The sequence below is a fragment of the Klebsiella sp. C360 genome, from assembly GCF_048822415.1.
Taxonomy (GTDB): domain Bacteria; phylum Pseudomonadota; class Gammaproteobacteria; order Enterobacterales; family Enterobacteriaceae; genus Klebsiella; species Klebsiella quasipneumoniae.
This window is the reverse complement of the sequence record NZ_JBMEZZ010000013.1, coordinates 57672-113588: the sequence shown is the minus strand read 5'-3', so window position 1 is coordinate 113588 and position 55917 is coordinate 57672. Positions and strand designations below refer to the sequence as shown.

Below are 55917 nucleotides of genomic sequence, written 5' to 3'. Positions count from 1 at the left end.
GACCATCAGAATAACAAATGGCGTTTTGCCTTCAACATTCAGCGGCTCATCCACTTTGGCGAGGATATCGCCCATCTCTTCTTTCAGCAGACCGTACAGCGCTTCCGCATCGCGCAGCTGCTTACGGCTGGCGCCCTCGGTGAGATGAGTAATGATCTTGCGGGTGGTTTCCACCCCGACGTCGGCGATCAGCAGTTGCTCTTCCAGCTCTTCAAACAGATCGTCGTCGATCTTCTTACCGCGGAACAGGCTGATAAATCCGGAACCGAGATTTTGTTTGGTTTTCAGCAGGCTACGCTTAAGGCGGGCGAAAAAGCCTTCTTTCGTCGGTTTTTCCTGCTCCTGGACCAGCGCTTCCACCGGCGCCTCTTCCTCTGGCGCCGGCACCACCACCGCCGCCTCTTCCGCCGCCTCGGCCGCCAGCGCCTGCGCTTCCAGCTCTTCATCGCTTAACGGCGCGTCCTCTTCCGGCGCTTCCGTCTCCTGAGGTTGGGCGACGACATCCTCTACAGGCTGCTCAGCCACGGCCTCCGCCGCCACCGGTTCGGCGATAACGTCCTCCACCAGCGACTCAACCGCTGCCGGCTGTTCCTCCGCCTTCAGCGGTTCGCTGACCGCAGGCTCCGGCGCGACGACCGGCGCCTCTTCAACCAAAGCAGGCGCTGGCGCCGCCTCTTCTTCCTGCGCGCTGGCAGGCTCCGCGAGGTGGGCCTTTTCGCTTTCGACCACCGTCTCGGTGACTTCGACGACCTCTTCGGCAAACGCCTCCGGGTCCGCTTTCGGCGCGCTCGGCTCAGCAGGGGTTTCCGCCGCCGGCGTCTCCTGGGCAACCGCTTGTTGTTCTTCTACTTTTTGTTCAGTCTCGGTTTCCTGTGCCTGCTCTTTCTGTCCAAAGCCCAGCCAGGAAAAGAAGCCACGTTTTTTCTCTTTTGCCATTTGCGACCACACTCCTCGCTGTTTATTCATGGCGCAGCTTCATCAGAAGCTGAAAAAATGATGAAATTAGTTGGATAGTCTATCACTTAACTTAACTCGCAGCACCGCCCCCGGATTAAGGTTTCGTCAACCGCCGTCGATCGCTAGAATAGCAGGCCGGAAGTTGAGACTTGAGCAGAGAGATGAAAAAACCAAACCACGCGGGCAGCGGCCAGATCCGCATCATCGGCGGGCAATGGCGCGGCCGTAAATTACCGGTGCCGGAAAGCCCGGGCCTGCGGCCGACCACCGACCGGGTTCGCGAAACCCTTTTTAACTGGCTGGCGCCGTCCATCGTTGACGCGCACTGCCTCGACTGCTTTGCCGGCAGCGGCGCGCTGGGGCTTGAGGCGCTGTCCCGCTATGCGGCCAGCACCACGCTACTGGAGATGGAGCGCGGCGTCGCTCAGCAGTTGCAAAAAAACCTGGCCACCCTGAAAGCGGATCGCGGCAAGGTGATCGCGACTAACACCCTCAGCTTCCTGAGCCAACCGGGCACGCCGCATCAGATTGTGTTTGTCGACCCACCGTTCCGTCAGGGGCTGCTGGAGGAGACGCTGCGCCTGCTGGAAACGCAGGGCTGGCTGGCCGACGAGGCCCTGGTGTACGTCGAAAGCGAAGTCGAAAACGGTTTACCGCCGGTACCGGCGAACTGGCATCTGTATCGTGAAAAAGTGGCCGGACAGGTCGCGTACCGTCTTTACCAACGTGAGGCCCAAGGAGAGAACCATGCTGATTAATTTAGGCCGCCTGCTGATGCTGTGCGTCTGGGCCTTTCTGTTATTGAATCTGTTTCAGCCCTTCCCGAAGCCGCTGAATATCTTCGTCAACGTCGCGCTGATTTTTATGATCCTGATGCACGGTCTGCAGCTGACGCTGCTCAAGGCGACGCAGCCGAAGGATGCCCCGCCGCTGGGCCGCTTTGAGCAAATCCGCATTTTTATCTTCGGCGTGTTTGAGCTCGTCGCCTGGCAGAAAAAACTGAAGGCGACGCTGAAGAAATAGTCCTGACAAGGGCTCAGGGATCGGGCGTGAACGCCACGAACGCTGTGCCCTTATAACTCAACATCCCGCGATCGCCGACGCTCAGCGCATGATACTGCGGCGCGTCAAGGCGAAACACCACCTCCAGCCCGCCGTTCTCAGGGCGAAAGCTCGCTTCATAGCGCATCTCGCTGCCCGCAGGCGTCACCGTCTGCTGCCGCGAACGCCGATCGTTAATCACTTTTTCCCGCTTATTGCTGACGATCACCCGCTTTTGCAACACCGGCGCGGCGTCGTTCGCCAGTTTTTCGCGGCGCTGCTGCACATAGCGAAACGAAGCCGCCACCACAATCACCGCGACGACCAGAACAAAAAAGAGCGGCATTTTACTCATTAAGGTTACCCATAAAAAATATCAGGAATCAGCATACTGCGACTGGAATAACATTGTCATCTGCTGCGCCAAACCACTACACTGAGTGGTAGCTTCACGCATCCGTAACTTTCCTTATGATAACAGATACAGGGACTTACTATGCTTTGGTCATTTATTGCTGTCTGTTTCTCCGCATGGCTTTATGTCGATGCATCCTATCGCGGGCCGGCCTGGCGACGCTGGGTATTTAAACCTGTCACCCTGATTCTGTTGCTGTTGCTGGCCTGGCAGGCGCCGATGTTCAATGCCATCAGCTACCTGGTGCTGGCCGGCCTGTGCGCCTCCCTGCTCGGCGACGCCCTGACCCTGCTGCCGCGCCAGCGGGTGATGTACGCAGTGGGCGCCTTCTTCCTGTCGCATCTGCTGTATACCATCTGGTTCGCCAGCCAGCTGACGCTGTCGTTCTTCTGGCCGCTGCCGCTGGTGCTGCTGGTATTCGGCGCCCTGCTGATGGCGGTGATCTGGAGCCGGCTGGAAGAGATGAAAATGCCGGTGCTGACCTTTATCGGCATGACGCTGGTGATGGTCTGGCTGGCCGGTGAGCTGTGGTTTGCCCGCCCTACCAACACCGCGCTGTCCGGATTCGCCGGCGCCGCTCTGCTGCTGCTGAGCAATGCCGTGTGGCTGGTGAGCCACTATCGCCGCCGTTTCCGCGCCGATAACGCCATTGCCGCCGCGTTTTACTTTGCCGGCCACTTCCTCATCGTGCGCGCGCTGTACCTGTAATTTAGTCCTTGACTCTGGAGTCGACTCCAGAGTGTATCCTACGGCTAATGAGAAAATTATCATTTACCGGAGGGTGCCATGTCGACTCCAGACGCGCAGGATAAAAAAGTCCCACAATTCTCGTCATTCACCATGCGGCCAGCGCCCGCCCCGGCGGAAAGCTGCTGCACAGACCACGCCTGCGCCGCAGAGAGCGCGCCTGCCGCCGAAGCGCTCAGCGACGCCCGCTACAGCTGGCAGGTTGCAGGCATGGACTGCGCCGCCTGCGCCCGCAAGGTGGAAACGGCGGTTCGTCAGGTGCCCGGCGTCAGTCAGGTTCAGGTGCTGTTCGCCACTGAAAAATTATTGGTTAACGCCGAGGGCGACGTTCGGGCTCAGGTTGAGCAGGCGGTACGTCAGGCAGGCTATACGCTGCGCGATGCCGATGCCCCCGCGTCAGAGAAAACTCAGGGCTCGCGGCTGCGCGACAATTTACCGTTGCTGACGCTGATCATGATGATGGCCCTGAGCTGGGGGTTGGAGCAGGCCAACCACCCTGCCGGTCAGTTAGCCTTTATTGCCACCACCCTGGTCGGCCTGTGGCCGGTTGCCCGCCAGGCGCTGCGCCTGATCAAGAGCGGGAGCTGGTTCGCCATTGAAACGCTGATGAGCGTCGCCGCCATCGGGGCGCTGTTTATCGGCGCCACCGCAGAGGCGGCGATGGTCCTGCTGCTGTTCCTGATCGGCGAGCGTCTCGAAGGCTGGGCCGCCAGCCGCGCGCGGCAGGGGGTGAGCGCGCTGATGGCGCTGAAGCCCGACACCGCCATTCGCCTGCGCAACGGCGTGCGGGAAACCGTCGCCCAGCGCGATCTGCGCCCGGGGGATGTGATCGAAGTGGCCGCCGGCGGGCGTCTGCCGGCGGATGGTCAGCTGCTGTCGCCATTTGCCAGCTTTGATGAAAGCGCTCTGACCGGCGAGTCGGTGCCGGTGGAGCGCCAGGCCGGAGAACGCGTAGCGGCGGGCACCACCAGCGTCGACCGCCTGGTGCAGCTGACCGTAATCTCCGAACCGGGCGACAGCGCCATCGACCGCATCCTGAAGCTGATTGAAGAGGCGGAGGAGCGTCGGGCGCCGATCGAGCGTTTTATCGATCGCTTCAGCCGGATCTACACTCCGGCCATTATGGTGGTGGCCCTGTTGGTCGCCATTGTCCCGCCCCTGCTCTTCGCCAGCGCCTGGCTGCCGTGGATTTATAAAGGGCTGACGCTGCTGCTGATCGGCTGCCCGTGCGCGCTGGTCATCTCCACCCCGGCAGCCATCACTTCCGGCCTGGCGGTCGCCGCCCGACGCGGAGCATTAATTAAAGGCGGCGCGGCGCTGGAACAGCTGGGCCAGGTGCGCCAGGTGGCGTTCGACAAAACCGGCACCCTGACCGTCGGCCAGCCGCAGGTGACCTCGGTCATCGCCACGGCTGAGAATGACGATAACACGCTGCTGGCGCTGGCGGCGGCGGTTGAGCAAGGCTCCAGCCATCCGCTGGCGCAGGCTATCGTCCGCGAAGCGCAGCGGCGTCAGCTGAGTATTCCGCAGGCCAGCGGCCAGCGGGCGCTGGCCGGCTCCGGTATCGAAGCCGAGGTCAACGGCAGCCGTATCGTGATCTGCGCGGCCAGCAAAGCCGCCCCGTCAGAGCATGAGGCGCAGATCCAGCAGCTGGAGAGCGCCGGTCAAACGGTGGTGCTGGTCATGCGCGGCGAGACGCTTCTCGGCATCCTGGCGCTGCGCGACACCCTGCGCGACGACGCGCGTCAGGCAGTGGATGCCTTACACCAGCTGGGGGTGCAGGGGGTGATCCTTACCGGGGATAACCCGCGCGCCGCGGCGGCCATCGCCAGCGAACTGGGGCTGGAGTTCCGCGCCGGCCTGCTGCCGGCGGACAAAGTCGAAGCGGTGATGGCGCTGAATGCCGATGCGCCGCTGGCGATGGTCGGGGACGGCATCAACGACGCCCCGGCGATGAAGGCGGCGACCATCGGCATCGCCATGGGCAGCGGCACCGACGTGGCGCTGGAGACCGCCGACGCCGCGCTGACCCACAACCGTCTGACCGGCCTGGCGCAGATGATCTCCCTGGCGCGGGCGACCCACGCGAATATTCGCCAGAACATCGCGATTGCCTTAGGGCTGAAGGGGATTTTCCTTGTCACCACCCTGCTCGGCCTGACCGGCCTGTGGCTGGCGGTGCTGGCGGATACCGGCGCCACCGTACTGGTAACGGCTAACGCGCTGCGGTTATTGCGTAAGAAGTTGTAGCATAGATACCGGCTTCCCTGCTCGCGCTACGCTTAGCAGGGCTACGGTTCCAGACCGTCGGGTAGCCCGGATAAGGCGCTACGCGCCGCCATCCGGGGTATTCCCTGCTCGCGCTGCGCTTAGCAGGGCTACGGTTCCAGACCGTCGGGTAGCCCGGATAAGGCGCTACGCGCCGCCATCCGGGATATTCCCTGCTCGCGCTACGCTTAGCAGGGCTACGGTTCCAGACCGTCGGGTAGCCCGGATAAGGCGCTACGCGCCGCCATCCGGGATATTCCCTGCTCGCGCTGCGCTTAGCAGGGCTACGATTCCGGACCGTCGGGTAGCCCGGATAAGGCGCTACGCGCCGCCATCCGGGATATTCCCTGCTCGCGCTGCGCTTAGCAGGGCTACGATTCCGGACCGTCGGGTAGCCCGGATAAGGCGCTACGCGCCGCTATCCGGGGTATTCCCTGCTCGCGCTGCGCTTAGCAGGGCTACGGTTCCAGACCGTCGGGTAGCCCGGATAAGGCGCTACGCGCCGCCATCCAGGATATTCCCTGCTCGCGCTACGCTTAGCAGGGCTACGGTTCCAGACCGTCGGGTAGCCCGGATAAGGCGCTACGCGCCGCCATCCGGGGTATTCCCTGCTCGCGCTACGCTTAGCAGGGCTACGGTTCCGGACCGTCGGGTAGCCCGGATAAGGCGCTACGCGCCGCCATCCGGGAGAGACTCAGTGGCTTTTGCGGATCAGGTAGCGGTACGGCAGAGCTTCGGTTTGCTGGGCCACCAGCTCATGCTCCATAAAGCGGCAGAATCCCGGGATATCGCGGGTGGTGGCCGGATCGTCAGCAATAATCAGCAGCGTCTCGCCGACGGGCATTGTCCGCACGGTTTTACGCACCATCATGACCGGCTCCGGGCAGCGCAGTCCCAGGGCATCCAGAGTGTGGTCTGGAGTGGAGAAAAGTTCGCTCATTTTAGTCTCACATCAACAAAACGGCCCTAGTTTACCCCCAGTTCGCCAGTACGCAAGCCAGGTTAACGTTTGCGCGAAAAACAACCATTGCATTACGCCGGCAACGCAGTATCATGCAGCCGTTTTTCATTGGGTTCCCTCACCCCAACGTTCCGCTGCCGATTGCTCATTTACCTGAAGCATGACGGGCATAAAAAGGTCACAATATGAATCCGTTTACTACCGTACAGCGCAAAAAAGCGCTCGTCTGGCTTTCGCTATTTCATCTGCTGGTGATCACCTCCAGCAACTATCTGGTTCAGCTACCGATCTCCATCTTTGGTTTCCATACCACCTGGGGGGCGTTCAGTTTTCCGTTTATCTTCCTCGCCACCGATCTGACGGTGCGAATTTTTGGCGCACCGCTGGCGCGACGCATTATTTTTGCGGTGATGGTCCCGGCGCTGGTCATCTCCTACGCCATCTCCGCCCTGTTTTACATGGGCGAGTGGCAGGGTTTCGCGGCGCTGGGCACCTTTAATCTCTTCGTCGCGCGTATCGCCATCGCCAGCTTTATGGCCTATGCGCTGGGGCAGATCCTCGACGTCCACGTTTTCAACCGCCTGCGGCAGAGCCGCCGCTGGTGGCTGGCCCCCACCGCCTCGACGCTGTTCGGCAACATCAGCGATACCGTGGCGTTCTTCTTCATCGCCTTCTGGCGCAGCCCGGATCCATTTATGGCCGCCCACTGGGGGGAAATCGCCCTCGTCGACTACAGCTTTAAAGTGCTTATCAGCATCATTTTCTTCCTGCCGATGTACGGCGTACTGTTAAATATGCTGTTGAAAAGGCTGGCGGATAAATCTGATTTGTCGGCATTGCAGCCGAGTTAAAGGTACTCGCGGGCTGATGTGTTAAGATAGCCGGATGAGCCATTAGTGGCCGTTTATCGAAAGGAAGATGTCAATGCGCAATTTGGTTAAATATGTCGGTATTGGCCTGCTGGTGATGGGGCTTGCCGCCTGCGATAACAGCGATTCAAAAGCGCCAACCGTTGGGGCAGCAGCGGAGAGCAACACCAGCGGCCAGGCGATCAGCCTGCTGGATGGCAAACTGAGCTTCACCCTGCCTGCGGGCATGGCCGACCAGAGCGGCAAACTGGGTACTCAGGCGAACAACATGCACGTCTATTCTGACGCCACCGGCCAGAAAGCAGTCATCGTCATCGTCGGCGACAGCACCAATGAAGACCTGGCGGTGCTGGCGAAGCGCCTGGAAGATCAGCAGCGTAGCCGCGACCCGCAGCTGCAGGTGGTGAGCAATAAATCGCTGGAGATCAAAGGTCACACCCTGCAGCAGCTGGACAGCATCATCTCCGCCAAGGGGCAGACCGCCTGGTCTTCCGTGCTCCTCGGCAAAGTGGATGACAAACTGCTGACCCTGCAGGTCACCCTGCCGGCGGACAACCAGCAGCAGGCGCAGACCGAAGCGGAAAGCATCATCAGCACCCTCACCATCCAGTAATTACTGGCCTGGTGCGACGGCCTCCGGTTCGCTGACCGGGGGCCGTTTTTTTAACCGCCAGCCCAGCAGCAGCGCCGCCATCACCAGACCTGCCGCCGCCAGATATATCACCGGGATCCCGATCCACGCCATCAGCAAGCCGGCCAGCGGCCCGGTGACGCCTAACGACAAATCCATAAACACGGTATAGGTGGCCAGCGCCGACCCCTGGTTATGCTGCGGCACCGCTTTCACCGCCACCACGCCCAGCGCCGGAAAGACCAGTGAGAACCCGGCCCCGGTAAGAAAGGTGCCGATTTTCGCCAGCAGCGGCGTATCGGCAAAGCCGACCAGCAGCAGGCCAATGATCTCCACGCTAAAGCAGAGCATCGCCACGTTCAGCCCGCCGAGGCGGTTAATGGCGTTGGGAAACAGCAGCCGCGCGCCAACGAACGCGCAGCTGAACAGCGTCAGGGCGAAGGCCGCCCCGTCCCAGCCTTTGGCGTCATAAAACAGCGTGATAAAGGTGGCGATCACCCCGAAACCGGCGGAGGCCAGGGCCAGCGCCATGCCGTAGGGCCACACCCGCCCGAGCACCGCGCGAAACGACATTGCTTTGCCTTTCGCCGCCTTCACCGCTGCGCGGGGCAGCGCGCAGAGGATAGCCACCAGCGCAACCGCCATAATGACCCCGGCCAGGCCGCTGAGGCCAATTTGCGAATAGCACAGCACGCCGAGCGGGGCGCCCATCGCCATCGCCCCGTAGGTCACAATGCCGTTCCATGAGATCACCCGCCCGATATGCAGCGACCCAACAACGCCGACGCCCCACAGCGTCGAGCCGGTGCCGGCAAAGCTCTGGCCGATGCCGAGAATGACTCGTCCGAGGCATAGCAGCAGCAGGCTAACCAGCGGCCAGCAGCTGCTCCAGGCGGCCAGCAGATAGCTCAGACCGCTTAAAAAGCAGCCGAAGAGGCCGAAGACGACTATCTTTTTGGGCCCCAGCAGGTCAGCGTAGCGCCCGGCGTGCGGGCGGCTGAGCAGCGTGGCGAAATATTGCAGACTAATCACCAGGCCGGCCCAGAAAGCGCTAAAGCCCATTACATCATGCACATAGCCAGGAAGTACCGCCAGCGGCAAGCCGATGGTGAGGTAGCTGGCAAAGTTAAAAATAACCACGGAGACAATCCGCAGATTGAGGCGCAGTCCATTGAGCGCCGGTTCGGCGACGGGTTCGGGCATCAGGTTCCACCAGATTTGTACTATACAGAGCCACTATTACCACGACTTCTGTTGAAAAGCAGCCTTCCGATGGCAATAACCTCAGCGGCGCCATCGCCGCGCTCATCAGCATAAATTGCCGCGACGATTATTCGACTTTCCTTAATGGAAGGATAAATACATATTAATAATTATCGCTATTGCCTGAGCAGGGTTAAATTACTTATACTTCCTCACGGCTCTGATAGCGCCTCATTGTTTATCATGATGTTAATATTTCTATAACATCATATTTCCCTCTCCGGCCTGTTTTAATACAGATGAACATATTGCCTGACAGAACAACCACAGCATATCAGCCTATATAAAAGTTTCTTACGTGGCATAAGTTAATGCCAGTAGCCAATATATTGACATGGAGTATTCATGAAAAAAATTATTCACTGGATGATTGCCGCTACGGTTGTCGGTGCGCTCGCCGGTTGCGCACGGACAGCCCCTATTGAACAGGTCAATGCGATAGTGAGCGCCGGCCATACGGAAGCGCAGGTCAAGGATGCCATTATCAAAGCAGGTGCTCAGCGCCAATGGATTATGTCTGACGCGGGCCCTGGCGTCATAAAAGGTAAATTGCAAAATCGCGACCATGTCGCGGATATTAAAATTAACTACTCCGCAACAAGTTATTCTATTGTCTATGTGAGTAGCATTAATCTCATGGCCGCCAACGGAAAAATTCATAGAAACTATAACCGCTGGGTACACAACCTCGATAAAGATATTCAGGTTACGCTGGCAGCAAACACCGCTCTGCAACAATAAATATACATACGGGTCACTACTGACCCGTTTCGCCGATTATTTGTAATAAGGTTGTACCGAACGTGTACCAAAAGGATTCTCTCAGCGCACTTGATGCCATTACTGAAGCGCAGCGTATTGCTTTTGCCCCCATGCTCTTTCAAACCGCATTATGTCTACGCAACTCAGGTATTCTGGGTTATCTGGACCAACAAGGTAAACGCGGTGCAACGTTTGCAGACATCAGTGAAATTCTCGATGGAAAAGAATATGCCGTTAGCGTTTTGCTCGATATGGGATTAAGCGGTCGTATCCTGACCTATAAAGAGGAACGCTACCACCTCTCTAAAATAGGACATTTCTTACTTCATGATCCGATGACGCGAGTAAATATGGATTTTACTCAAGACGTTTGTTATCAAGGATTATTCTTTCTGGAAAATGCGCTCCAGGAGGGAAAGCCTTCAGGATTAAAAGTTTTTGGTGAGTGGCCAACGATTTACCCTGCCTTGTCACAGCTACCACCCGCGGCGCGCAAAAGCTGGTTTGCCTTCGACCATTACTATTCCGATGGCGCCTTCACTGCAGCGCTGCCCTATGTATTCGCCAGCCAGCCCGCAAGGCTGTACGATGTAGGCGGTAATACCGGGAAATGGGCGCTACGCTGTTGCCAGTACGATGAAAATATCGCGGTCACGTTATTAGATTTACCGCAACAAATTGCACTGGCACGGGAAAATATAGAAAATGCTGGCCTTGCCCATCGCATCGATTTTCATGCTGTGGATATGCTGAGTGACGCCCCCCTACCCGGAGAAGCGGATATCTGGTGGATGAGTCAGTTCCTGGACTGTTTCTCACCAGAACAAATCATCACCATACTCAGTAACGTGGCACAGGTCATGAAACCTGGCGCCCGCCTGTACATTCTGGAATTGTTCTGGGATGCGCAGAAATTTGAAGCAGCATCATTTAGTCTGAATGCGTCTTCACTCTATTTTACCTGTATGGCCAACGGCAACAGCCGTTTCTACAGCGTAGAGAAATTTTACCGCTATCTTGAAATGGCGGGGTTCGAAGTAGAACAGCGTCACGATAATTTAGGCGTTGGGCATACCTTGTTGATATGCCACAAGAATAATTGATTGATCGCGGATGCGAGTGGATGACATTTTCATTTAACATTGTTGATTGGCAGGCCTTCGCGCCTGGCGTCAGTGGCCCCGAGCAATGGCAACGGTGGTCACAGCATTTGCACGCCATCGATCCCGCCGCGGCGCCACCCAAACTCAGCGAATTGCCGATGATGACCGCACGCCGACTCAGCTCGGGAAGTAAGCTGGCTGTTGAATGCGGTCTGGCTATGCTCCGTCGCCATGAAATCGATGCCGTTCTTTATACCAGCCGTCACGGCGAACTGGAGCGCAACTATCGGATCCTCCATGCGCTGGCTATGGAGCAAGCGATCTCGCCGACCGATTTCGCCTTATCGGTGCATAATTCCGCCGTGGGTAATCTGACGATTGCTGCAAAAAAAGCGATTATGTCGTCATCCCTTTCTGCCGGACGCGATACGTTTCAGCAGGGATTATACGAAGTGATGGGCCTGCTACAGGCGGGTTATCAGCGCGTGTTGATGGTTGATTTCGACGGTTTTCTCCCTGAGTTTTACCACGCTCAGTTGCCGCCAGGTATCACCACCTGGCCCTATGCGGCAGCCTGGGTGATTGAGCCCGGTCGCCAGTGGCAATGCCACGCCCAGCCTCATGCAGCCGTTGCTGAAAGTCCATTACCGCAAAGTTTACTGTTCTTGCAGTACTATTTGCAGAATGCCCGCACGTTCGCGCTTCCCGGCGATCGCGTGCAATGGCAATGGAGCCGCGCATGAAGCCGTTTTTCCACCGGCTTAATCGGCTCTGGCGCGCAGCGATGACCGGTTTCTGCTTCGCACTGTTTGGCATTGGCGGCCTGCTGCTCTCGCTCATCTGGTTTAATCTGCTGCTGGTTTTGGTACGTAATAAAACCCGCCGACGCCGTATCGCGCGGCGCAGCATTTCCGTTAGCTTTCGCGTATTCCTCAGCATGGTGAAAAGCGTCGGCGTTCTCGATTACCGTATCGATGGCCGCGATATTTTGCGCGCGGAGCGCGGTTGCCTGGTGGTCGCCAATCACCCCAGCCTTATTGACTACGTAATGCTGGCCTCGGTGATGCCGGAGACCGACTGCATGGTAAAAAGCGCGCTGCTGAAAAATCCATTCGTCAGCGGCGTGATCCGCGCCGCCGATTATCTGATTAACGATCAGGCCGATGCCCTGCTGCCGGCAAGCCGGCAGCGTTTACAGCAAGGCGATACGATTTTGATTTTCCCTGAAGGCACGCGCACCGTGCCGGGGAAAAAAATGCAGCTACAGCGGGGGGCGGCTAATATCGCGGTACGCTGTGGCAGCGATTTACGCATTGTCGTCATCCGCTGTACCGAGCATATGCTGGGTAAACAAAGCAAATGGTACGACGCGCCGCCAACTAAGCCGCGGTTTACCGTCGAGGTTGGAGAGCGGCTGCCAATACATCAGTTTTATGATGCCAATAAACAAGAACCGGCGCTGGCCGCAAGACAGTTGAACCGTCATATTTTGCTTAAATTAGAAACAGGCACTCTCCCTGAAACAGGAATGAATGATGCAAGCGCTCTATCTTGAAATTAAAAATCTGATCATCAGTACCTTGAACCTGGACGAGCTGTCCGCTGATGATATCGACACCGACGCCGCGCTTTTTGGCGATGGTCTGGGCCTGGACTCAATTGATGCGCTGGAGCTGGGTCTGGCGGTGAAAAATCAGTACGGCGTGGTGCTGTCGGCTGAAAGTGAAGAGATGCGTCAGCATTTCTACTCTGTCGCCACGCTGGCGGCATTTATTCAAGCACAGCGCGCCTGAGGAGAGTGGTTATGAATGAACAACAAGCCATTTACGAAGAAATCTCCGCGCTGCTGGTGAACGTGTTTGAAATCGATCCGCAGGATATTACGCCTGAGGCCCGCCTGTACGAAGATCTCGAACTGGACAGTATCGACGCCATCGACATGATCGTCCATCTGCAAAAGAAAATTGGTAAGAAAATCAAGCCAGAAGAGTTCAAAACTGTCCGCACCGTGCAGGATGTGGTCGATGCGGTAGAACGCCTGTTCAAAGAAGAATAATTCACCGTGTCGGGCATTCGCTCACTGCCAGTTGTGCCATTGCTGACGGGCATATTGCTGCTGGCCTGGCCGTTTATAATCTGGTTCGGCCTCGCGCATAACAGCCTGCAAGGGTTGTTACCGCTCATGGCGCTGATGTTGTTTTTACGCTTTCGTCAGACCCGGCGACGGGCGGGAGCGCTGAGCGTGGTCACTCAGATTGTGGCGGTGGCCGGCATGACGCTGTGTATTGCCAGCTACCTGCTGAAAACCCATCAGTTACTGCTATTTTACCCGGTGGTGGTGAACAGCGTGATGCTGGCGGTGTTTGGCGGTTCGCTATGGTCCAGGATGCCGATAATCGAGCGTCTGGCGCGACTGCGTGAACCGGATCTTCCGGAGCGGGCTGTACGCTATACCCGGCGCGTCACCCAAATCTGGTGCGCCTTTTTCATCATTAACGGTGGCATTGCGCTTTTTACCGCGCTGTATGGCGATCTGTCCCTGTGGACGGCGTGGAACGGCATGATTTCCTATCTGCTGATGGGCACGCTCATGGCCGGCGAGTGGCTGGTGCGCCAGCGGGTGATAAAACGAGATAAACCATGAAGCAGCCTCTCCCGTTGGACCAGTGGCTCAGCGCCGCGCGTTCGCCGGAAACGCCGATCGCCTGGCATGACACGCACCTCTGGACGCTTGCACATCTGCGCCATGATGTCGCCCACCTGCTCACGCACTTGCGTCAGCAGCCAGCCATGCGCTGGGCGTTGTGCATTGAAAATAGCTACTTGTTTATCGTCGCTCTGCTGGCAACCCTGCATGCCGGTAAAACGCCGGTCCTTCCCGGCCACGGCCGTATTTCGCTGTTAAATGAGCAGAAGGCGCTGTTTGACGGCATTCTCAGCGATAAAGCGCTGGCATGGGATGGCGCGCTGGTGATTGTCGAGTCCACGATGGCGGTAACGAGCGGCCAGATGCATTTTCCCGCGCCAGGCAAAGAGGCTTGCATTGAATTATTCACCTCCGGTTCCACCGGTCAACCGAAGCGAATTTGCAAACCGATCGGATCGCTCGACCGCGAGGCGGCGCTGTTATCCGCCTGCTATGCCGGGCGTCTGGCAGGCTGTCGGGTGGTGGCATCCGTAGCGCCGCAGCATATGTATGGCCTGACGTTTCGACTGTTCTTGCCAATGGCGTTGGGTTTACCGCTTCACGCGGACATGCTGGAGTACACCGAGCAGTTAACGGCGTTAAGCCGGAAGTATCGCTATCTGTTTATTAGTAGTCCGGCCTTCCTTAAACGTCTCGACCACCGGCTTACCCCTCCGCCGATCGAAATGATCGTGTCCGCAGGCGGCAAGCTGCTTTGGCAGGATGCCGTGCAAACGGCCCGCTGGTGCAATACCTGGCCGGATGAAATTTACGGCAGTACGGAAAGCGGCGTCATCGCCTGCCGCCAGCGCGTGCAGGATGAGGCGCCATGGCAACCGTTTCCCGGCATCCGCTTTCAGCCAGAAGGCGATGCGTTCCGCCTCTTTTCTCCGCTTATTACCGATAACCGCGGCCAGCTGCTCGAGGATATTTTGCATTTTCGCGAGAGTGGCCACTTCCATTTAGCAGGCCGTCGGGATCGCGTGGTCAAAATTGAAGAGAAGCGCATATCGCTGAGCGAAGTGGAGCAGCGCCTGCTGGAACTTGAAGGCATCATTGATGCCGCCGTGTTACCCATCACCCGCGGCAGCCGTCAGAGTATTGGCGTATTGCTGGTGCTGGATAACCATGCCCGCCAGCGCTGGGGAAAAAGCCAGGAGACTCATTGGCGAAAAGCACTGCGCCCTCTGCTGGAACCGGTCGCCATTCCCCGCTACTGGCGGGTTATCGACGAGATCCCCGTCAATAGTATGAACAAGCGTGTCTACGCGCAGTTACAGGAGTTATTTCATGCAGCCCCATGAAATTGAGCGCCGTCAGCCACAAGCCGATCGGGTTGAAATCATTTTATCGGTGGATCCGGCGTTATTCTGGTTTCGCGGCCACTTTGCCGTTCAGCCCTTGTTGCCAGGCGTCGCGCAGATTGACTGGGCGATGCATTACGCCACCACCCTGCTGGCGCCCGGCTGGCGCTTTCACGATATACACAATGTGAAATTCCAGTCGCCACTCCTGCCGGGGGCGATCGTGACGCTCACTCTTAGCTGGCAGGAGGCGCGTCAGCTCATCACCTTCAGCTATCAGCGCCACGATGGCGAAACACGACATACCGCCAGCAGCGGGAAGATTCGCTTATGTCGCTAACCTTTTCCCCCTGCGTGGTGATCCCGTGCTATAACCACGGCGCGATGATGTCGCGGGTGCTGGCGCGCCTGCAGCCGTTTGATCTTCCCTGTATCGTGGTGGACGACGGCAGCGACAGTCGCACACAGCTGGAGCTGGAGCGACTGGCGCTGGAAAACCCGGATCTGACGTTGATCCGCTTACCGCAGAACGCCGGAAAAGGCGCCGCGGTCATCTGCGGATTACAGGCCGCAGCGCAAGCCGGGTTCAGCCACGCGGTGCAGGTCGATGCCGATGGGCAGCACGCCATCGAAGATATTCCGCAGCTGCTGGCGCTGGCGCAGAAGCATCCCGAGGCGCTGATCTCCGGCCAGCCGGTTTACGACGACTCAATCCCGCGCTCGCGCCTGTACGGACGCTGGATCACCCACGTCTGGGTATGGATTGAAACGCTATCGCTGCAGCTAAAAGACAGCATGTGCGGCTTTCGCGTCTATCCGCTGGCGCCGACGCTGCAGCTGGCTAAGCGCGTGCCCCTCGGCAAGCGGATGGATTTTGATACCGAAGTGATGGTGCGCCTCTACTGGCAGGGGAACACCAGCTACTTTGTCCCGACCCGCGTGACCTATCCGCCGGACGGTTTGTCGCATTTCGATGCCCTCAGAGATAACTGCCGCATCTCGCTGATGCATACCCGACTGTTCCTCGGCATGTTGCCGCGGATCCCCTCGCTGCTGTTTCGCCGCGCTTCGCCGCACTGGGCGCGTCAGAAGGAGGTCAAAGGCTTATGGGGCATGCGCCTGATGCTGTTGGTGTGGCGGCTGTTGGGACGACACGCGTTTTCGCTGCTGCTCTACCCGGTGGTCGGCGTCTACTGGCTAACGGCCAGCACCGCGCGCCGCGCTTCACAAAACTGGCTTACCCGCGTGCGCGACCAGTTAGCCGCTCGTCAGCTGCCGGAGCCGGGCGAACTCAGTAGCTATCGTCACTTCCTGCGCTTTGGCAACGCGATGCTGGATAAAATCGCCAGCTGGCGCGGCGAACTGCAGTTTGGTCGCGATGTGGTGTTTGCCGCAGGTGCCGAAGAGACGCTCAATATCGACGATCCGCGCGGCAAACTACTGCTGGCCTCACATCTCGGCGATGTTGAAGCCTGCCGTGCGCTGGCGCAGCTGCAGGGCAGCAAGACCATCAACGCGCTGGTGTTCAGCGACAATGCCCAACGCTTTAAGCAGATTATGGCGGAGATGGCCCCGCAGGCCGGACTCAACTTGCTGCCGGTCACCGATATCGGTCCGGAGACCGCCATGCTGCTGCAGGAAAAACTGGATCGCGGAGAATGGATCGCTATTGTCGGCGATCGTATTGCGGTCAATCCGCAGCGCGGCGGCGAGTGGCGCGTCTGCTGGAGCCGTTTTATGGGGCAACCGGCCCCCTTCCCGCAGGGGCCCTTTATCCTCGCGGCTATTTTGCGCTGCCCGGTCAATTTGATGTTCGCTCTGCGTCAGCAGGGCAAGCTGCGCATTTACTGTGAGCCGTTCGCTGACCCGCTGCCGCTGCCGCGCGCCAATCGCCAGCAGGCACTGCAACATATCATCGATCGCTACGCCGAACGGCTGGAATATTACGCGCTGCAGTCGCCGCTCGACTGGTTTAACTTTTTCGATTTCTGGCGTTTGCCGGAGCCCAAAGATAAGGAGTAAAGGGTGCTTAACGATCCCCGTTTTACTGCTGAAGTAGAGCTAACCATTCCCTTTCACGACGTCGATATGATGGGCGTCGTCTGGCATGGCAACTATTTCCGCTACTTCGAAATTGCCCGCGAGGCGCTGCTTAACCAGTTCAACTACGGCTACCGGCAGATGAAAGCCTCCGGCTATCTGTGGCCGGTGGTGGATACCCGCGTGAAGTACCGGGACGTTATCACCTTCGAGCAGCGTATTCGCGTCCGCGCGCGTCTGGAAGAGTTCGAAAACCGCCTGCGCATTGGCTATGAAATTTTTGCCGCCGAGAGCGGCAAACGCACCACCACCGGCTACACCATCCAGGTCGCGGTGGACGAAAAAAGCGGCGAGATGTGTTTTGTCAGCCCGCAAGTTCTGTTTGAACGCATGGGGGTCACGCCATGAGATTGCTGCTGTTGGTGGGACTGTTCATCAGTCCGTTGGTCAGCGCGCTGACGCTCGATGACCTGCAAAAACAATTTAGCGAACAGCCGGTGGTGCGCGCCCACTTCGATCAAACCCGCACCATAAAGGATCTTCCGCAGCCGCTGCGATCCCAGGGGCGGATGTTGATCGCCCGCGACCAGGGCTTGCTGTGGGATCAAACCTCACCGTTCCCGATGCAACTGCTGCTGGATGACAAACGGATGGTGCAGGCGATTAACGGCCAGCCGCCGCAGACCGTCACCGCCGAAAACAACCCGCAGATGTTCCAGTTCAACCATCTGCTGCGCGCGCTGTTCCAGGCCGATCGTAACGTGCTGGAGGAGAACTTCCGCGTGGAATTCGCCGATAAAGGCGACGGGCGATGGACGCTGCGCCTGACGCCTGTCACCACGCCGCTGGATAAGATTTTCGCCAGCATCGCTCTCGCCGGAAAAACCTACCTGGAGCATATTCAACTCAACGATAAACAAGGCGATCGCACCGATATCGCCCTTTCCCAACATCAACTGACGCCAGCGCAACTGACCGATGACGAACGCCAACGCTTTGCCGCCCAGTAAACGTCCTGCGCTGATCTGGGGCGTCGTCTGCCTGATACTGGCGGGCGCGCTGCTGGCGCTGTTGCCGCAGGCCCGGCTCAACAGCAGCGTGCTGGCGATGCTGCCCAAACAGACGCTCGGCGCGATCCCCCCCGCGCTGAACGACGGCTTTATGCAGCGTCTGGATCGCCAGCTGGTCTGGCTGGTCAGCCCCGGTAAACAGGCCGACCCGCAGGTGGCTCGCGACTGGCTGCGGTTGCTGCAAACCTCAGACGCGCTGGCCGAGGTCAAAGGCCCAATGGATGCCGCCAGTCAGCAGGCCTGGGGAACGTTTTTCTGGCAACATCGCAATGCGTTAATCGACCCCGCCACCCGCGCGCGTCTGCAGGAGGGCGGCGAAGCGCAGGCCCAGTGGATCCTTTCGCAGCTCTATTCGGCGTTTTCCGGGGTCAGCGGTAAAGAGTTACAAAACGACCCGCTGATGCTGATGCGCGGCTCACAGCTGGCGATGGCGAATAGCGGCCAGCGGATGCAACTGCAGGACGGGTGGCTGACCAGTAAAGACGCGCAAGGCAATGTCTGGTATCTGCTGCACGGCGAGCTGGCGGGTTCGTCGTTCGATATGCGACAGACGCACCGCCTGGTGACCACCCTCGCGCAGCTTGAAAAGGAATTAAAAGCGCGCCACCCGCAGGCGCAGCTGCTGTCGCGAGGCACCGTATTTTACAGTGATTACGCCAGCCAGCAGGCGAAGCGCGATATCTCCACTCTCGGCGCGGCCACCCTGTTCGGCGTCATCCTGTTGATCGTGGCCGTGTTCCGCTCGCTGCGTCCGCTGCTGTTATGCGCGATCTCTATCGCTATCGGCGCACTGGCCGGCACCGTTGCCACGCTGCTGCTGTTTGGCGAGCTGCATCTGATGACCCTGGTGATGAGCATGAGCATTATTGGCATTTCCGCAGATTACACGCTCTATTACCTGACCGAACGGATGGTCCATGGCGCAGCGGCTTCACCGTGGCAAAGCCTTGTTAAAGTACGGAAAGCGCTGCTGCTGGCGCTGCTTACCACCGTGGCGGCGTATTTAATCATGATGCTGGCCCCCTTCCCGGCCATTCGCCAGATGGCGCTATTTGCGGCCGTGGGGCTAAGCGCCTCATGCCTGACGGTGATTTTCTGGCAGCCATGGCTGTGCCATGGGCTCCCGGTGCGTCCCGTTCCAGCGATGGTGCTGATGTCGCGCTGGCTCGCGGCATGGCGGCGTAACAAAAAACTCGCCATCGGTCTGCCGGTGGTTCTGGCCATTTTCTCCCTGACGGGGCTCGCTCTCCTGCGGGTGGATGACGATATCTCACAGCTGCAGGCGCTACCGCAGAATATCCTCTCCCAGGAGCATGCCATCACCGCGCTCACTGGCCAAAGCGTCGATCAAAAGTGGTTCGTGGTTTACGGCGACACGGCGCAACAAACGCTGCAGCGGCTTGAAGCCTTTATGCCCGCACTGGCTAAAGCGCAAACCGACGGTATGCTTGGCGGGTATCGCGCCATTCCGCTCAATTCACTGGCCCGCCAGCAGCAGGATCTGGCCCTGCTGAAGCAGGCGGCGCCGGCCGTCGGCCAGGCGCTGAATAACGCCGGACTCACCGCTGTTCACCCCGACCTGCGGCCGATGCCGGTGACAGTCGGCGACTGGCTTGCCAGTCCGGCCAGCGAAGGCTGGCGGCTGCTATGGCTGACGCTGCCGGATGGCGAAAGCGGCGTACTGGTGCCAGTGAGCGGGGTGAAAGATAGCCCGGCGCTGAAGGCGCTCAGCACAACCCAGACTGGCGTGGCGTGGGTCGATCGTAAAAGCGATTTCGACCAGCTTTTCGCGCTCTACCGTCATATTTTAACCGGGCTGCTCGGCGTTGCGCTGGCGGTGATTGCCTGCGGCGCCGCTATCCGCCTTGGCTGGCGCAAGGGCTTAATAAGCCTGCTGCCGTCGGTATTGTCGCTGGGATGCGGCCTGGGGGCGTTGGCGCTCACCGGCCACGCCGTTAACCTGTTCTCCTTACTGGCGCTGGTGCTGGTACTTGGGATTGGCATCAACTACACCCTGTTTTTCAGCAACCCGCGCGGCACGCCGCTGACATCGCTGCTGGCGGTTACCCTGGCGATGATGACCACCTTATTAACGCTTGGCATGCTGGTGTTTAGCGCCACCCAGGCCATCAGCAGCTTTGGCACTGTCCTGGTCAGCGGTATTTTCACCGCTTTCCTGCTGTCGCCGCTGGCGATGCCGAGCAAAAAAGAGAAAAAAAGACGATGAGAAGACCATCATTCTGGCGCGCCTTCGCGCTCTTCGCCGCCTTATTGCTGGCCGGCTGCAGTTATTCGCCGCCGGAGCCGCAAGGCCGTCCGCAGGCGTGGCTGGAGCCGGGTACGCGCGTCACGCTGCCGCCGCCGGGCATCTCGCCGGCCATCAGTTCCCAGCAGTTATTGACCGGCCGCTTCAACGGCCAAACCCAGTCGCTGCTGGTGCTGCTCAATGCCGATGATAAAAAGCTCACGCTGGCGGGCCTGTCGTCCGTCGGTATCCGCCTGTTCCTGGTGACCTATGATCAACAAGGGCTGCGCGCGGAACAGTCGATGGTGATCCCGCAACTGCCGCCCGCCAGCCAGGTGCTGGCCGATGTGATGCTCAGCCACTGGCCGCTTAGCGCATGGCTGCTGCAGCTGCCGAAAGGCTGGACGCTAACCGACCGCGGCGACAAACGCGAACTGCGTAACGCGCGCGGAAAACTGGTCACCGACATCACCTATATCAACCGCAAAGGCAAGCGCGTGCCGATTAGCATCGAGCAGCACGTCTTTAAATACCACATCACCATTCAATACCTGGGTGACTGAGATGATCTTCATTTCTGCTGTCGGCATGATTAACGCCCTGGGACGCGATAATGATGAAATCGCTGCCAATCTGGCCCGCGGCATAGCGCCCGGCATGCGCCCGCGTGAAGGGTGGTTACAGGGGCATCCGCAGGCGATTTTCGCGGGGGTGGACGGCGAACTACCCGCCATTCCCGATACCTTTCGCGACCATCGTTCGCGCAATAATCAGCTGCTGCTGGCGGCGCTGGCGCAGATCCGGCCGCAGGTGGATCGCGCCATCGCCCGCTATGGCCGGGCTCGGGTCGCCGTGGTGTTGGGCACCAGTACGTCAGGGCTGGATGAAGGCGACGTACACGTTAATTTGACGCTTAACGGCAAGGCGAGCGAGGCCTGGCGCTATCCACAGCAGGAGCTGGGCGACCCGTCGCGTTTTCTCAGCCGCTGGCTGGCGCTGGATGGTCCGGCATATACCCTGTCAACCGCCTGCTCCTCCAGCGCGCGGGCGATAATCAGCGGACGGCGGCTCATTGAGGCGGGACTGGCGGATGTGGCGATCGTCGGCGGCGCGGATACCCTTAGCCGGATGCCCATCAACGGCTTTCACAGCCTGGAGTCGCTCTCCACGACGCAGTGCCAGCCGTTTAGCCGCGACCGCTGCGGGATCACCATCGGCGAAGGGGCGGCGCTGATGCTGCTGACCCGCGAGCCGCAGCCCATCGCGCTGCTGGGTATCGGCGAATCCAGCGACGCCTGGCATATTTCCGCCCCGCATCCCCAAGGAGAAGGGGCGATGCGCGCCATTCAGCAGGCGCTGGACGACGCGGGCATCATGCCGGAGCAGGTGGGTTACATTAACCTGCACGGTACCGCTACGCGGCTTAACGACCAGATAGAAGCCCGGGTGATCAACGCGCTGTTTGGCGAAAGGGTGCCCTGTAGTTCCACCAAACATCTGACCGGACATACGCTGGGTGCGGCGGGGATCACCGAGGCCGCCATCGGCATGCTGATCCTGCAGCGCAATCTGTTGTTACCGGCACAGGATTTCAGTCAGTCTCCGCAGGATGACACGCTACCGCCGTGCGGGCTCATTGAACATCCGCAGCCGCTGTCGCGGCCAGTTATCCTGTCGAACTCTTTTGCCTTTGGCGGCAATAACACCAGCATCCTGCTCGGGAGAATGTCATGAGCCACTTTTTATCACCCGGCAGTTACCTGCCGCACGACGCGCCGATGCTGCTGCTGGAAGAGGTCGAGGCGGTGACCGCCGACACCGCCACCTGCCGCGTCGCGGTCTCACCCGGCAGCGTTCTGGCGCCATTTCTCGATACCAACGGCGATCTTCCCGGCTGGTTCGCCCTTGAATTAATGGCGCAGACCGTCGGCGTCTGGTCCGGCTGGCACCGCCAGCAGCAAGGACAAACATCGCTCGCTTTAGGCATGGTGCTGGGCGCGCGCGAACTGGTTTGCGCGGCCGGGAGCCTGCCGGGCGGAAAGACGCTGTCCATCAGCGTGAAGCTCTTGATGCAGGATGAACGTTTCGGCAGCTTCGAAGGCACCATTATGGTGGACGATGACGTCCTGGCCAGCGGGCGGGTCAACACCTTCCAGCCCACAACAGAAGAACTTAGCACTTTATTTCAACAAGGAGCGTCAGAATGAGTCGTTCAGTTTTGGTTACCGGCGCCAGCAAAGGCATCGGTCGCGCTATCGCCTGCCAGCTGGCAGCGGACGGTTTTGTGGTGGGCGTCCACTATCATCGCGACCGCGCGGGGGCGCAACAGACGCTGGAGGCGATAACCGCCGCCGGCGGCGACGGCCGGCTGCTGAGTTTTGACGTCGCCGATCGTCAGCAATGCCGCGAGGTACTGGAGCAGGATATGGCCGACCATGGCGCGTGGTATGGTATTGTCAGCAACGCCGGCATCGCCCGCGACGGCGCCTTCCCGGCGCTTGGCGATGACGACTGGGACGCCGTGATCCACACCAACCTCGACAGTTTTTATAACGTCATTCATCCCTGCATCATGCCGATGATTAGCGCGCGCCAGGGCGGACGTATCATCACCCTCTCCTCGGTTTCCGGCGTCATGGGCAACCGCGGCCAGGTCAACTACAGCGCCGCCAAGGCGGGCATTATCGGCGCCACCAAAGCGCTGGCGATAGAACTGGCAAAACGCAAAATCACCGTTAACTGTATTGCACCGGGTCTTATCGACACCGGGATGATTGAAATGGAAGAGCGCGCGCTGCAAGAGGCGATGACCATGATCCCGATGAAACGCATGGGTCAGGCCGACGAGGTGGCCGGGCTTGCCAGCTATTTAATGTCGGATATCGCGGGCTACGTCACCCGCCAGGTCATTTCCATCAACGGGGGGATGCTATGATACGCCGGGTGGTCATTACAGGGATGGGCGGGGTGACCGCGTTTGGCGAAAACTGGCAGGATGTCGCCACCAGGCTGCGGGAATATAAAAATGCGGTGCGTAAGATGCCGGAATGGCTGGCGTATGACGGACTGCATACGCTGCTGGGGGCGCCAATCGACGATTTCACCCTGCCGGAGCATTATACCCGCAAGCGTATCCGCGCGATGGGGCGGGTATCGCGACTCTCCACCCGCGCCACTGAGCTCGCGCTGGAGCAGGCCGGGCTTATCGGCGACACCGTGCTGACCAACGGCCAAACCGGCATCGCTTACGGCTCGTCAACCGGTAGTACCGGTCCGGTGAGCGAGTTCGCCACCATGTTGACGGAGAAACATACCAACAATATCACCGGCACTACCTATGTGCAGATGATGCCGCATACTACCGCGGTGAATACCGGATTATTCTTCGGTCTGCGGGGGCGCGTGATCCCCACCTCCAGCGCCTGCACCTCCGGCAGCCAGGCGATTGGCTACGCCTGGGAAGCTATTCGCCACGGTTACCAAACGGTGATGGTGGCCGGCGGGGCCGAGGAGCTCTGCCCTTCGGAAGCCGCGGTATTCGATACCCTCTTCGCCACCAGCCAACGCAATGACGAACCGGCCCTCACCCCCTCTCCGTTCGATGAACAGCGAGATGGTCTGGTGATTGGCGAAGGCGCCGGCACGCTGATCCTTGAAGATCTCGAGCATGCCAAAGCGCGCGGCGCAACCATCTACGGTGAAATCGTCGGGTTCGCCACTAACTGCGATGCGGCCCATATTACCCAGCCGCAGCGCGAAACCATGCAGATCTGCATGGAACAATCGCTAAACATGGCGGGCTTAAGCCCCCGGGATATCGGCTATATTTCGGCCCACGGCACCGCCACCGATCGCGGCGATATCGCGGAAAGCCAGGCAACGGCGGCCGTTTACGGCGACAGCGTGCCGATCTCTTCGCTGAAAAGCTATTTCGGCCATACGCTTGGCGCTTGCGGGGCGTTAGAAGCGTGGATGAGCCTGCAGATGATGCGCGAAGGCTGGTTTGCGCCAACGCTGAATCTCCATAAACCGGACGCCAACTGTGGCGAACTGGATTACATCATGGGGGAAAAGCGCAAACTGGAGTGTGAATTCCTGCAGAGCAACAACTTCGCCTTCGGCGGCATTAACACCTCAATCATTATTCGACGCTGGCCTTGAAATGTATCAGCTTTTTCTGGGTAAGATCTCCGCCCTTAGCGCCCTGCCGTTACCGCCTGCGTTGATGGCGCAGGCGCCGGACGGACCGCGACGAGCCAGCTGGCTTGCCGGCCGCGCGCTGCTGGCGCAGGCGGCTGCCCCGCTGACGGATATTCAGCTTGGCGAACAGGGCAAGCCTGCCTTCCCCGTCGCGCGCGGGCTGTGGTTTAACCTTAGCCACAGCGGCGACGATATTGCCCTGCTGCTCAGCGATAAAGGCGAGGTGGGTTGCGACATCGAAGTGATTCGCCCGCGCGAAGGCTGGCGCCGCCTGGCTAACGCCCTGTTCAGCGAAAGCGAGCACCAGGAACTGGCGCAGGCTTCGCCGGCGCAGCAGCTCACGGTCTTCTGGCGTATCTGGACGCGCAAAGAGGCGCTGGTGAAACAGCGCGGCGGCAGCGCCTGGCAGATGGCCTCCGTTGACAGCGCCTGTCACGGCCCGCTGTCGCTCAGCCAGATTCTGCACGATGGGTTAAGTATTGCGGTCTGTACGCCGACGCCGTTCACGCTGACGGACGCGCGCATTCAACATTTCAGCGGCGTGGTTTAAGCGATCAAAAGATGATGGCGGAAAAGCCGCTCGCCTTTCGGAATATTGGCAGCCAGCGAACCGCTACACTTATCAGGCGCGACTCACAAAAGGAATACCTATGTCCCCTCCGCAGGCTGATAAAGCCGGGCTCCATATTTTACTTAAGCTGGCGGCGCTGGTGATTATCCTCGCCGGGATCCACGCCGCCGCCGATATTCTGGTGCAGCTCCTGCTGGCGCTGTTTTTCGCTATCGTCCTCAACCCGCTGGTCACCTGGTTCATTCGCCGCGGGGTGCGGCGCCCGTTCGCCATTACGCTGGTGGTGACGGCAATGCTGGTCATGCTGACCGCGCTGCTTGGCGTGCTGGCGGCGTCGCTCAATGACTTTGTCGCCATGCTGCCCGATTTCAACCGCGCCCTGACGCGTAAGATCGTCCAGCTCCAGGAGTATCTCCCCTTTCTCAACCTGCATATCAATCCGGAGCGCATGCTGCGACGTATGGATTCAGAACGGCTGATGACCTGGGCCACGACGCTGATGACCCAGCTTTCCGGGGCGATGGCCAGCATTGTGCTGCTGGTGATGACGGTGATCTTTATGCTGTTTGAGGTTCGCCACCTGCCCTACAAACTGCGTTTTGCCCTCAATAACCCTCGCCTGCATATCGCCGGGCTGCACCGGGCGCTGAAAGGCGTCACCCACTATCTGGCGCTGAAAACGCTGATCAGCCTGTGGACCGGCCTGATTGTCTGGCTGGGGCTGCTGGCGATGGGGGTGCAGTTCGCGCTGATGTGGGGGGTGCTGGCGTTCCTGTTGAACTATGTGCCGAATATCGGATCCGCTATCTCCGCCATCCCGCCTATGCTGCAGGCGCTGCTGTTCAGCGGCATCTATGAGTGCCTGCTGGTCGGGGCGCTGTTTCTGGTGGTGCATATGGTGTTGGGCAACATGGTGGAGCCGCGCATGATGGGCCACCGGCTGGGGATGTCGACCCTGGTGGTGTTCCTGTCGCTGCTGGTCTGGGGCTGGCTGCTGGGGCCGGTGGGAATGCTGCTCTCGGTGCCGTTAACCAGCGTCTGTAAAATCTGGATGGAGACCACCGTCGGGGGCAGCAAGCTGGCGATCCTGCTCGGCCCGGGGCGCCCCAAAAGCCGGCTCCCCGGCTAGCGGCGTTTCACCGGCCAGAAGATGGTCAATACGCCGGCGACGATAATCGCCACGCCCAGCAGCGATTGCCAGTGGAACGGCTCATGCCAGCCGGGCAGCCAGATGGCGGCGCCCCACACCAGGATATAGCTCAGGCTCAGCAGCGCATACGCTTTTGATAACGGCAGACGGTGGAGGGCAAAGTACCAGCAGACCATCGACAGCAGGTAGCCCAGCAGGCCGAAAAACAGGCCGAAGGTGCCGGGCTGGAGATGCAGCAGATGCTGGAGAAACGCCAGAATATCGGTCAGCGGCGGCAACACCACCATGGCGCTGCGCAGCAGCAGCTGCGCGCCGCTGACGAGGCCGACGCTGAATAATGCCCAGAGAAAGCCCATCAGACGCTGGTCCCCAGAATGACAATGCCCACGACGATCAACCCGACGCCAAACCAGTGGCGGGGAGCGACCGGCTCATGCCAGATGCCCCAGCCCGCGAGGGTGACCCAGACGAAGTTCAGACTCAGCATCGGATAGGCGATGCTCACCGGAATTGACTGCAGGACGCTCAGCCACAGCAGCATGCCGCAGCCGAGGCATAACAGCGCCATCCCCAGCCAGAAGAGTATATGACGACTCCGCCGTCCGCGACGGGACGGGCGGGTCGCCTGTTTCTGGCACAGCTGTCCGGCGCAGCTCAGCAGGCTGGCGAACACCAGACAGATCCAGACGCTCATTGCGGCAGATACTGAAGGAAAACGACCCGCCCCAGCTCGTAAGCGTTATCGGGTTTCGGTAACGGTAAGTCGAGCATACTCTCTCCTTTATCCATCAACAGCACCAGCGAGACCGGCCCCTGCTGACGATGCGCGGCCAGCCAGTCGGCAAACCCGGCCTGGCTGACAAAGCTTCCCTGAGCGTCCGGCCAGTCGAGACCGTACTTCAGCTCACCCTGTTTGTCGAACATAATAATATCGCTTCGCTTCAGCTCCCAGGCCAGGCCGCCGGCGATCCCGACGTTGTTGGTCAGGACGTAGCGGCTGGGCTGCAGGGATTCGCTGACGATATCCACGAGGAACTGCGGCTGTTTGCTGTCGATAACCCGGTCCGGGATGGCGAAGCCCACCAGCAGCGCCAGGCCGAGCGGGCAAAGCGCCGCCAGGCTCCAGCGGCGGCCAGCGTCTTTCATCGCCAGCCAGCCCATCAGCGCCCAGACGGCGAAGGCGATCGCCGCCAGCAGACATTTATACAGCTCAATCTTGGTCCACACCGGCTTGTGCATCACGCCCCAGGGCGAGACCACCAGCACGGCGATCAGCCCCAGCAGGCCGACGCCCAGGTTGATCATCCCGTTGACCCGTAACGCTTTCGCGCCGGTCTTCGCCGCCTCCAGCGCGTAGCGCGCCATCAGGATCGACAGCGGCGCAAAGCACGGCAGGATATAGGTCGGCAGTTTGCCTTTGGCGATACTGAAGAACAGGAGCGGCATCGCCACCCAGCCTAACAGATACAGCGCGCCGCGGGCCTCATCGCGCTCAAGCCAACCGCGCTTCAGCGCCCCCGGCAGCAGGGCCAGCCACGGCAGGCTGCCGGCGATCAGGAACGGGATGTAGTACCAGAACGGCGCTTTGTGCTGGGCGTCTTTTTCGGCGAAACGCTGAATATGCTCGACCCAGAAGAAGTAGCGCCAGAAGTCCGGCTCGCGCTGGGCGATAGCCAGCCCCCAGGGCAGCACCACCAGCGTACAGACGACCACCGCCAGCCAACCGTACGTCAGCACTTCACGCCAGCGTCGACGGGCTATCACCCACGGCAGAACGCCCACTACCGGCACCGCCAGCGCAAGGAAGCCTTTGGTCATCACCCCCATACCGCAGGCGACGCCCAGCAGCGCGTAACCCAGTATTTTGCCGCTGCGGCTCTGCGCCTGCGTCGCGCCCCAGAAACTGCACATCGCCAGCGCCAGCCACAGGGTGATCATCGGGTCCAGCACCGCATAGGTGCCAATCGCATACACCAGCATCGCGGTGAGAAAAATCACCGGCGACAGGACAGCTACCTTTTTGTCGCGAAAGACGCGCCACGCCAGCCAGGCCACCAGCACTGCGGTCATGGTGATGGCGAAGACCGACCCAAAGCGTACGCCGAAGTTATTATGGCCAAACAGCCATTGACCGATACTGTTGATCCAGTAACCGGCAATCGGCTTTTCGAAATAGCGCAATCCGAGAAAATGCGGCACCACCCAGTCGCCGGTGGCCAGCATTTCACGGCTGATCTCCGCGTAGCGGGTTTCATCGGGTTGCCAGAGCAAACGGAAATTAAGCGGCAGCAGGTAATACAGCGCAAACAGCGCAATCAGAGAGACGCCATAGCGAATGCTTTTCATCAAATACCCGAAGTCAGTAATTGTTCACGTCCGAGCCAGCCTTCCCGGCCAGCCAGTTCACCCCGAACCACTTTGCCAGACGGCAGCTCGCTAAAGTCAGCGGGCAACAGCTGGCTCAGTGGGCAAAACTGAATTTCTTCTTCCGCCGCCATGGTCAGCAGTACATTGAACTGATCCGCGTAGGCAATGCCTTCCACTTCGGCGTGAATGGTATAGACCGGCACGCCCGGGTCGCGATGGATGCAGTCGAGGAGATAGCGGTTAAAGCCGGCGATATCCACCGCCGTGCCCACCGCCTCGTCCCAGGTCGGCAGCGTGACCGGGATCTGCACCGTACCGGAGACGCCGCTGCCGAGCTGGGGCAGAAACGGCCGCGTGCCGCGACAGTCGCTGTTGTAGAGGAAATCGAAGGATTCTTTGGCTTTCACCACTCGCTGATCGGCGCGCCAGCCGGCGACAGCCGAGCAGGTGACCGGCCGGCCGATGATGCGTTCGAGCTCCAGCAGGCCGCGCTCAACCTCCAGCGTCAGCCGTTCCTGCGGCCAGACGCCGCTCCACGCCTGCCAGCTGTAGTGGTCCCAGGCGTGCAGGCCCACTTCATGAGACTCGGCGGCGGCGCGGATCACCGCTTCGTTCCCCGCGCCGATGCGGCGTCCCGGCCACGCGGTGCCGGCCAGCAGAATATCCCAGCCGTACAGCGAGGCCGCTCTGGAGCGCAGCATCTTCCACAGAAACTTCGGTTTTACCAGGCGCCACAGGTGGCGCCCCATATTGTCCGGCCCGACGCTGAAGAAGAAGCTTGCCTGGATCCCGTGCTGACCCAGCAGGTCCAGCAGCCGCGGAACGCCGTCCCGCGTGCCGCGAAAGGTATCGACATCTATGCGTAAGCCGACCTGTTTCATGGATTTTTAGCGTCCACCAGTTCAACCGTGCGCAGGAAGAAGTCCAGCGTATGCTCAACGGTCTCTTCCATCTCCACCTTCGGCTCCCAGTTCAGGCAGCGTTTGGCGTTGCGGATGCTCGGTTTGCGATGCTCAACGTCCTGATAGCCCTTGCCGTAGTAGTCGCTGCTTTCCACTTCGCGGAAGCCGGCAAACGGCGGGAAGCGATCGCGCAGCGGATGGCGTTCGAAGCAGGCCAGCAGCATCTCCGCCAGCTCTTTGATGCTCGCTTCGTTATCCGGGTTACCGATGTTGATGATCTGCCCGTCGCAGCGGCCGTCTTTGTTCTCGATGATGCGGAACAGCGCTTCGATACCATCGCTGATGTCGGTGAAGCAGCGCTTCTGCTTACCGCCTTCGATGAGCTTGATCGGCGAGCCTTCCACCAGGTTGAGGATCAGCTGGGTGATGGCGCGGGAGCTGCCGATACGCGCGGCGTTGAGGTTATCCAGACGCGGCCCCATCCAGTTGAACGGACGGAACAGAGTGAACTTCAGGCCATTCTTATCGCCGTAGGCCCAGATCACGCGGTCCAGCAGCTGCTTGGAGACCGAGTAGATCCAGCGTTGTTTGTTGATCGGCCCGACCACCAGATTGGAAGTGTCTTCGTCGAAGTTTTTATCAGTGCACATGCCGTACACTTCCGAGGTCGACGGGAAGATGATGCGCTTATTATATTTCACGCAGTCGCGGATGATCTTCAGGTTCTCTTCGAAATCCAGCTCGAAGACGCGCAGCGGGTTGCGGGTGTACTCGATAGGGGTGGCGATGGCCACCAGCGGCAGCACCACGTCGCATTTCTTAATGTGATATTCGATCCACTCGGAGTGAATGCTGATATCGCCTTCCACAAAGTGGAAACGCGGGCAGTCGAGGAAACGGCTGATGGCGTCGGAGCCGATATCCAGGCCGTAAATCTCATAGTTGTCGTCCTGCAGCAGGCGTTCGGTCAGATGGTTACCGATAAAGCCATTGACGCCGAGGATCAGCACCCGGGTGCGACGCTTAACCGCCACCACCGGTTTGCTGCTGATCACCGCCCCGGACACCAGGCCCAGCCCCTGCGCCAGCTGGGCGCCCTGCATGTACACCCCGCGTTCGGTCTGGCCGGTGACAATCTCCAGCGCCCCCTCCTGGCACGCCACGATCAGCGGCGCAACGGAGATAACGGTACCCGGCTTAGCTGCCGGCAGATCATGACGGACGCGGGATTTCCAGACGATAAACTTGTTCGCGCCGGCGTAGCCGAAGGCGCCCGGCCACGGATCGGAGACCGCGCGCACCAGATTGTGCAGGGTCTGCGCCGGCTGCTCCCAGTCGAGGCGGCCATCTTCCGGGGTACGACGCCCCACATAGGTCGCCTGGCTGTGATCCTGCGGACGTTCATCGGTGGTTCCGGCGAGGATCGCCGGCAGCGCCTGGCCAAGCAGCCCGGTGGCGGCGGCGCACAGCTTGCGGTGCAGCGTCAGGGCGGCGTCATCCGGGCCAATCGCCACGGCCTGCTGGGCGACGATATCGCCCGCGTCGGCGCGGTTCACCATTCGGTGCAGGGTGACGCCGGTTTCGCTTTCGCCATTGACCAGCACCCAGTTCAGCGGCGCGCGGCCGCGATATTTCGGCAGCAGCGAACCGTGCAGGTTAAACGCCCCTTTCGGCGCGAGACGGAGGATCTCATCGCCCAGCAGATTGCGGTAGTAGAAGGAGAACAGCACGTCCGGCTTCATCTCGCGGATACGCTCAATCCACAGCGGATGGTTCACGTCTTCCGGCGCCCACACCGGAATGCCCTGCTCGGCAGCAAGGCGCGCCACGGAGCCAAAGAAATGGTTTTCGCCAGGGTTATCCGGGTGGGTGAAAATAGCAGCGATATCATACCCGGCGTCCAGCAGAGCCTGGATACCGGTGCAGCCCATATCGTGATAAGCGAAGACTACGGCTTTCATGAACGATCTTCCTCTTTAGATGCCGTTTCCGGCTGGCGAACAACACGTTGAATAAAGTAGCGGGGACGCGCGCGCACGTCGTTATAGATGCGTCCGATATACTCCCCGAGCAGGCCCATACCGATAAACTGGGCGCCGATGAACATAAACAGCACGGCGAAGAGCATAAACACCCCTTCCGCCGCCCACTGCGGGCCGAAGGCCAGACGCAGCACCACCAGCAGCAGGCCGAAGGCGAAGCCCAGCAGGGCTATCACGCTGCCGAAAATGCTGAGCAGACGCAGCGGCGTGGTGGTCAGACAGGTCACCAGGTCGTACATCAGGTTGATCAGGCGCATAAAGCTGTATTTGGAGTCGCCGAATTCACGCTCGGCGTGCATCACCGGGATCTCCACCGCGCGACGGGCGAAGGTATTCGCCAGAATCGGGATAAAGGTGCTGCGCTCGTGGCAGTTGAGCATCGCGTCGATAATGTGGCGACGGTAGGCGCGCAGCATGCAGCCGTAGTCGCCCATCGCTTTGCCGGTGGTGCGCTGGATCAGGCGGTTGATCATCTTCGAGGCGGTTTTGCGGAAGATGCTGTCCTGACGGTTCTGACGGACGGTGCCCACCACGTCGTAACCTTCATCCGCCTTCGCCACCAGCCGCGGGATCTCTTCCGGCGGGTTTTGCAGGTCGGCATCAAGGGTAATAATCAGATCGCCCGTCACATGGCTGAAGCCGGCCATGATCGCCGAGTGCTGGCCGTAGTTACGGTTTAACAGCACGGCGACGACGTGACTGCCTTCCGCCTCGGCGGCTTCGGTGAGCATGCGCGCCGAGTCATCGCTGCTGCCATCGTCGATCAGCAGAATTTCATATTGCCGCCCCAGCGCGGCGCAGGCGGTTTCCGTACGACGAAGCAGCTCCGGCAGGCTATCCTGTTCGTTATAAACCGGGATAACTACCGAGACCTTCTTCACGGGAGGGTAAGTAAGCATATCAACGTCCTGACAGCTGGCGCAGTGCGGAAATGACGCGAGTGACATCGTCATCGGTCATGTCCGGGAACAACGGGAGAGAACAGATGCGGGCGCTGTTCCATTCGGTATTCGGCAGGGAAACCTCAGGGAAGCGCTCGCGGTAATATTTTTGCGTATGGGCCGCACGGAAGTGCAGACCGGTGCCGATACCCATCGCCTTCAGCTTTTCCATCAACACGTCGCGGCTGATGCCGCACGCAGCCTCATCGACGCGGATGATAAACAGATGCCAGGCGTGCTGGTGATCCCAGGCCGGGACGGTCAGGGGCGTAAACGGCGTGTCCGCCAGTTCGCGCAGATAGCGCTGGGCAATTTCCGCCCGCCGCTGGTTGGCGTGAGGCAGTTTTTCCAGCTGGACCAGCGCCAGCGCGGCGTTGATGTCGGCAAGGTTGTATTTAAAGCCCGGAGCGATCACCTCCGCCTGCGGCGCGCGGCCGTGGGTCTGGCGGTCATAGGCGTCCACGCCGAGGCCATGGAATTTCAGGCTACGGATGCGGGAGGCCAGCTCGTCGTCGTCGGTGACAACCAGCCCGCCTTCAGCGCAGGTCATATTTTTGATCGCGTGGAACGAGAAAATCGCGGTCCCCTGCCAGCCTACGTGGCGGCCTTTATAGTGGGTCCCCGCCGCATGGGCGGCGTCTTCGATCACCGGGATGCCATGGCGCTCGCCCACCGCGCGAATGGCGTCGATATCGGCTGGCGCCCCCGCGTAGTGCACAGGAATAATCGCTTTGGTCCGCGAGGTGATCGCCGCTGCCACCGCCTCAGGGGTGATCATCAGATTGTCGTTATCGACATCGATCATCACCGGCGTGGCGCCCAGCAGGCAGATCATATTGAGGGTGGAGACCCAGGTCTGGGACGGCGTAATGACTTCATCGCCGGGGCCAATACCCAGCGCCATCAGGGTCACGTGCATCCCGCCGGTCGCTGAACTGACGGCAATCGCGTGGCGGTTGCCGGTCAACTGGCAGAATGCCGCTTCAAGTGCCTGATTCTTCGGCCCGGTGGTGATCCAGCCCGACGCTAAAACTTCACGCAGCGCTGCCAGCTCTGCGTCGCCCATCGACGGGCGCGAAAAAGGCAAAAAATCGCTCATCATCATCCTGTTCTGTAGATGACCCACGCACAAATCAGGGTCGTTAGAATAAAATATCCTGCGCCTGTGGACTTAAACGAAATTAAAATGAAGTGAGTTCAGCGCGGCATTCCATTTCAGGGTATTTCGACCACTATTAATGTAGTTGACCTTGCTTAGGATAATATTAAGAAATTAATCTTTTCTCAGCATAGCCAAATAAATCATTAAGAAACAGAATGATAGGTTTTATTTATGGCAGAATTTTGACAAAAAAACGTTCCTGTCTGGAAAAGCAAACAGGAACGCTATCGCGGAAAGTAAACGGGGGTTAAACCAGATAACAATTAATGACGCTGTCTTTGTCACGCTTGATGACAAAAAGTTAGCGCAGATCACAAAGTTATTTCTGCTTAATTACAAATTTGCAGGAAAATCCGCAGGCAATTCACTCGCCGGGCAATTAATTACCTCATCATTATCTGCGCCACAGTCGCGAATGAAGGTGATGGTGGCGAACTCGTCAATCACTTCTGTCGGGTAGGCCGGGCCGGCATCGCGGTAAGAATTCATCAGCGGAATGTGATCGTTCTGGAAGCAGACGGTTTTTTCCGGGTTATTCATGATCCAGCGCGGGAAGAAGATGGTGCCGTGGAACAGTTTATCGCCCAGGTTGACGATCAGGCTCACGTCGGTACCGGTCGGTTCGGTCCAGGAGATTTTGTAGATACTTTCCCCCACCCGCACGATGTACGCTTCCTGATCTTTCACCCAGCGATTGCCGACGATGCCGCTGTGAATACGGTAGTCGAGGGTGTGGCCGTTTTTGACGTAAATTTCGTAGTTCCAGCCGTTGTCGTAGGTGTAGACCAGATGTTTACCGATAAAGCCGCTGAGGTCATGTTTGTCGAAAGTGCTCATCATTTATTCTCCTCTGTGTTGTTGAGGACAGCATACGTCTTTAAAAATTGAATGAATAACGCTATGTTTGGATTAAATACATCCAAATTTTAGATTGATTATGCACAAGACAACCCTGGAGCAGTGGGCATTACTGGAAAAGGTAGTGGAACTCGGGAGCTTTGCCAGAGCGGCGGAGGAGACCAACCGCAGTCAGTCTTCGGTGAGCTATAACCTCGCGCTGCTGCAGGAGCGCTTAGGGGTGGCGCTGCTGGCGCCGTCCGGTCGGCGGGCGGTGCTGACCCCGGCCGGCGAACTGCTGCTGAATCAGGTCAAACCGTTGCTGCAGGCCTTCGCCTACGTTGAGACGCATGCTGCCACTCTGCGCAACGGGGCGCGCACCCGTCTGGATCTGGTGGTCGACAGCATTTTCCCGCGCCAGCGGCTGTTCGCCATTCTGCGCCAGTTTCAGCAGCGTTATCCGCAGACTCAGGTCAGACTCACCGAAGTGCTGGAAAATATTGATGACGAGGGCGCGGCGCGAACGGAAGCCGATGTCATGGTTCTGACCCGCCGCCAGGATATTACCGGCCGCGGAGAGTGGCTGATGAATATTGATTTTATCGCCGTCGCCCACCGCGACCATCCTCTCGCCGCCCTCGACGGTCCGCTGGAGGATAGCGCGCTGGCGCCATGGCCGCTGGTGCGCATTGCCGACCAGACCGGCGATGGCCAGGCGACGCGTGACGCCTGGACCTTCTCCACCATTGACGCGGCCATTGATGCGGTGATGTATCAGGTCGGCTTCGGCTGGCTGCCGGAAGAGCGCATTCGTTCCCATCTCGATCAGGGCGTGCTGAAGCGGCTGCCCCTCAGCCACGGCGCGCGCCGCGCGACGCCGCTGCATCTGATCGTCAAGCGGGATCTGGCGCCGATCGACGAACAGGTGGCCACGCTGCTGGGGTTGTTCCGGGCGCCCTGAGGGGTAAGGCGGCGCCTGCCCCTGCGCATAATCATACGGATTACTTATACTTTCCGGCGCAATATTGATCCAGGTTACTCCGAAAGTATGATGAATCACTAAAATCGTCATACTTTCCTGTCGCTGAGAACGCCGTCTTGTCTATTTTCCGCCTCACTCTGCTGGCGCTGGTCGCCTGCGCCCCTCTGCTGGCTCAGGCCGCGCAGCACTCGCTTACTACCGCCTGGCCGGTGAACGTCGGCCCGCTGAATCCGCATCTCTATACGCCCAACCAGATGTTTGCCCAAAGCATGGTCTATGAACCGCTGGTGAAGTATCAGGCTGACGGCAGCGTGCAGCCCTGGCTGGCGACCCGCTGGCGCCACTCCGCCGATGGTAAAACCTGGTGGTTTACCCTGCGCGAGGATGTGACCTTCTCCAACGGCGAACCCTTTAACGCCCAGGCCGCGGCGGCTAATTTCCAGGCGGTGCTCGCCAACCGCCAACGCCACGCCTGGCTTGAACTCGCCAATCAGATAACCGACGTGCGGGCGCTCAGCGCCAGCGAGCTGCAGCTCACCCTGAAAAGCGCCTACGCCCCCTTACTCCAAGAGCTGGCCCTGCCGCGCCCGTTCCGCTTTATCGCCCCCTCGCAGTTTATCGATGGCGGCACCGCCAACGGCATCAAAGCCCCGATCGGCACCGGGCCGTGGCGACTGGCGAGTTCGCAGCTCAATCAGCGCGACGTGCTGGTACGCAACGAACGCTACTGGGGTAATAAACCCGCGCTACAGCAAATCACCATCAAAGTGATCCCCGACGCCACCAGCCGCGCGGTGGCGTTCGAAACCGGGGAAATCGACATGCTCTACGGCGACGAGGGGCTGCTGCCGCTGGATACCTTCGAACGCTTTCGTCATCACCCCGGCTACGCGGCTCGTCTCTCCGCCCCGGCGGAGACGGTGATGCTGGCGCTGAACGCCAGCCAGGGCCCGACCCGCGAGCAGGCGGTGCGCGAGGCGCTCAACTACGCCGTCGACAAGCAGACCCTCGTCGATAGCGTGCTCTACGGCACCCAGCAGGTTGCCGACACCCTGTTTGCCCCCTCGGTCCCCTACGCCCCGCAGGATCTGACGCCGCGCCGTTACGACCCGGCAAAAGCCCGCGCCCTGCTGGCGCAGGCCGGCTGGCAGCAACCGGAAGGCCAGCCCTGGCGACAAAAGGCCGGGCAACCGCTGGCGATTGAGCTGGCGTTTATCGGCACCGACGCGCTGGCTAAATCGATGGCCGAAATTATTCAAGCCAATCTGCGGGAGGTCGGCGTCCGCGTCACCCTGGTGGGCGAGGAGGAGAGCAGCATCTATGCGCGCCAGCGCGAAGGCCGGTTCGGCATGATCTTCAATCGCACCTGGGGCGCCCCCTATGATCCGCATGCCTTTTTAAGCTCGATGCGCGTGCCCTCCCATGCCGATTATCAGGCCCAGCGCGGCCTGCCCGACAAGGGGCTGATTGATAAAGAGATTAGCGAGGTGCTGACCACCAGCGACGAGGCGCAGCGGAAACGGCTGTACCACGATGTGCTGAGCCGCCTGCATCAGGACGCGGTGTACCTGCCCATCAGCTATGTCTCGCTGATGTCGGTTGCGCGCCAGGAGGTCGGGGAGATCCCGTTCGCGCCGGTGAGCACCGAGCTCCCTTTCGACCAGATTAAACCGGTAACGCCATAATGCTACGCTATATTTTACGCCGCCTGCTGCTGCTGATCCCGCTGCTGCTCGCCGCCTCCGCCATCATCTTTCTGCTGCTGCGGCTCGGCACCGGCGACCCGGCGCTGGATTATTTACGCCTGTCGAACCTGCCGCCCACTGAAGAGATGGTCGCCTCGACCCGCGAACTGCTGGGGCTCAACCAGCCGCTGGCGATGCAGTATCTGCACTGGCTGTGGCGGGCGCTGCACCTGGACTTTGGCCTCTCCTATGCCACCCGGCGACCGGTGCTGGATGACCTGCTGCACTTCCTGCCGGCCACCCTGCTGCTCACCGGCGCGGCGCTGGCGCTGATCCTCGTCACCTCGCTGCCGCTGGGGATCTGGGCGGCGCGCCATCGCGATCGCCTGCCTGACTTTGCTGTGCGGCTGATTGCCTTCCTCGGCGTGTCGATGCCGAACTTCTGGCTGGCCTTTCTGCTGGTGATGCTTTTTTCCGTGCATCTGCAGTGGCTTCCGGCGATGGGGTACGGCGACTGGCAGCACCTGATATTGCCCGCCGTCTCCATCGCCTTTATGTCGCTGGCGATCAACGCCCGCCTGTTGCGCGCCAGCATGCTGGAGGTCTCCAGTCAGCGTCACGTGGTGTGGGCGCGGCTGCGCGGCTTGAGCGCGCGCCAGGTGGAGCGGCGGCATATCCTGCGCAACGCCACCCTGCCGGTGGTGACCGCCATGGGCATGCACATTGGCGAGCTGATCGGCGGCACCATGATTATTGAAAATATCTTTGCCTGGCCGGGAGTCGGCCGCTACGCGGTTTCCGCAATCTTCAATCGCGATTACCCGGTGATTCAGTGCTTTACGCTGATGATGGTCACGGTGTTCGTGCTGGCTAACCTGGCGGTGGATGTGCTCAACGCGGCGCTCGACCCGCGCCTGCGCCGCCATGAGGAGGTGAGCGTATGAGATGGCTGCGAAACTTCCGCTGGCCGGTGAAACTGGCCCTGCTGGTTATTGCACTGCTGGCGGTCATCGCCATCGGCAGCGGCTGGTGGCTGCCCTGGGATCCGGCGGCGATTAACCTGCAGCAACGGCTGCTGCCGCCAGGGGCAGCGCACTGGCTGGGGACCGATCATCTCGGCCGGGATATTTTCTCGCGCCTGCTGGCCGCCACCCGCGTCTCGCTGGGGGCGGTAATGGCCTGCCTACTGCTGGTGCTGCTGATCGGTCTGGCGGTTGGCGGCAGCGCCGGGCTGCTGGGCGGCCGCGCTGACCGCGGCCTGATGCGCCTCGCCGAACTGTTTATGACCTTTCCAACCTCGATCCTGTCGTTCTTTATGGTGGGGGTGCTCGGCACCGGGCTGACCAACGTGATCCTCGCCATTGCGTTATCGCACTGGGCCTGGTACGCCAGAATGGTGCGTAATCTGGTGGTCTCCCTGCGCCAGCGCGAATTTATCCTCGCCGCCCGCCTGAGCGGCGCCAGCCAGTGGCGGCTGTTCAGCGACCATCTGGCAGGGGCGGTGATCCCCTCGCTGCTGGTGCTCGCCTCACTGGATATCGGCCATATGATGCTTCACGTGGCCGGCATGTCGTTCCTTGGCCTCGGCGTCAGCGCGCCGACGGCGGAATGGGGGGTGATGATCAACGACGCCCGGCAGTATATCTGGACCCAGCCGCTGCAGATGGTCTGGCCGGGGCTGGCGCTGTTCATCAGCGTGATGGCCTTTAACCTGCTGGGCGACGCGCTGCGCGATCGCCTCGATCCTCACCTGATCGCGGAGCATAGCCACTGATGCCGCAAAAGATCCAACTGCAACAGATCGCCCTTGCCGCCGACCGCCCGCTGGTCAGCGACGTCTCTCTTACCCTGCGCCGCGGCAAGGTGCTGGCGCTGCTCGGCAGCAGCGGCAGCGGGAAATCGCTGACCTGCGCCGCCGCGCTGGGCCTGCTGCCGCCCGGCGTCAGCCAGACCGCCGGCCGGGTGTTGCTTGACGGCATGCCGGTGCACGGCGAACAGCTGCGCGGCGCGACTATCGCCACCATCATGCAGAACCCACGCAGCGCCTTTAATCCGCTGCATACCATGGCCGCCCACGCTCGGGAAACTTGCCGGGCGGCGGGCCGCGAAGCGAATGACGCCGCCCTGCTGGCGGTGATGGAAGAGGTGGGTCTGGATAATCCGCGCTCGCTGCTCAGCCGCTATCCCTTCGAGATGAGCGGCGGCATGCTGCAGCGGATGATGATCGCCCTCGCCCTGCTCAGCCGCGCGCCCTTTATCATCGCCGACGAGCCGACCACCGACCTCGATGCCATCGCCCAGGCGCGGATCCTCGATCTGCTGGCGGATATCGTCGCCAGCCGCGGTCTGGGGCTGCTGCTGGTGACGCATGACATGGGCGTTGTGGCGCGGCTGGCGGATGACGTGATGGTCATGGAGAACGGTCGCCTCGTTGAACAGTGCGATGTAAACACCCTGTTCAGCGCCCCACAGCACCCGCTGAGCCAGCGCCTGCTGGCGGCGCATCTGGCGCTGTACGGACTGGAGAAAACAGCATGAATTTACTCAGCGTCAACGGGGTGAGCCACAATTACCCCCACCACGGCAGGGTCCTGCACGAGATCCAACTCGCCATCGCCCCCGGCGAAACGGTGGCCCTGCTCGGGCGCAGCGGCTGCGGCAAGAGCACCCTGGCGCGGATGCTGGTGGGCCTGGAAACGCCGCTGCACGGCGATATTGTCTGGCGCGGCACACCGCTGACCGCCCTGAAGGGCGAGGCCGTCGGCGCCTTCCGCCGTGATATTCAGCTGGTGTTTCAGGACGCCTTCAGCGCGGTGAATCCGCGCAAAACGGTGCGCGAGATCGTCAGCGAGCCGCTGCGCCATCTGTTCCGCTTGTCGCGCGAGGAACGCGCACGGCGGGTGGAAGAGATGCTGCACGCGGTCGACCTTTCCACGACGCTGCTCGATAAACGCCCGGCACAGCTCAGCGGCGGACAGCTGCAGCGCGTCTGCCTGGCTCGCGCCCTGGCGGTGCGGCCGCAGCTGTTGATCCTGGATGAAGCGGTCTCGAATCTCGATCTGCTGCTGCAGGCGGAGATTATCGCCCTGCTGAAGCGCCTGCAGGCCCGGTTTGGCACCGCCTGCCTGTTCATTACCCACGACCTGCGGCTGGTGGAGCGCTTTTGCCAGCGGGTGCTGGTGATGGAGCACGGACGCATCGTCGAAACCGCAACGGTCAGTCTACCGCTGCGCCTGCGCTCTCCTGCCGGACAGGCGCTCCAGCAGGCGGTGCTGCCACCTTTTCCTGCCACTCTGCTCAACGAGGCCATGCCATGCAGCGCGTAACCCTGACCCTTGATGATGACCTGCTGACCGCTCTCGATGCGCTCAGCGCCCGCCGCGGCTACCACAACCGTTCGGAGGCGGTACGCGATATTCTGCGCGACGCCCTCAACCAGGATCCCGCGCCGTCGGAGCCGCGGCGCGGTTATGCCGTCCTGTCATATGTCTACGAGCATGAAAAACGCGAACTGGCGAGCCGGCTGGTGGCCACCCAGCATCATCATCACGATCTCTCCGTCGCCACGCTGCATGTGCATATCAGCCATGACGACTGCCTGGAGATTGCGGTGCTGAAGGGAGACATGGCCGAGGTGCAGCATTTTGCCGACGACGTGATTGCCCAGCGCGGTGTGCGCCATGGGCATTTGCAGTGTTTAGCGGATGATTAACTATTTGAAAATGAGTGGGTGGTTTATCAACAGTTGATAAACCACCTAAACTATACGCTTTGTGAATTATCCCTCTTCGCCAATAATGGCGCCTCATTTAACGATCTCGTTATGGCGAGGCTCCTGCATAAATACAAGTTACCGCCCTGTTGGTATCGAGAGAGACCACTCAGGGAAATACAGGCTTCCATCGAATCAAGGTGTTGCCAAGGTAACTTCTGGCGGTCATGACCGTTCAGATACGTTATGCAGTGCTAAAACCAGGACGTAGGGATCTGCCTGCGCTAACCCTGTCTTGTTCGCCCCTATGAGTGATTTTTTTATAGGGATTTTAATCATGTCTTCCATTCAACTCTGCGCCGCCCATCAGGCGACCTCTGGCTTCGACGGCGATGCCATCGCCCAGTACATGCGTACCGACTTTATTACGCTGCAGGAACATCTCAGCGTCCATGAAGCGCGGGAGCACTTTATCTCACAGCTCACCAGCGATGATATTCCCGGCCAGGTGTTTGTGGTCGCCGGCAAGAAGCTGCGCGGCAGCCTGTCGGTCAAAAAGCTACTGCAGGAAGGGGATGTCGGGCAGTCTATCCGCTACCTGATGGACAGCTGCCTGTTCCGCGTCAAACCTGACGATGAACGCCCGCAGGTGATTGCCGAGCTCAACGAGCGCGGCCTCGACCTGGTTCCCGTCGTCGATAAAGGCGAGCTGGTCGGCTGCCTGATGGAAAAGGAGATCGCCCATCTGCTGGAGGATGACGTCACCGAGGACGCCCAGCTGCAGGGGGCGACCCTGCCGCTGGAAAAACCGTATCTGGACATCAGCCCCTGGACGCTGTGGAAGAAACGCTCGGTGTGGCTGCTGCTGCTGTTCGTGGCCGAAGCCTACACCAGCAGCGTGCTGCAGCATTTTGAAGAGGCGCTGGAATCGGCCATCGCGCTGGCCTTCTTTATTCCGCTGCTCATCGGTACCGGCGGCAACAGCGGAACGCAGATCACCTCGACGCTGGTGCGCTCGATGGCGCTGGGAGAAGTACGGCTGCGCGATATGGGGCGGGTGATCCGCAAAGAGGTATCGACCTCGTTTCTGATTGCCTTAACGCTGGGGCTGGCGGGCTGCCTGCGCGCCTGGATGATGGGCATCGGCATGGAAATCACGCTGATCGTCAGCCTGACGCTGGTATGCATTACCCTGTGGAGCGCGATTGTCTCGTCGGTCATCCCGATGGTGCTTAAACGGATCGGCATCGACCCGGCGGTGGTTTCCGCGCCGTTTATCGCCACGCTGATCGATGGCACCGGACTGATCATCTATTTCAAAATCGCCCAGTATTTTCTTGGGTTGAACTGACGCCATGCCACAGCCCGGCCGACTGGCGCCGGGCTTATTCAGCCAGGTGCTTTGCGCGGCGAATAGTCGCGATAGCATGCAGTATGCCGAGGATCTGCGGCGTCAGCTTATAAAAAGCCCTTCCCTTTTCCGTTAATATCACCTTCCTGATATTTTTTCCTCGCAAGATGAGATTAAAACCAATCTCGTTCTCCAGCGCACAAATACTGGTAGTGACAGCAGCAGCATCAATGCCAAGCCGTTGCGCAGTATGATGAATATTTTCCGTTTGTACCATGACGCTGAAGATTTCAATCTGGGTATTATTCACGATCAATACGTCCTGTGTATTTATTCATCCCGCTTCGTTTTAGTTAACCGACAACAAAATGTCAATGCCTCTCGACCCAGGCTCTGTCAAGCAACAATGTGAAATGCATAACACTGTTATTTAATTTTGCAATCCAGCCATTTCATAATGAAAAAACCAGGCGATAACGCCTAATATGAATTTGTGACACCCATCACCACCAAAACAATTCACCAATAATTAACATAATAAAAAGTAGTTTAGTTTCAATGAATTGAAAATAAACTCAACGCTGAAGTCATTTATGGCATCCGGCATGCATTTACCTCCTCGTAAACAACACTGGAGAAATTGGCATGACGTATAAAATTCTACTCCCGCAAGAAATCATGGCCGAAGGGAGAGCGTACCTGGAAAGCCGAGGTTATCAGCTAATTAAAGGTTCGGGGATGGAAGAAGAAGATATCATTCGTGATATCGGCGACTGTGACGGTATTATCGTACGCCTTTCAAAAATGTCCGACCGCGTATTTGAAGCCGCTAAAAAGCTGAAAGTGGTGGCCCGCCATGGCGCGGGTTACGATACCGTGGATCTGGAGTCAGCCAAACGTCATGGCGTTGTGGTATTAAATGCCCCGCTAGCCAATAGCATGTCGGTCGCTGAACTGACAATATTTTATATGCTGCACTGCTCACGTAATTTCAAGCTGGTCGAAGAGAAAATGCTTGAAGATTATTATTGGGCAAAATTGCGCACGCCGAAAGTTGAACTTGACGGTAAAACCCTGGGTTTAATTGGCGTAGGAAATATCGGCTCGCGCGTCGCGATCAAAGCACTGCATGGCTTTAATATGAAAGTCATTGCCTATGATCCCTATAAAACACAGCAGCAGATCCCCGAAGGTGTCGAACTCACTGACGATTTCGACCGTATTTTCAAAGAGAGTGATTTCGTTTCGCTGCACTGCCCAACAACGGCGGAAACCACTGACTTTGTCGGCGAAAAACAGTTCTCGATGATGAAACCCAGCGCCTATTTCATTAATACCGCCCGCGGCAAGCTCGTCGATGAGCGCGCGCTTTATCATGCCTTAAGCCAGCAAATTATCGCCGGCGCCGGCGTTGATGTTTTAAAGAAAGAACCCTTCGATGCCAACGATCCTATTTTCGCATTGAGCAATATCGTCATCGGTCCTCATATCGGTGCCGCCACCATCGAAGCGACTGACAGAGCTTCCCTGCATTCCGCCATCGGCATTGACGAAGTGTTATCGGGTAAAAAACCGTCCTGGCCGGTCCCAGGTTTTTAAGGAGCAAGAGATGACTATTGGTAACCGTGTATTTTTAAAACGTCCGGCAGGAAATATTGCACTGCTGAAAGAATATGAGCACCTGCCGGCGGCAAATATTGCTGACACCATGAACCGTATTGCGGTATTAGGCAACGGCATCAAGCGCATTTCCTCACCCAAAAAACCGATAATGGCCGGCTTCGCTATTACGGTAAAAGCACGCGCCGGCGACAATTTGATGCTCCATGCCGCCCTGGATATGGCGGGGGAAAATGACGTCATTGTGGTCTCTAACGAAGGAGATCGCTCGCGGGCGTTGATGGGCGAAATCATGGTGGCGTATGCCCACCACATGAAGAACATTGCCGGCATCGTGCTCGACGGGCCAATTCGCGATATCGACGCGCTATCGGTTCTTGATTTTCCGCTCTATGCCACCGGTTCGAACCCGGCGGGCCCGTTCAAAATGGGTCCAGGGGAAGTGAATACCCCTATTGCCGTGGGCGGCGTCGCGGTCTGTCCCGGCGATCTGATTGTCGGTGATGCGGATGGCGTCATTGTCATCCCACTGAGCGATGCAGAGACTGTGCTGGATAAAGCGAAAGAGTACGCCAAATTCGACTCCAGCAAAGTGGATGCCGCCAAAAACGGCACCGCCAACCGCCAATGGGTTAGAAAATCGCTGGATGCAACCGGCGTCGAATTTATCGACGACACATATCGTTAATTCGATTAAATAATATAAGCCACGGTCATTTAACGGCCGTGGCCTTAAAGCAAAGGTAACAAAAATGCTTTATTTAAAACTCTTGCCGATTATCTTTTTCCCTGTTTTATTTTGGATAATACCGCATCCGGAAGGCGTTGCCGCCCCGACATGGCATATGGTTGGTATTTATCTGGCCATGCTCTGTGGCCTGGTTTTACGCCCGTTTACCGATTCGGTGATTATGCTGATTATTTTGGGATTCGCCTCTCTGGTACTCGACCCCGGTCCGCTATTCGCTGGATTTGGCAGCCCAATGGTATGGTTTATTATCAGCGCTTTTATTATTTGCAAAGCGTTTGTCATTACCGGGTTAGGTAAACGCATTGCTTATCTGTTACTCAAACGCTACGGCAAAAATACCCTGACGCTCGGGTATTTGATGATGGTCACCGATACCGTGCTGGCCCCAGCGACCGGTTCAAACATGTCGCGTTCGGGAGGGATTACCTACCCCATTTTCAGAAATATCGCCGAAGCGCTTGGCTCGAAGCCCGACGACGGCAGCCGCAAAATCGGCGCCTACCTGACTATTTTGATGTACGTCGTCTCGATGGGAACCTCCAGCTTGTTCCTGACCGGGATGGCCACCAACTCGATCACCGTTTCATTAGCCAATGAGATTATGAAGGTTAATCTTGAGTGGATGACCTGGTTTAAAGCCGCCATTGTCCCGGCGGGACTGGTGCTCATTCTGGCGCCCTGGATCCTGTATAAAATCTATGCCCCGGAACTGAAAGTCATTACGAACGTCAATGAAATTGCGGAAAAAGGACTCAATGAATTAGGGCCGGTAAAACGCGAAGAGAAGCTGTTAATCGCGTTCTTTATTCTTGGCGTGTTAGGCTGGATGACGGGGTCTATCACCGGCATTGCCTTTATTCCCGTGGGACTCGCCTTCCTCGCTTGTCTGTTGCTTTTCGGCGTACTGAGCTGGAATGACGTAGTCAGCGAAAAATCAGCCTGGCAAACTTTTGTCTGGTACGGCGCCTTCTACGGCTGCGCGGTCGCGCTGTCAAAAGGCGGATTCTATGTTTACCTGGTCGACGTGATTAAAAATTATCTGGATCTCTCACATTTGAGTGAATTCAGCGCGATTGCTGTGCTGGTGTTTATCAGCCTCGCGGTCCGCTATTTCTTCGTCTCAAACAGCGCCTTTGTCGTCTCTTTCTATCCGGTACTCTTTACCCTCGGAATGACCACGCAGGCACATCCTATGTACGTGGCGCTCTCTCTGGCCTTCTCCGCAGGCTATGGCGCGTTATTGACACACTATGGTAATGGGGCTGGCGTATTTACCTTCTCCAGCGGATACGTGCCGCAAAAAACGTTCTGGATGCTCGGCACCATTATGGTTGTGGTTAACGTATTGATATTTTTCTTAATCGGTATTCCTTACTGGAAGCTTATCGGTATCTGACAGGAGCATAAAATGAAACTGGATATAGTCATTAAAAACGGCCAGATCGCCGATATTGAAAACCGTACTTATATCAACGCCGATATTGGTATTAAGGGTAACCGCATCGTTGATATCACGCATCAGGATGAACGACAGGCAGAAACCGTTATTGATGCCTCAGGCTGTATTGTTCTTCCCGGGCTCATCGACTTTCATGGGCACGTTTTTCATGGCGGAACGGCGATTAGCGTCAACCCCGACATCGTCTGTTTACCAAACGGCGTCACCAGCATGGTCGATGCCGGGAGCAGCGGATGGGTAAACTATTCGCTATTTCGTAATAGCGTGATTCATCCGGCGATGGTGAAAATCAAGAGCTATTTAAACGTGGTCAACGTTGGCCTTTCGACCCTTGGCGGTGGGCCAACTGGCTATCTTGAAAATACCAATCCAGCAAATTACAACGAGGAAAAAATTGCCCAGACGCTGAATGACAATAAAGACAACATCCTGGGTTTGAAATTACGCTATAGCCAGGATATCGCCCGGGGCAAACAGTATGCCAGCGATCCGCTGTTAGCTACGGTCTCCCTGGCGCGAAAACTGGATACCTCCATTTGCGTGCATGTCACCGACTCCCTGTTATGCGCCGATGAGCTGATCCGCTATTTCGAGGAGGGTGACATCTACGCGCACTGTTTCCACGGTACCGGTCATTCCATTCTCAATGAACAGGGGCAGGTCTATGCCGCCATCAAAGAAGCGCAGTCCCGGGGGGTGATCTTCGATTGTTCAAACGGTGTCGCCCACTTTGATTTTGAGGTGGCGCAATCGGCGATGGAGCAGGGATTCTACCCTGATATCATCAGTACCGATTTAACCCTGCGTAATAGCTTGCGTACCGACAAGGTCTATAGCCTGCTGCATGTGATGTCGAAATATCTCAATATGGGCATGTCCTTCTTTGACGTTATCCGCGCCGTCACCGCCACCCCGGCTCGCCTGATGAAAATGCAAGGGCAGATTGGTACTCTGGCGCCAAATGCTCTTGCCGATATTTCCATTGTGAAATTACGCAAAGATAAAATTATGTTTGAAGATACCCGGGGAAAAACCCTGGAGGGTGATCGCTACCTCGATAACTGCGCCACTATCTGTAACGGGCAGATCGTTTATCGCCGTCTGCGGTTCTAATTCGCCAGCCACCGGCCTTGCGTCTTTCCAGGCGTAAGGCTGGTACGATAAAACCCACCTTCCATGACCTTCGTCATTATTTATCTGCACCTTAAAATTATAATGATTTTAGCCAATCTTGAGCCGATAAGTGAATAATGTATGAAGAATAATGAAATTGTCATCTTCTCAGTTTCCAGCACTATTACCCAACGAATAATCAATGTCCTTATTGAGCGCAAACTGGAAATCCCCGTCTATGAGTTTCGTTATTCTGATGTCCTCAATAAAGCCAATGAAATGATCCAGTCCGGTACCCGAATCATTATTAGTCGGGGCGGTACCGCCGCCCTGCTTCGCAATAACATTCCCATTCCGGTGATCGAAATCGCCCATGATTTTCATGGCGTATACCGCATCCTGCAGGAAGCCAAGAATAAATCGCAGAAAATCGCCGCCATCGGTTTTCCCCAGTTTTGCCGGGCGCTGCGGCATTACCAAAGCATGACCAACGACGAGTTTAAGATTTGCCAGGTCTATAACCATCATGATATTGAAAATGTTATAAAAAACCTGTCTGAAAATGATTACCATATGGTCATTGGCGGTTTAACGGTCGCCGAAATGGCCAAGAAATACAATCTCAACGTTATTGAAGGCGATGCTGACAATAATTCTATTGAACAAGCAATTAATGAAGCTCATGGCTTACTAAAATATATCAACCGGGAAAATTTAAAGTTAGTGATGAGCCATGCGGCGCTCAACCAATCCCGCGAAGGAATTATGTGCGTTGATCAGCTGGGTGAGATTATTCATATTAATGCTATCGGCATGATCTTATTTCAATGTCAGGTGGGTGACAAATTATTTAAAAAAGAGGTTTTTAAAGATATCTATGCCAGTATGATTAATGAGTCCAACGTCAAAGAGCAAGCTATCGAAATTAATGGCGCACTTGTTAGTCTCTCCGTCCGGCATTTTTCCAATCGCCACAACAGCTATGCCGTCATCACCGGCTTAAGCCAGGAAAGTACGCTCTGGCAGCAGACTACCAGTAAGAAAAGTCACTTACGCGGCTATGCCACCAGCTACTCTTTTGACAATATTATTGCGCAATCGCCGATCATGCATCAGGTGATACAAAAAGCCAGGCTGTGCGCTCAACATGAGCTTCCGGTCCATATCCTGGGCGACACCGGCACGGGGAAAGAGCTGTTTGCCCAGAGTATTCATCACGTTAGCGCCCGAAGCCATGGTCCTTTTGTCGCGCTTAACTGCGCGGCTATACCGGAGAGCCTGCTGGAAAGCGAACTGTTCGGTTATGCCGAAGGCGCGTTTACCAACGCGCGGAAGGGAGGCAAGCCCGGGGTCTTTGAAATGGCCACTAACGGAACGGTATTTATCGATGAGATCAGCGAAGCCCCGCTGTCGGTCCAGGTGAAGCTGCTGCGCGTATTGCAGGAGAAGCAATTTTCCCGTCTTGGTGGCGACACCCTGCTCTCAGCCGACTTTCGCCTGATCACCGCCAGCAATAAAGATCTGGGTCAGCTCGTCGCCTGCAGGGAGTTCCGCCAGGATCTTTATTACCGAATCAATATCCTTGAACTGCAGCTCCCGTCATTACGCGAAAGACCCGAAGATATTATGGTGCTGATTCACCATCTTCTGCAGCAACAAAACAAGCACCTCACCTTTACTGCGGATGCCGTGAACTGCCTACAGAACTATGACTGGCCGGGCAATATTCGTGAACTGCAGGCGGTCATCTATCGTCTTATCGTCTTGCTGGACGGAAACACGGTGAACAAAGAGGTTTTACAGCAGATCAGTCACCTCTCGCCGGCCTGCCACCAGAGCGTGTCTCTTGTTTCTGACCACACGCTGGTCGCGGATGAGAGCGATCTGTTAAAAAAACAGGAGAAACAGCTGATTGCGAGCGTGATTGAAAAAACGGATGGCGACAGAACCAGAGCCTCCGCCATCCTCGGCATCAGCCCTACCACGCTGTGGCGAAAACTGAAGCAGCATAACATCAGCGGATAAGCCGAAACCTATCCGCCGGAACGATACCGCCGTTACCCTTCCACCAGCGCCTGCGCGCAGGCCCAGGCGCTTGACCACGCCCACTGGAAGTTATACCCGCCGAGCCAGCCGGTGACGTCCATCACTTCGCCGATAAAGTAGAGGCCCGGCGCCTTGCGCGCCTCCATAGTACGCGACGAGAGCTCATTGGTGTCCACGCCGCCGAGGGTCACCTCCGCCGTCCGGTAGCCTTCAGTGCCGTTCGGCTGCACGCGCCAGGCGGTCAGCGTCTCCACCAGCGCCTGCTGGTCGCGAACGTTCAGCTGCTTCAGCGTGACATCAGGAATTTGCCCCAGCTGCTGCAGGCACTCCACCAGCCGCTTCGGCAACTGCATCGCGAGGGTGTTTTTCAGGCTCTGGTTGGGATGCGCGCCGCGCTGCTCGTTAAGGAAGTCTTCAAGATTGCAGTCCGGCAGCAGATTCACGGTGACGAACTCGCCGGGCTGCCAGTAGCTGGAAATTTGCAGCACCGCCGGTCCGGAAAGGCCGCGATGGGTGAACAGCAGATTTTCGCGGAACAGGGTGCCGTTCTCGGCGGTGATGGTCGACGGCACCGAGACGCCGGAGAGAACCTGCAACTGCTCAAGCAGCGGCTTGTGCAGGGTAAACGGCACCAGACCCGCACGGGTCGGCAGCACCTTCAGGCCGAACTGTTCGGCGATTTTATAGCCGAACGGCGAGGCGCCAAGGCCCGGCATCGACAAGCCGCCGGAGGCGATCACCAGCTTTTTGGTCGCCAGCGTTTCGCCGTTCACCTGGAGCCGGTAGCCTTGCTCGTCGCGCTCGACGCTGAGGATTTCGCTGCGCAGGCGGATCTGCACGCCGCCCTTTTCGCATTCCGCCAGCAACAGATTGACGATCTGTTCCGCCGAATCATCGCAAAACAGCTGACCGAGGGTTTTCTCATGCCAGGCGATGCCATATTTGCCGACCAGCTCGATAAAGTCCCACTGGGTGTAGCGCGCCAGGGCAGATTTGCAAAAATGCGGGTTTTGGCTCAAATAGGCCGCCGGCTCAACATACATATTGGTAAAGTTGCAGCGACCGCCGCCGGACATCAGAATTTTTCGCCCCGGCTTTTTGCCGTTGTCGAGCAGCAGAACGCGACAGCCGAGCTGCCCCGCCTGCGCTGCGCAAAACATTCCCGCCGCTCCGGCGCCAACGACAATGGCATCAAACCTTTCCACAGCGCATTCCTCGTTCCCCAATTGTCGGGTTTTGTAAATATTTCACTCTGGTCACACCAGCGGGAAAAATCCCGCATTAGATACATCATTGAAAGATATAGGATTACTCCCAACAGGGTAAAACCTAAACAGGAAGAAAATCAAAAAAAGTCTATATTTCACTTTGCCCGCGCCGCTAAAGTCACTGATAATGCGCCGCGTTCATGTCCTCAAAATGGCGTAACGTCCTATGCTACATTTATTTGCCGGTCTGGATTTACATACCGGACTATTATTATTGCTTGCTTTAGCTTTTGTACTGTTTTACGAAGCGATTAACGGTTTCCATGATACCGCAAACGCGGTGGCTACGGTTATCTACACTCGCGCTATGCGCTCACAGCTCGCTGTGGCGATGGCGGCGCTCTTCAACTTCTTCGGCGTTCTGCTGGGCGGTCTCAGCGTAGCCTATGCCATCGTGCATATGCTGCCGACCGATCTGCTGCTTAACATGGGTTCCGCACATGGCCTCGCCATGGTGTTCTCTATGCTGCTGGCGGCGATCATCTGGAACCTCGGCACCTGGTACTTCGGCCTGCCGGCATCCAGTTCCCATACGCTGATCGGCGCTATCATCGGGATCGGTCTCACCAATGCCTTAATGACCGGTACGTCGGTCGTTGACGCGCTGAATATCCCGAAAGTCATCGGCATTTTTGGATCGCTGATTATCTCGCCTATCGTCGGCCTGGTGATCGCGGGCGGCCTGATTTTCCTGCTGCGTCGCTACTGGAGCGGCACCAAGAAACGGGCGCGTATCCACCTGACCCCAGCGGAGCGTGAAAAGAAAGACGGCAAGAAAAAGCCGCCGTTCTGGACCCGTATCGCCCTGATCCTGTCCGCTATCGGCGTGTCGTTCTCTCACGGCGCTAACGATGGACAGAAAGGCATTGGTCTGGTGATGCTGGTCCTGATTGGCGTCGCCCCGGCGGGCTTCGTGGTGAATATGAACGCCTCCGGTTACGAAATCACCCGTACCCGCGATGCGGTCAACAACGTGGAAACCTTCTTCCAGCAGCGCCCTGACCTGCTGAAGAAAGCCACCGGCGTTGACCAGCTGGTTCCCTCTCCGGACACCAATACCGCGGCCAACGGCGAGTTTCATTGTCATCCGGCGAACACCATCAACGCCCTTGACCGCGTGAAGACCATGCTGACCGGCGTTGAGAACTACGAGTCGCTAAAACCGGAACAGCGCGGCCAGCTGCGTCGCATCATGCTCTGCATCTCCGACACCACCGACAAAGTGGCGAAACTGCCGGACGTGAGCGCTGACGACCAGCGTCTGCTGAAGAAACTGAAAACCGATATGCTGAGCACCATCGAGTACGCGCCAATCTGGATTATCATGGCGGTCGCGCTGGCGCTGGGTATTGGCACCATGATCGGCTGGCGCCGCGTGGCGACCACTATCGGTGAGAAGATTGGTAAGAAGGGCATGACCTACGCCCAGGGGATGTCGGCGCAGATGACCGCGGCGGTCTCTATCGGTCTGGCGAGCTACACCGGGATGCCGGTCTCCACCACCCACGTACTCTCCTCCTCGGTAGCGGGGACGATGCTGGTGGATGGCGGTGGTCTGCAGAAAAAGACGGTGACGAGCATTCTGATGGCCTGGGTACTGACCCTGCCGGCAGCGATTATCCTTTCAGGCGTCCTTTACTGGCTCTCCCTGAAGCTGATTTAAGCGCTATTCGTTCAAAACGGGCCAGCTTGCTGGCCCGTTTTTTTATCCCGAAGATGTCGTCAGTGCCAGATCATCAACGCAATCAGGCTCACCACCACCAGGCCGCACAGGGCGCTGGTCAGAATAAACTGGCGACGAACACGTTCGCAGCGACGAATAAATTCATCGTCATGATGGTCACGGTAGCGCTGGGCATAGATATACCACACCAGGCGCATCTGTTTGCTGGGCTGCCCGTGCGAGGTAAAAAAGCCGCCGCCATCGACGTACTGATAGAGCAAGGGATCGCAACCACGTAGCACAACCAATAATGCACGCAACGATGAGAAGTAGCGTGCCATATTCACCACACAAACGACACACAGGGCCCAAAACAGCGCAATAGTGCTGATCATACCTCCTCCCCGGCGACCCGCCCACGGAGAAACCCTCCGCGGCTACCGCTCCCCAAATAACCGACGACAATACCGTAAAGAGTGCGATTCCGATCACATTTATTTTTCCGACCGGCTCATTAAATAGTGTAGGAGATCCATTAATTTTTTTACCACAAGGTTATTCGTTATCAATACGTAAGACGGATAAATTTGTTTAACTTTTAGGTGAACCCAGTGCATTGACGGAGTGCGGGGGGCGCTATAAGGTAAGAAATATCTTCTACAATGAAGTCCTTAAAGGCTACCCTCCCGCGAATGTAGCACGCAGGACGCGGGCGAAACGGCAGCGCCAGCTGTCAGGTCCAATGGTCATCGACAAACTTATGGAAGGAGTAACACTATGGCTTACAAACATATTCTGATTGCAGTAGACCTGTCCCCGGAGAGTAAAGTACTGGTTGAAAAAGCCGTTTCTATGGCCCGCCCGTATAACGCGAAAGTCTCCCTGATCCACGTGGATGTGAATTACTCCGACCTCTACACCGGGCTGATTGACGTGAACCTCGGCGACATGCAAAAACGCATCTCCGAAGAGACCCATCACGCGCTGACCGAGCTGTCGACCAACGCCGGCTACCCGATCACCGAGACCCTGAGCGGCAGCGGCGACCTGGGCCAGGTGCTGGTCGATGCGATTAAAAAATATGATATGGACCTGGTGGTCTGCGGCCACCATCAGGACTTCTGGAGCAAGCTGATGTCCTCTGCCCGTCAGCTGATCAACACCGTCCATGTCGACATGCTGATTGTCCCGCTACGCGACGAAGAAGACGAATAACCGTCCCGTTGTGTCATGCCAGACGCCCGCCGCTGCGGGCGTTTTTATTTTCGCTTCCGCCTCGCCAGACAATAGAGCTTAACTCCATAAAAAAGCCATTCAATTAGTGTGATCAACCAGTTATTCACTAAAACATCTATATAATAATCTATTCAATAAGCCAATAACCGCAGCATGGCGAGTTATCAGACATTTTCGGCGCGTTCTGGCATACGCGTTCATACTTTTTGGGAAAGTAATACAAGGCGAAGGAATATGAATACAACTGCACCTACGGGCTTGCTGCAGCAACCTCGTCCGTTCTTTATGATCTTCTTTGTGGAGCTCTGGGAACGTTTTGGCTATTACGGCGTTCAGGGGATCCTGGCGGTCTTCTTTGTTAAACAGTTGGGCTTCTCTCAGGAACAGGCCTTTATCACCTTCGGCGCCTTCGCGGCGCTGGTTTACGGGCTGATCTCCATCGGCGGCTACGTGGGCGACCATCTGCTGGGGACCAAACGCACGCTGGTGCTCGGCGCGATTGTGCTGGCCATCGGCTACTTTATGACCGGGATGTCGCTGCTGAAACCGCAGCTGATCTTTATCGCCCTCGGCACCATCGCCGTCGGCAACGGTTTGTTTAAAGCCAACCCGGCGAGCCTGCTGTCAAAATGCTATCCGCCGAAGGATGCCCGTCTCGACGGGGCGTTTACCCTGTTTTATATGTCGATAAACATCGGTTCGCTGCTGTCGCTGTCGCTGGCGCCGGTGATCGCGGAAAAGTTTGGCTACGCGGTGACCTATAACCTGTGCGGCGCGGGGCTGATTATCGCGCTGCTGGTCTACCTCGCCTGCCGCGGGATGGTGAAAGAGATTGGTTCCGAGCCCGATCATCGCCCCCTCAGCCTGCGCAATCTGGCGCTGGTGCTGGCCGGTACGGTGGTGATGATTTTTCTCTGCGCCTGGCTGATGCATAACGTGATGATCGCCAACCTGGTGCTGATTGTCCTGTCGGTCGTGGTCATTGCGTTCTTTTTCCGCGAGGCGTTTCGCCTTGATAAAACCGGGCGCAACAAAATGTTCGTCGCCTTTATCCTGATGATCGAGGCGGTGCTGTTTTACATTCTCTACGCCCAGATGCCGACCTCGCTGAACTTCTTCGCCATCAATAACGTCCATCATCAGATCCTGGGTTTTACCATCAACCCGGTCAGTTTCCAGGCCCTGAACCCCTTCTGGGTGGTGGTAGCCAGCCCGGTGCTGGCGGCGATCTACACCCATCTCGGCCACAAGGGTAAAGACCTGACCATGCCGGTGAAATTTACCCTCGGGATGTTCCTCTGCGCGCTGGGCTTCCTTACCGCCGCGGCCGCCGGGATGTGGTTCGCCGACGCCCAGGGATTAACCTCGCCGTGGTTTATTGTGCTGGTTTATCTGTTCCAGAGCCTGGGCGAGTTGCTGATCAGCGCCCTGGGGCTGGCGATGGTCGCCGCGCTGGTGCCGCAGCATCTGATGGGCTTTATTCTGGGGATGTGGTTCCTGACCCAGGCCGCCGCGTTCCTGCTCGGCGGCTATGTGGCGACCTTCACCGCGGTGCCGGAAAATATCACCGACCCGCTGCAGACGCTGCCCGTTTACACCAGCGTGTTCAGTAAAATTGGCCTGGTGACCCTGGGGGTCACGGTGGTGATGGCGCTGATGGTGCCGTGGCTGAACCGGATGATTAATACCCCGGGGGAAGCTGAGCGGTAGAGATGATCGTCGGTTTACGCCTTTCTCAGCCCGGCCTGCGGGAATGATATCCATCTGATATATAAATGATTATGTAGGCCGGGTAAGGCGCAGCCGCCACCCGGCAACATGACGGCGCGATGCCTGATAGATTGCAAATTTACGCCGGCGTGCCGGCGTAAATATCAAACCGATGCCCTTTGGTCACCACCGCGTTCGGCGTGGCGACTTCCGCCAGCGGCGGCGCGTAATCCGGGCGCTTCACCACCACCCGTTTGGTCGCCAGCTGGCGCGCCGGGGCCAGCAGGCCATCGGCGTCTAAATCGGGCCCCACCAGCGACTGAAAGACGCGCATCTCTTTCTTCACCAGCGCGCTTTTCTGCTTATGCGGGAACATCGGGTCGAGGTAGACCACCTGCGGACGCGGGGTAATATCGGTCAGCGCCGTCAGGCTGGAGGCGTGGATCAGCTGCAGCCGCTCCTGCAGCCAGCCGCCGATTTCCGCATCGGCATAGCCGCGGGCCAGGCCATCGTCGAGCAGCGCGGCGACCACCGGATTACGCTCCAGCATCCGCACGCGACAGCCGACCGACGCCAGCACAAAGGCGTCACGCCCCAATCCGGCGGTGGCATCGACGACATCCGGCAGATAATCGCCTTTAATACCGACCGCTTTGGCCACCGCTTCACCGCGGCCGCCGCCAAACTTGCGCCGGTGGGCCATCGCCCCGCCGACGAAATCGACGAAGATACCGCCGAGTTTGGGCTCATCGCGCTTACGCAGCTCCAGATGCTCAGCGGTCAGCAC

General features: G+C 58.4%; 58 protein-coding genes and 1 riboswitch (2 of these 59 running past the window's edge). Of the genes, 42 read left to right on the top strand and 16 right to left on the bottom strand.

The window, feature by feature from the left end; genetic code table 11:
- Positions 1-936: the 5' portion of a signal recognition particle-docking protein FtsY gene (gene ftsY / locus ACOI7D_RS23940; RefSeq protein WP_049015266.1), read on the bottom strand. Its footprint begins 597 nt before the window's first position; only the first 936 of its 1533 coding nucleotides appear in the window; its start codon is at positions 934-936; its stop codon lies beyond the left edge, outside the window.
- 182 nt (positions 937-1118) lie between these two features.
- On the opposite strand from ftsY, the gene rsmD reads away from it, so the two are divergent.
- On the top strand, positions 1119-1715 hold the full coding sequence (gene rsmD / locus ACOI7D_RS23935) for a 16S rRNA (guanine(966)-N(2))-methyltransferase (RefSeq protein WP_023291233.1): 597 nt from the start codon (positions 1119-1121) through the stop codon (positions 1713-1715).
- Positions 1705-1980, top strand: a complete 276-nt coding sequence (locus tag ACOI7D_RS23930; protein WP_004202092.1) for a DUF1145 family protein — start codon at positions 1705-1707, stop codon at positions 1978-1980. Before rsmD ends, ACOI7D_RS23930 begins: the two co-directional genes overlap by 11 nt.
- Positions 1981-1993: 13 nt before the next feature.
- On the opposite strand, the gene ACOI7D_RS23925 is transcribed toward ACOI7D_RS23930, so the two are convergent.
- Positions 1994-2344 carry a DUF2500 domain-containing protein gene (locus ACOI7D_RS23925; RefSeq protein WP_023291234.1) on the bottom strand — a complete coding sequence of 117 codons (351 nt, stop codon included), beginning with the start codon at positions 2342-2344 and terminating at the stop codon, positions 1994-1996.
- A gap of 150 nt (positions 2345-2494) precedes the next feature.
- On the opposite strand from ACOI7D_RS23925, the gene ACOI7D_RS23920 reads away from it, so the two are divergent.
- Complete coding sequence (locus ACOI7D_RS23920) at positions 2495-3121, top strand: lysoplasmalogenase (RefSeq protein WP_004173987.1); 627 nt, start codon at positions 2495-2497, stop codon at positions 3119-3121.
- Positions 3122-3199: 78 nt separating this feature from the next.
- Positions 3200-5410, top strand: a complete 2211-nt coding sequence (gene zntA / locus ACOI7D_RS23915) for a Zn(II)/Cd(II)/Pb(II) translocating P-type ATPase ZntA (RefSeq protein WP_281166494.1) — start codon at positions 3200-3202, stop codon at positions 5408-5410.
- Between the two features lie 712 nt (positions 5411-6122).
- Here zntA and tusA read toward each other — a convergent pair.
- Positions 6123-6368: a sulfurtransferase TusA gene (gene tusA, locus ACOI7D_RS23910; RefSeq protein WP_044524980.1), complete on the bottom strand. Its 246-nt coding sequence runs from the start codon at positions 6366-6368 to the stop codon at positions 6123-6125.
- 206 nt (positions 6369-6574) lie between these two features.
- Between tusA and ACOI7D_RS23905 the strand changes: the two genes are divergently transcribed.
- Entirely contained in the window at positions 6575-7240 is a 666-nt protein-coding gene (locus tag ACOI7D_RS23905) for a 7-cyano-7-deazaguanine/7-aminomethyl-7-deazaguanine transporter (protein ID WP_023291236.1), read from the top strand.
- 73 nt (positions 7241-7313) lie between these two features.
- Positions 7314-7871: a DcrB family lipoprotein gene (locus tag ACOI7D_RS23900; protein WP_023291237.1), complete on the top strand. Its 558-nt coding sequence runs from the start codon at positions 7314-7316 to the stop codon at positions 7869-7871.
- Here the strand turns inward: ACOI7D_RS23900 and ACOI7D_RS23895 are convergent, their stop codons facing one another.
- Complete coding sequence (locus ACOI7D_RS23895) at positions 7872-9092, bottom strand: MFS transporter (RefSeq protein ID WP_109546843.1); 1221 nt, start codon at positions 9090-9092, stop codon at positions 7872-7874.
- A gap of 405 nt (positions 9093-9497) precedes the next feature.
- Here ACOI7D_RS23895 and ACOI7D_RS23890 point away from each other — a divergent pair, with 405 nt between their 5' ends.
- The 20 genes from ACOI7D_RS23890 (at position 9498) to ACOI7D_RS23795 (ending at position 26262) form a co-directional block, all read left to right on the top strand.
- Complete coding sequence (locus ACOI7D_RS23890) at positions 9498-9893, top strand: lipoprotein (RefSeq protein ID WP_023291239.1); 396 nt, start codon at positions 9498-9500, stop codon at positions 9891-9893.
- A gap of 62 nt (positions 9894-9955) precedes the next feature.
- Entirely contained in the window at positions 9956-11017 is a 1062-nt protein-coding gene (locus tag ACOI7D_RS23885; RefSeq protein WP_109546842.1) for a methyltransferase, read from the top strand.
- Between the two features lie 20 nt (positions 11018-11037).
- Positions 11038-11760 carry a beta-ketoacyl synthase chain length factor gene (locus tag ACOI7D_RS23880; protein WP_060589759.1) on the top strand — a complete coding sequence of 241 codons (723 nt, stop codon included), beginning with the start codon at positions 11038-11040 and terminating at the stop codon, positions 11758-11760.
- Positions 11739-12572, top strand: coding sequence for a lysophospholipid acyltransferase family protein (locus ACOI7D_RS23875; RefSeq protein ID WP_181945468.1), 834 nt, complete (start codon positions 11739-11741; stop codon positions 12570-12572). The genes ACOI7D_RS23880 and ACOI7D_RS23875 overlap by 22 nt, the downstream gene beginning before the upstream one ends.
- Positions 12553-12810 carry a phosphopantetheine-binding protein gene (locus ACOI7D_RS23870; RefSeq protein WP_023291243.1) on the top strand — a complete coding sequence of 86 codons (258 nt, stop codon included), beginning with the start codon at positions 12553-12555 and terminating at the stop codon, positions 12808-12810. Before ACOI7D_RS23875 ends, ACOI7D_RS23870 begins: the two co-directional genes overlap by 20 nt.
- A gap of 11 nt (positions 12811-12821) precedes the next feature.
- Positions 12822-13073, top strand: coding sequence for an acyl carrier protein (locus tag ACOI7D_RS23865; RefSeq protein ID WP_023291244.1), 252 nt, complete (start codon positions 12822-12824; stop codon positions 13071-13073).
- Positions 13074-13079: 6 nt separating this feature from the next.
- Positions 13080-13661, top strand: a complete 582-nt coding sequence (locus ACOI7D_RS23860; RefSeq protein WP_032454262.1) for a hypothetical protein — start codon at positions 13080-13082, stop codon at positions 13659-13661.
- A complete protein-coding gene (locus ACOI7D_RS23855; protein ID WP_109546840.1) occupies positions 13658-15007 on the top strand; it encodes an AMP-binding protein in 1350 nt (449 codons plus the stop codon). Before ACOI7D_RS23860 ends, ACOI7D_RS23855 begins: the two co-directional genes overlap by 4 nt.
- Positions 14994-15347, top strand: a complete 354-nt coding sequence (locus tag ACOI7D_RS23850) for a beta-hydroxyacyl-ACP dehydratase (protein WP_023291247.1) — start codon at positions 14994-14996, stop codon at positions 15345-15347. Before ACOI7D_RS23855 ends, ACOI7D_RS23850 begins: the two co-directional genes overlap by 14 nt.
- Complete coding sequence (locus ACOI7D_RS23845) at positions 15338-17029, top strand: glycosyltransferase family 2 protein (RefSeq protein WP_060589765.1); 1692 nt, start codon at positions 15338-15340, stop codon at positions 17027-17029. The genes ACOI7D_RS23850 and ACOI7D_RS23845 overlap by 10 nt, the downstream gene beginning before the upstream one ends.
- Positions 17030-17032: 3 nt before the next feature.
- Positions 17033-17455, top strand: coding sequence for an acyl-CoA thioesterase (locus ACOI7D_RS23840; RefSeq protein ID WP_032454265.1), 423 nt, complete (start codon positions 17033-17035; stop codon positions 17453-17455).
- A complete protein-coding gene (locus tag ACOI7D_RS23835) occupies positions 17452-18057 on the top strand; it encodes a LolA family protein (protein ID WP_109546838.1) in 606 nt (201 codons plus the stop codon). The genes ACOI7D_RS23840 and ACOI7D_RS23835 overlap by 4 nt, the downstream gene beginning before the upstream one ends.
- Entirely contained in the window at positions 18026-20344 is a 2319-nt protein-coding gene (locus tag ACOI7D_RS23830; protein WP_060589767.1) for an MMPL family transporter, read from the top strand. Before ACOI7D_RS23835 ends, ACOI7D_RS23830 begins: the two co-directional genes overlap by 32 nt.
- The gene (locus ACOI7D_RS23825) at positions 20341-20925 is read left to right on the top strand and encodes a DUF3261 domain-containing protein (RefSeq protein ID WP_060589769.1); all 585 of its coding nucleotides are present in this window, start codon (positions 20341-20343) and stop codon (positions 20923-20925) included. The genes ACOI7D_RS23830 and ACOI7D_RS23825 overlap by 4 nt, the downstream gene beginning before the upstream one ends.
- A 1-nt stretch (position 20926) precedes the next feature.
- A complete protein-coding gene (locus ACOI7D_RS23820) occupies positions 20927-22096 on the top strand; it encodes a beta-ketoacyl-[acyl-carrier-protein] synthase family protein (RefSeq protein ID WP_060589771.1) in 1170 nt (389 codons plus the stop codon).
- The gene (locus tag ACOI7D_RS23815) at positions 22093-22569 is read left to right on the top strand and encodes a 3-hydroxy-fatty acyl-ACP dehydratase (RefSeq protein WP_032454951.1); all 477 of its coding nucleotides are present in this window, start codon (positions 22093-22095) and stop codon (positions 22567-22569) included. Before ACOI7D_RS23820 ends, ACOI7D_RS23815 begins: the two co-directional genes overlap by 4 nt.
- On the top strand, positions 22566-23297 hold the full coding sequence (locus ACOI7D_RS23810; protein ID WP_060589773.1) for a 3-ketoacyl-ACP reductase FabG2: 732 nt from the start codon (positions 22566-22568) through the stop codon (positions 23295-23297). The genes ACOI7D_RS23815 and ACOI7D_RS23810 overlap by 4 nt, the downstream gene beginning before the upstream one ends.
- On the top strand, positions 23294-24523 hold the full coding sequence (locus ACOI7D_RS23805; protein WP_023291256.1) for a beta-ketoacyl-ACP synthase: 1230 nt from the start codon (positions 23294-23296) through the stop codon (positions 24521-24523). Before ACOI7D_RS23810 ends, ACOI7D_RS23805 begins: the two co-directional genes overlap by 4 nt.
- Before the next feature lies 1 nt (position 24524).
- A complete protein-coding gene (acpT, locus tag ACOI7D_RS23800) occupies positions 24525-25112 on the top strand; it encodes a 4'-phosphopantetheinyl transferase AcpT (protein WP_048335496.1) in 588 nt (195 codons plus the stop codon).
- 100 nt (positions 25113-25212) lie between these two features.
- Positions 25213-26262 carry an AI-2E family transporter gene (locus tag ACOI7D_RS23795; protein ID WP_004202085.1) on the top strand — a complete coding sequence of 350 codons (1050 nt, stop codon included), beginning with the start codon at positions 25213-25215 and terminating at the stop codon, positions 26260-26262.
- Here the strand turns inward: ACOI7D_RS23795 and arnF are convergent.
- The 8 genes from arnF to ACOI7D_RS23755 all read right to left on the bottom strand — a co-directional run bounded on the left by arnF (position 26259) and on the right by ACOI7D_RS23755 (position 34537).
- A complete protein-coding gene (arnF, locus tag ACOI7D_RS23790; protein WP_060589774.1) occupies positions 26259-26639 on the bottom strand; it encodes a 4-amino-4-deoxy-L-arabinose-phosphoundecaprenol flippase subunit ArnF in 381 nt (126 codons plus the stop codon). The two genes, ACOI7D_RS23795 and arnF, sit on opposite strands and share 4 nt — an antisense overlap.
- Positions 26639-26977, bottom strand: a complete 339-nt coding sequence (gene arnE / locus ACOI7D_RS23785) for a 4-amino-4-deoxy-L-arabinose-phosphoundecaprenol flippase subunit ArnE (RefSeq protein ID WP_023291259.1) — start codon at positions 26975-26977, stop codon at positions 26639-26641. The genes arnF and arnE overlap by 1 nt, the downstream gene beginning before the upstream one ends.
- Positions 26974-28629 (bottom strand): lipid IV(A) 4-amino-4-deoxy-L-arabinosyltransferase, encoded by a 1656-nt coding sequence (gene arnT / locus ACOI7D_RS23780; protein ID WP_023291260.1) that lies wholly within the window; start codon positions 28627-28629, stop codon positions 26974-26976. Before arnT ends, arnE begins: the two co-directional genes overlap by 4 nt.
- On the bottom strand, positions 28629-29531 hold the full coding sequence (arnD, locus tag ACOI7D_RS23775) for a 4-deoxy-4-formamido-L-arabinose-phosphoundecaprenol deformylase (protein WP_060589776.1): 903 nt from the start codon (positions 29529-29531) through the stop codon (positions 28629-28631). The genes arnT and arnD overlap by 1 nt, the downstream gene beginning before the upstream one ends.
- The gene (arnA, locus tag ACOI7D_RS23770; protein ID WP_032454287.1) at positions 29528-31513 is read right to left on the bottom strand and encodes a bifunctional UDP-4-amino-4-deoxy-L-arabinose formyltransferase/UDP-glucuronic acid oxidase ArnA; all 1986 of its coding nucleotides are present in this window, start codon (positions 31511-31513) and stop codon (positions 29528-29530) included. The genes arnD and arnA overlap by 4 nt, the downstream gene beginning before the upstream one ends.
- Positions 31510-32493, bottom strand: coding sequence for an undecaprenyl-phosphate 4-deoxy-4-formamido-L-arabinose transferase (arnC, locus tag ACOI7D_RS23765; protein ID WP_044524988.1), 984 nt, complete (start codon positions 32491-32493; stop codon positions 31510-31512). The genes arnA and arnC overlap by 4 nt, the downstream gene beginning before the upstream one ends.
- A 1-nt stretch (position 32494) precedes the next feature.
- Positions 32495-33634 (bottom strand): UDP-4-amino-4-deoxy-L-arabinose aminotransferase, encoded by a 1140-nt coding sequence (gene arnB / locus ACOI7D_RS23760; RefSeq protein ID WP_060589778.1) that lies wholly within the window; start codon positions 33632-33634, stop codon positions 32495-32497.
- A 396-nt stretch (positions 33635-34030) separates the two neighbouring features.
- A complete protein-coding gene (locus tag ACOI7D_RS23755) occupies positions 34031-34537 on the bottom strand; it encodes a phenolic acid decarboxylase (protein ID WP_012540376.1) in 507 nt (168 codons plus the stop codon).
- A gap of 97 nt (positions 34538-34634) precedes the next feature.
- On the opposite strand from ACOI7D_RS23755, the gene ACOI7D_RS23750 reads away from it, so the two are divergent.
- From ACOI7D_RS23750 to ACOI7D_RS23715, 8 genes are all read left to right on the top strand, one after another.
- Complete coding sequence (locus ACOI7D_RS23750; protein WP_050534014.1) at positions 34635-35495, top strand: LysR family transcriptional regulator; 861 nt, start codon at positions 34635-34637, stop codon at positions 35493-35495.
- 137 nt (positions 35496-35632) lie between these two features.
- On the top strand, positions 35633-37201 hold the full coding sequence (gene nikA / locus ACOI7D_RS23745; RefSeq protein WP_060589780.1) for a nickel ABC transporter substrate-binding protein: 1569 nt from the start codon (positions 35633-35635) through the stop codon (positions 37199-37201).
- Positions 37201-38145, top strand: coding sequence for a nickel ABC transporter permease subunit NikB (nikB, locus tag ACOI7D_RS23740; RefSeq protein WP_023291267.1), 945 nt, complete (start codon positions 37201-37203; stop codon positions 38143-38145). Before nikA ends, nikB begins: the two co-directional genes overlap by 1 nt.
- A complete protein-coding gene (gene nikC / locus ACOI7D_RS23735) occupies positions 38142-38975 on the top strand; it encodes a nickel ABC transporter permease subunit NikC (RefSeq protein WP_044524993.1) in 834 nt (277 codons plus the stop codon). Before nikB ends, nikC begins: the two co-directional genes overlap by 4 nt.
- On the top strand, positions 38975-39739 hold the full coding sequence (gene nikD / locus ACOI7D_RS23730) for a nickel import ATP-binding protein NikD (RefSeq protein WP_044524994.1): 765 nt from the start codon (positions 38975-38977) through the stop codon (positions 39737-39739). Before nikC ends, nikD begins: the two co-directional genes overlap by 1 nt.
- On the top strand, positions 39736-40527 hold the full coding sequence (gene nikE / locus ACOI7D_RS23725) for a nickel import ATP-binding protein NikE (protein WP_060589782.1): 792 nt from the start codon (positions 39736-39738) through the stop codon (positions 40525-40527). The genes nikD and nikE overlap by 4 nt, the downstream gene beginning before the upstream one ends.
- Positions 40515-40913, top strand: coding sequence for a nickel-responsive transcriptional regulator NikR (gene nikR, locus ACOI7D_RS23720; RefSeq protein WP_060589784.1), 399 nt, complete (start codon positions 40515-40517; stop codon positions 40911-40913). The genes nikE and nikR overlap by 13 nt, the downstream gene beginning before the upstream one ends.
- Positions 40914-41011: 98 nt before the next feature.
- Positions 41012-41193: riboswitch (M-box (ykoK) riboswitch) on the top strand.
- A gap of 57 nt (positions 41194-41250) precedes the next feature.
- On the top strand, positions 41251-42264 hold the full coding sequence (locus tag ACOI7D_RS23715) for a magnesium transporter (protein ID WP_023291272.1): 1014 nt from the start codon (positions 41251-41253) through the stop codon (positions 42262-42264).
- Between the two features lie 34 nt (positions 42265-42298).
- Here the strand turns inward: ACOI7D_RS23715 and ACOI7D_RS23710 are convergent, their stop codons facing one another.
- A complete protein-coding gene (locus tag ACOI7D_RS23710) occupies positions 42299-42574 on the bottom strand; it encodes a LysR family transcriptional regulator (RefSeq protein ID WP_060589786.1) in 276 nt (91 codons plus the stop codon).
- Between the two features lie 335 nt (positions 42575-42909).
- Here ACOI7D_RS23710 and ACOI7D_RS23705 point away from each other — a divergent pair, with 335 nt between their 5' ends.
- From ACOI7D_RS23705 to ACOI7D_RS23685, 5 genes are all read left to right on the top strand, one after another.
- Entirely contained in the window at positions 42910-43863 is a 954-nt protein-coding gene (locus tag ACOI7D_RS23705) for a hydroxyacid dehydrogenase (RefSeq protein ID WP_060589789.1), read from the top strand.
- Between the two features lie 10 nt (positions 43864-43873).
- Positions 43874-44572 (top strand): methyltransferase, encoded by a 699-nt coding sequence (locus ACOI7D_RS23700; RefSeq protein WP_060589791.1) that lies wholly within the window; start codon positions 43874-43876, stop codon positions 44570-44572.
- A 64-nt stretch (positions 44573-44636) separates the two neighbouring features.
- The gene (locus ACOI7D_RS23695) at positions 44637-46031 is read left to right on the top strand and encodes a DASS family sodium-coupled anion symporter (protein WP_060589793.1); all 1395 of its coding nucleotides are present in this window, start codon (positions 44637-44639) and stop codon (positions 46029-46031) included.
- Positions 46032-46043: 12 nt separating this feature from the next.
- Entirely contained in the window at positions 46044-47207 is a 1164-nt protein-coding gene (locus ACOI7D_RS23690; protein ID WP_060589795.1) for a metallo-dependent hydrolase, read from the top strand.
- A gap of 141 nt (positions 47208-47348) precedes the next feature.
- Complete coding sequence (locus ACOI7D_RS23685; protein ID WP_109546837.1) at positions 47349-49232, top strand: sigma 54-interacting transcriptional regulator; 1884 nt, start codon at positions 47349-47351, stop codon at positions 49230-49232.
- A 32-nt stretch (positions 49233-49264) separates the two neighbouring features.
- Here the strand turns inward: ACOI7D_RS23685 and ACOI7D_RS23680 are convergent, their stop codons facing one another.
- Positions 49265-50458: an NAD(P)/FAD-dependent oxidoreductase gene (locus tag ACOI7D_RS23680; protein ID WP_065812597.1), complete on the bottom strand. Its 1194-nt coding sequence runs from the start codon at positions 50456-50458 to the stop codon at positions 49265-49267.
- Between the two features lie 229 nt (positions 50459-50687).
- Between ACOI7D_RS23680 and pitA the strand changes: the two genes are divergently transcribed.
- Positions 50688-52184 (top strand): inorganic phosphate transporter PitA, encoded by a 1497-nt coding sequence (gene pitA / locus ACOI7D_RS23675; RefSeq protein ID WP_004204940.1) that lies wholly within the window; start codon positions 50688-50690, stop codon positions 52182-52184.
- A 59-nt stretch (positions 52185-52243) separates the two neighbouring features.
- On the opposite strand, the gene uspB is transcribed toward pitA, so the two are convergent.
- Positions 52244-52579, bottom strand: a complete 336-nt coding sequence (gene uspB / locus ACOI7D_RS23670; protein ID WP_002921203.1) for a universal stress protein UspB — start codon at positions 52577-52579, stop codon at positions 52244-52246.
- 382 nt (positions 52580-52961) lie between these two features.
- Between uspB and uspA the strand changes: the two genes are divergently transcribed.
- Positions 52962-53399: a universal stress protein UspA gene (gene uspA / locus ACOI7D_RS23665; protein WP_004145166.1), complete on the top strand. Its 438-nt coding sequence runs from the start codon at positions 52962-52964 to the stop codon at positions 53397-53399.
- Between the two features lie 255 nt (positions 53400-53654).
- On the top strand, positions 53655-55130 hold the full coding sequence (gene dtpB / locus ACOI7D_RS23660; protein WP_032454295.1) for a dipeptide/tripeptide permease DtpB: 1476 nt from the start codon (positions 53655-53657) through the stop codon (positions 55128-55130).
- A gap of 139 nt (positions 55131-55269) precedes the next feature.
- Here dtpB and rsmJ read toward each other — a convergent pair whose 3' ends face one another.
- On the bottom strand, positions 55270-55917 hold the 3' portion of the coding sequence (gene rsmJ, locus ACOI7D_RS23655) for a 16S rRNA (guanine(1516)-N(2))-methyltransferase RsmJ (protein WP_032429010.1). 105 nt of this gene lie beyond the right edge of the window; only the last 648 of its 753 coding nucleotides appear in the window; its start codon lies off the right edge, out of view; the stop codon is at positions 55270-55272.

Bases quoted from the DNA above. Each gene is read 5' to 3' on its own strand.
- tusA (WP_044524980.1), bottom strand. From the start codon at position 6,368: ATGAGCGAACTTTTCTCCACTCCAGACCACACTCTGGATGCCCTGGGA.
- uspA (WP_004145166.1), top strand. From the start codon at position 52,962: ATGGCTTACAAACATATTCTGATTGCAGTAGACCTGTCCCCGGAGAGT.
- ACOI7D_RS23690 (WP_060589795.1), top strand. From the start codon at position 46,044: ATGAAACTGGATATAGTCATTAAAAACGGCCAGATCGCCGATATTGAA.
- ACOI7D_RS23895 (WP_109546843.1), bottom strand. From the start codon at position 9,092: ATGCCCGAACCCGTCGCCGAACCGGCGCTCAATGGACTGCGCCTCAAT.
- ACOI7D_RS23795 (WP_004202085.1), top strand. From the start codon at position 25,213: ATGTCCCCTCCGCAGGCTGATAAAGCCGGGCTCCATATTTTACTTAAG.
- ACOI7D_RS23755 (WP_012540376.1), bottom strand. From the start codon at position 34,537: ATGATGAGCACTTTCGACAAACATGACCTCAGCGGCTTTATCGGTAAA.
- ACOI7D_RS23845 (WP_060589765.1), top strand. From the start codon at position 15,338: ATGTCGCTAACCTTTTCCCCCTGCGTGGTGATCCCGTGCTATAACCAC.
- ACOI7D_RS23815 (WP_032454951.1), top strand. From the start codon at position 22,093: ATGAGCCACTTTTTATCACCCGGCAGTTACCTGCCGCACGACGCGCCG.
- nikB (WP_023291267.1), top strand. From the start codon at position 37,201: ATGCTACGCTATATTTTACGCCGCCTGCTGCTGCTGATCCCGCTGCTG.
- nikC (WP_044524993.1), top strand. From the start codon at position 38,142: ATGAGATGGCTGCGAAACTTCCGCTGGCCGGTGAAACTGGCCCTGCTG.
- ACOI7D_RS23685 (WP_109546837.1), top strand. From the start codon at position 47,349: ATGAAGAATAATGAAATTGTCATCTTCTCAGTTTCCAGCACTATTACC.
- ACOI7D_RS23900 (WP_023291237.1), top strand. From the start codon at position 7,314: ATGCGCAATTTGGTTAAATATGTCGGTATTGGCCTGCTGGTGATGGGG.
- ACOI7D_RS23930 (WP_004202092.1), top strand. From the start codon at position 1,705: ATGCTGATTAATTTAGGCCGCCTGCTGATGCTGTGCGTCTGGGCCTTT.
- rsmD (WP_023291233.1), top strand. From the start codon at position 1,119: ATGAAAAAACCAAACCACGCGGGCAGCGGCCAGATCCGCATCATCGGC.
- ACOI7D_RS23920 (WP_004173987.1), top strand. From the start codon at position 2,495: ATGCTTTGGTCATTTATTGCTGTCTGTTTCTCCGCATGGCTTTATGTC.
- uspB (WP_002921203.1), bottom strand. From the start codon at position 52,579: ATGATCAGCACTATTGCGCTGTTTTGGGCCCTGTGTGTCGTTTGTGTG.
- ACOI7D_RS23700 (WP_060589791.1), top strand. From the start codon at position 43,874: ATGACTATTGGTAACCGTGTATTTTTAAAACGTCCGGCAGGAAATATT.
- nikR (WP_060589784.1), top strand. From the start codon at position 40,515: ATGCAGCGCGTAACCCTGACCCTTGATGATGACCTGCTGACCGCTCTC.
- arnB (WP_060589778.1), bottom strand. From the start codon at position 33,634: ATGAGCGATTTTTTGCCTTTTTCGCGCCCGTCGATGGGCGACGCAGAG.
- ACOI7D_RS23850 (WP_023291247.1), top strand. From the start codon at position 14,994: ATGCAGCCCCATGAAATTGAGCGCCGTCAGCCACAAGCCGATCGGGTT.
- ACOI7D_RS23715 (WP_023291272.1), top strand. From the start codon at position 41,251: ATGTCTTCCATTCAACTCTGCGCCGCCCATCAGGCGACCTCTGGCTTC.
- ACOI7D_RS23890 (WP_023291239.1), top strand. From the start codon at position 9,498: ATGAAAAAAATTATTCACTGGATGATTGCCGCTACGGTTGTCGGTGCG.
- ACOI7D_RS23810 (WP_060589773.1), top strand. From the start codon at position 22,566: ATGAGTCGTTCAGTTTTGGTTACCGGCGCCAGCAAAGGCATCGGTCGC.
- ACOI7D_RS23925 (WP_023291234.1), bottom strand. From the start codon at position 2,344: ATGCCGCTCTTTTTTGTTCTGGTCGTCGCGGTGATTGTGGTGGCGGCT.
- arnE (WP_023291259.1), bottom strand. From the start codon at position 26,977: ATGAGCGTCTGGATCTGTCTGGTGTTCGCCAGCCTGCTGAGCTGCGCC.
- nikE (WP_060589782.1), top strand. From the start codon at position 39,736: ATGAATTTACTCAGCGTCAACGGGGTGAGCCACAATTACCCCCACCAC.
- arnF (WP_060589774.1), bottom strand. From the start codon at position 26,639: ATGGGCTTTCTCTGGGCATTATTCAGCGTCGGCCTCGTCAGCGGCGCG.
- ACOI7D_RS23855 (WP_109546840.1), top strand. From the start codon at position 13,658: ATGAAGCAGCCTCTCCCGTTGGACCAGTGGCTCAGCGCCGCGCGTTCG.
- arnD (WP_060589776.1), bottom strand. From the start codon at position 29,531: ATGAAACAGGTCGGCTTACGCATAGATGTCGATACCTTTCGCGGCACG.
- zntA (WP_281166494.1), top strand. From the start codon at position 3,200: ATGTCGACTCCAGACGCGCAGGATAAAAAAGTCCCACAATTCTCGTCA.
- ACOI7D_RS23865 (WP_023291244.1), top strand. From the start codon at position 12,822: ATGAATGAACAACAAGCCATTTACGAAGAAATCTCCGCGCTGCTGGTG.
- arnC (WP_044524988.1), bottom strand. From the start codon at position 32,493: ATGCTTACTTACCCTCCCGTGAAGAAGGTCTCGGTAGTTATCCCGGTT.
- ACOI7D_RS23835 (WP_109546838.1), top strand. From the start codon at position 17,452: ATGAGATTGCTGCTGTTGGTGGGACTGTTCATCAGTCCGTTGGTCAGC.
- ACOI7D_RS23825 (WP_060589769.1), top strand. From the start codon at position 20,341: ATGAGAAGACCATCATTCTGGCGCGCCTTCGCGCTCTTCGCCGCCTTA.
- ACOI7D_RS23705 (WP_060589789.1), top strand. From the start codon at position 42,910: ATGACGTATAAAATTCTACTCCCGCAAGAAATCATGGCCGAAGGGAGA.
- ACOI7D_RS23695 (WP_060589793.1), top strand. From the start codon at position 44,637: ATGCTTTATTTAAAACTCTTGCCGATTATCTTTTTCCCTGTTTTATTT.
- ACOI7D_RS23830 (WP_060589767.1), top strand. From the start codon at position 18,026: ATGACGAACGCCAACGCTTTGCCGCCCAGTAAACGTCCTGCGCTGATC.
- pitA (WP_004204940.1), top strand. From the start codon at position 50,688: ATGCTACATTTATTTGCCGGTCTGGATTTACATACCGGACTATTATTA.
- ACOI7D_RS23750 (WP_050534014.1), top strand. From the start codon at position 34,635: ATGCACAAGACAACCCTGGAGCAGTGGGCATTACTGGAAAAGGTAGTG.
- ACOI7D_RS23905 (WP_023291236.1), top strand. From the start codon at position 6,575: ATGAATCCGTTTACTACCGTACAGCGCAAAAAAGCGCTCGTCTGGCTT.
- acpT (WP_048335496.1), top strand. From the start codon at position 24,525: ATGTATCAGCTTTTTCTGGGTAAGATCTCCGCCCTTAGCGCCCTGCCG.
- ACOI7D_RS23805 (WP_023291256.1), top strand. From the start codon at position 23,294: ATGATACGCCGGGTGGTCATTACAGGGATGGGCGGGGTGACCGCGTTT.
- ACOI7D_RS23870 (WP_023291243.1), top strand. From the start codon at position 12,553: ATGCAAGCGCTCTATCTTGAAATTAAAAATCTGATCATCAGTACCTTG.
- arnA (WP_032454287.1), bottom strand. From the start codon at position 31,513: ATGAAAGCCGTAGTCTTCGCTTATCACGATATGGGCTGCACCGGTATC.
- ACOI7D_RS23875 (WP_181945468.1), top strand. From the start codon at position 11,739: ATGGCAATGGAGCCGCGCATGAAGCCGTTTTTCCACCGGCTTAATCGG.
- arnT (WP_023291260.1), bottom strand. From the start codon at position 28,629: ATGAAAAGCATTCGCTATGGCGTCTCTCTGATTGCGCTGTTTGCGCTG.
- ACOI7D_RS23820 (WP_060589771.1), top strand. From the start codon at position 20,927: ATGATCTTCATTTCTGCTGTCGGCATGATTAACGCCCTGGGACGCGAT.
- ACOI7D_RS23880 (WP_060589759.1), top strand. From the start codon at position 11,038: ATGACATTTTCATTTAACATTGTTGATTGGCAGGCCTTCGCGCCTGGC.
- dtpB (WP_032454295.1), top strand. From the start codon at position 53,655: ATGAATACAACTGCACCTACGGGCTTGCTGCAGCAACCTCGTCCGTTC.
- nikD (WP_044524994.1), top strand. From the start codon at position 38,975: ATGCCGCAAAAGATCCAACTGCAACAGATCGCCCTTGCCGCCGACCGC.